The organism is Metamycoplasma canadense (assembly GCF_000828855.1).
Classification (GTDB): Bacteria; Bacillota_I; Bacilli_A; order Mycoplasmatales; family Metamycoplasmataceae; genus Metamycoplasma; species Metamycoplasma canadense.
The window spans coordinates 288,358-346,028 of record NZ_AP014631.1 but is presented as its reverse complement, the minus strand read 5'-3'; the positions used below and the strand labels follow the sequence as shown (position 1 = coordinate 346,028).

The following is a 57,671-nucleotide window of genomic DNA, read 5'->3' as shown; positions in this document are numbered from 1 at the left end:
TGTTAATAAAATCATTAATACCATTAAAAAAAGAATTGTAAAAAAATAAACAACGCTATAAATATTCCAACTTCTTCTTCAATATGAATTTCTTGATTTAAATTTTAATTTTGATTTATTTTTGAATCTCATAATATATCTTTTTAACCTTTAAATTATACTTAATATACTTAAATAAATAAAAGTATAATAAAAAACATCAAGCATTTTTAAAAAAGCAAGATGTTTATAAAATATTTAATCAATGTTATTATTTTATTTATTTTTTAAAACTCATTTTTCAATTTGCTGTTTGGTTCCATAAATTCAGTGATTTTTATCAATTTGATAATTTTCTGGAATATTAGGGAATTGTTGTTCATAAACATAATCTAAATTAAATGAAACATTTTGGAATTTTTCATTAACATTAGAAATTTTAGGAATAGCTTTGAATAAATTAATTGTATATGGATGAAGAGGATTATTATAAATATCTTCTGTATTACCACTTTCAACAATTTTACCCAAATGCATAATTTGAACATTATCAGCAACATATTCAATCATACTTAAATCATGAGCAATAAAAATTAAACCAATATTTTTCTTAATACATAAATCTTTTAATAAATTAACAACTTGAGCTTGAATTGAAATATCTAATGAAGCAATTGGTTCATCAGCAACAATAACTTTAGGTTCAGTTATTAATGCTCTAGCAATAACTATACGTTGCAACTGTCCACCACTAAATTCATGTGGATATCTATATGCGAATTGCTTTAATAAACCAACATCTTCTAATGATCTGTAAATTATCATTTTATATAATAATTCTGAAATTAAATATTTAGCAACTGGATATGAAATTTTATAATCAAATAAATTAAATCTTGAAATTCATTTTTTATCTTCTGCACTTTCTTGATCTTTATTATTCTTATTTAGATTCATTTCTACTCATTTATAATCAATACCTAATAATAAATAAATACGTTTAATATCTTTTAATAAATAACTTCTTTCAATATTAAATGATTTTAAAGTGTCTTCTTTTAAGGTGATGTCTGAATTATACATTTTTAAAACTATATCTAAATCTTTTTTAACTTCTTTGATTTTTGTATTAATACGTAATAAATCATCATTATGTTTTACTGGTTTATTATTACTTTTTAATGAATTAATTATATTTTCTTTTTTTTCTAAAAGAGTAGATATTTTTTGTAAATATCTGTTTTTAACATATATAAAAAATTCTTTTTTGTATTTTTCATACATTGCATTGCATGCCTCTTGATCAGAAACTAAACTTAAATATTCAGTTTTTTCTTTTTCAATATTTAAATATAAATCATTAATAATTTTCTTATATTGAATTAAGAATTTTTGTTTGCCGTCTGAATAAACTCTAAATGCTTCATTAAGTTTATTTTTAGCTTGATCTAATTGATCTTTTGAAAATTCAGGATTTTCTCTTTTAATTAATTTAGCTTTTAACTCTTTAATTTCATTATCTAGAGTATTTAATTGATTTTTATAATTTTCTTCATTTTTATTTGAAATTTGCTTATATTTTAAAAAATCAAAATTAAATTCTTTATCTAATATTTTAGTAATTTCCTTTTTCTGTTTTAATGAATATTCAATCTTAGATAAATATTTTTCGTAGAAATCTTTAACATATTTTTCTAAATCTATAACTAAAGATTTAACGTCCTCGAAATCAAGTAATTTAAGTTCTTTTCTTAATTGTTTCAATGTTTTTATTCGATATTTAAATAAATATTCATTTTTTAAATTATATGAATAAAATTCAAGGTTTGTTGACATTAATTTAGCTATATTTACTAAATCTTTTTCGTGTTTATTTTCAACACAATAATTTAAAAATGTATTTTTTGATTCTTTTGTTTTTTGACTAATTAATTTAACTAATTTATGTCTTTTTTCTAATATTGTTTTTAAATTAGTTTTAATTTCGAACTGATTTTTTGAAATTTTACTTAATTTTTTAACATGATTAAATTCTTCAATTGCCAATTCATATGCTAATTCTTCTTTACTTAAGTCTTTATTTCGATACTTGTTTTGTACTTCGTAATAAAAATTAATTAATGAAGTTGCATTTGAATACATATTATTAATAATTAAGCTTTCCATTTTTTGTTTTTCTTCTAAATAGGCGTAAAATGAAGAAAAGTTATCTTCACGGCTTAATTCATCATCAAATTTAAAATTACTAAATATATTTTTTCATTTAGTGAAAAATGGATTTGCTAAACGATTAATTTCTTGATAATTTTGAAGTTCAAGCTTCATTGCTTGAATTTGAAATGTGTATTTAAATTTTTTCTTAACTAATAATCAATCTTTAAAAATATCATTAATTTTATGCTTCATTATGCCATTAACTAATAGAGGTTCTTTTAAAATAGTATAAATATTTTGTTGACTATTTAATGAAGCATGTGGATCTTGAAAAATCATTTGAACATTTTTACGTAAATATTTTTTCAAAGAAATACTAATATTTTTACCCGAAATTATTTTATCTTCAAGTCTTACAAAACCATTGTACTCATCATACAATCTTAATATTGTACGCCCAACAGTTGTTTTACCAGAACCTGATTCACCAATTAAACCTACAATTTCGCCTTCGTGAACATCGAAAGACACACCATCAACAGCCTTGTTGATAATTCCTTGATTAACAAAATATTTTTTTAAATTATCAATTGATAATATAACTTTTTTATTTTTCTTCTCTGTCATTTTTAAAGGCCTTTATAAATAAATCTAAACGTTTTTGTAAATCTTTTGGTAATTCAATTTTAGGAGCTTCAGGACTCAAAAGTCATGTTGCAGCATAATGAGTCTTAGTAATTGGAATTAATGGAGGTTCTTTGATAAAATCAATTTCTAATGCGTAATCATTACGTGGAGCAAAAGGATCACCAACAGGAAGATTTGCCATATCAGGAGGTGTCCCTTTAATGTTATATAATTTTTCTTCTTTTGATTCAGGAATGGCCGAAATTAAAGCTCATGTATATGGATGAGATGGCTTAGTAAATATTTCTTCTTTTAAACCTTTTTCAACGATTTTTCCTGCATACATAACATAAATAAAATCACAGAATTTTGCAATAACGGAAATATTATGACTAATTAAAATAATTGAAATTCCCATTTTTTGTCTAATTTCTTCAAATAAAGCTAAAACTGAAGCTTGAACGGTTGGATCTAATGCTGTTGTTGGCTCATCAGCAATAATTAAATCTGGTTTTAGCGCCACAACCATTGTAATAACAATTCTTTGTTTCATTCCACCTGATAAAGTATGAGGATAAGCGCTAAAAATCTTTTCAACATTTCTTAAACCAAATGTTTTTAATAAATTAAGTAAATATTCTTTTTTTTCTGTATAAGTTTTATCAATTCAATCAACATTATTATTCAATGCATCTAATAATTGTTTACCAATCGTACGAGTTGGATTAAGAGAAGTTAATGGATCTTGCGGAATATAACCAATTTTTTGACCTCTTACTAATTGCCAATATTTTTCTTTTTTAAAAATACTACTTAACTCAAGATTAGTAATTTGAAGTTTATCAGCACTTACTAATCCATTTTCATTAACATTAATTAATGTTTTTGAAGTAACTGATTTTCCAGAACCTGATTCTCCCACTAAACCAACTATTTGACCTTTATAAACATCTAAATCAACACCACGAACAATATGAATTGTTTTTTTTCTCCCCGCCGGGAAACTTACATGTAAATTTCTAACTTCTAATAATTTATTATCTTCTAATTCGTTTTGAGCTTTAATTATTGAAAATAAGCGATTTCTTCTTTCTTGTTTTTTAGCTTTCTTTTGATTTTTCTTACCATTATTTTTTAAAATAACTTTATCCCTTATAGTAATTTTTTTTGAATTATTATCATTATTATTTTTATTTAATTTTTCTTTAATCATAACTATTTTCTTTTTCCTTTACTCATAACTCTTGGGTCTAGAGCATCGTGAATTCCTAATGCCATGAAGTTTAATGATAATGATAGGAATAATAATATTAAAGTTGGAAGTAATATAATTCAAATATTTTGTCCAGCTTCAGAAGCTGATTCTATTAAGATTTGACCTAAATTGGTATCATTTCCATTTTTAAAAAATCCTAAGAATGCTAATGAAGCTACTCATAAAATGATAGCTGGTACATTTTTAACAAATGAGTTTGCAATTTTACCTATAATAGCGGGTAAAGCATGAACAAATATTTGTCTTGAAGTTGATGCACCAATTGCTTTTGCAGCGCTAATGTATTCTTCATTTTTAACTGTAATAACATAAAGTCTTGTTAAACCAATAAACGAAGGCCATCCAGCGATTGACATTGCTAAAATTAATGAAGTTTGATTTGTTCCAAAAATACCAACAAATATTAAAATTCAAATAATTGTAGGAGGAGAATTAAAAATATCAATTAGTCTCATTACAATTGTATCTACTAATTTTCCAGCATAAAAACCTAAAACTGCACCTATTGTTATGCCAAAGATAGCTTGAATAACTGTTACAATAATAGCAATTTGAATTCCTCTTCAAGTAGCATATCAAGTTGTTACTCAAATATCATATCCTGTCGATGAAGTTCCTAAATAAGTTTTTAAAACTGGTATTTGAGGAAATATAGTATTTTGAACATATTCATCTGTTAAAACAGCATTATTTTTTAGTGATGTATGAAGAAGTTCATTTAAAAGAGATGCTCTAAATAAATGATATGCATTATAAGTTATAAATTCTTGACCTGAATCATTTGTTTGGAACTTTACGGATTCTAAATAAAATTTAAATCAACTATTTCATAAATTTTTTTGTTCTTCCGGTAATTTTTCAATCGAGGTTGTTAAATTCTTATAAAACTTATAAAATTCTTCAGATTTTGTTGTTCATTTTGTAACAATTGGATTATAAATTGGTGGTAACGATTCAATAAACGAATATTTATTAATAGGTTTATTAGCTTGATAATCAGTAATTGATCTAGCAGGTATTATTAATGAAGATAAAAGAATAAATGTAAATACTAATAAAGAAATCACAACAATAGGATTTGAAAAAAATCTTTTTGTTATTTCGGCTAACATTTTTTTAGGTCTACCAGCAATAGAAGAAGATTGAACCTTATCATTTTTTGGAATAAATGAAAATTTCTTTGATAGTTCAGAACTAATTTTATATTGCTTATTAAAATTTTTAATTTCGTTTTGCAGATTATCTTCCATAAATTTTTCAATCTCCTTTCTATTTATTTTTATTAGTGTTTAATAAATTTTGTGATTCAATAACTTTTTTAGCAAATAAATCTTTTGCTAGTTTTTTTCTTTCTAAATATGCTTTGAAAAAGAATCAATAATTTCTTTTACTTTTTGCTGCGTATGTAATTTTAGGATCTAGAATTGTAAACATCACATCAACAAATATTCCTGCTCCCAGTGATAAACCGGTAAAGAATATTGTTGAAAACATAATAATATTAATTTCACCTGTTGGGAATGAATTTGCAATAACTTGGCTTGTACCTGGTACATCTCAGTATTTTTCAATAATAATAGAACCAGATAAAAGACCTAAAAATGAACCAAATAATAAACTAAATAAAGGAATTGAAATATTTCTTAAAACATATTTAAAGAATATTTGAGTTGATTTTAAACCTTTAGTTTTTGCTATTAAAACATAATTCGAGGTTAGTACAGTAATAACCTGATTTCTTGTGTATCCTACGTATCCCGCCATTGAAGTTAATGTAATAATTAAAATAGGAGGTAAATAAGAAATAAATAATTCACCAAATGAAGGTTCAAGAGCCTCTCTCGGAACTGTAACAGGAATTCCAATTTTTAAAGAAATAGCAATTAATATCGGAGCAAGTACAAATGAAGGAATGGCAACAAATAATAAAACAAATAAATTAGCTGCTGAATCAAATAATTTACCTCTTTTATAACCTGCAAACACACCAATAGTTATACCAGATATAGAACTTACAATAAAGGCTGGTAACGTTATTCTAATTGAATATTTTAAAGGTATAAAAAATAATTTTTGAATATTGTCATATTCGTTTGGACTCGGGTTGTTTTCTTTATTAATAATAAAACCGAAATCACCTTTAAAAACATTTCCAATGTATTTAAAATATCTAACTATAATTGGAATTGTTTTGCCGGAAGCATCCCGCAAACCGAAATCGGTTTCATATTTTATAACTAATTGATCATAAGGTAGTTTATTTTTAGGGTCATTTATTGCTTTTTCAACCAATGATTCAATCGGGCTTTTACCAAAAGCACTAACTAAAACATAAACTACAAAGGTTATAATAAACAACGTAAGAATAGCAAACGCTATTCTTTGACGTATATATTTAAACATTTAAAAACCTAAATTATTTTTTTTCTTCTTTAATTCTTCAATCCGAGTAAATTGATACATTCAATGTTGATTCATCTGGCACTATAAAGTGTTTTTGAACTAAGAATTTTCCAAATTCATTTCTATTCTTAAAAATATTGTAAGTAAAATCAACGTGAAAGAATGATGTGAATTCCGTCATTAATTTAACAGCTTCTTCATTTGTCATTTTATGAATGTATTCAAATCAAAATTTTGCACTAAGTGTATAAATATCTGTTAAATGTTTACCATCAGCGGGTTTTCAAGGAATAGGAACCATTTTTGTTATCGGTTTTTTAGTTTTTTCATCAATTTTTGGTTGATTTTTTTCGTCTAAAAGTTGTACTTCTTTTCTTTCTAAGGTGTAATATGTTTTATTATCGTCTTTTACTTCTTTTAATTTGTAATTTAATATTTGATCTAATAATTTTGACTTGTATTTATTTTCAATTAAATGAAGTTTTTCGAAAGGAATAGGAGCAACTCAATTTGTTTTACCATATTCAACTATTTTTTGAGCTAAATCATAAATTAATGGAAAATTTTCTTTTATTAATTTTGTTTTATCTGTATCTTTATTTTCTGCTATTCAAATTAATGTAGGTATTAAATTAGCATTTCAAGAAAGACCATCATATCCTGAACCAATAGCATCATAATCATATCCTCAAGCTAGTAATTCACTTCCATTTGCTCCTTCTTTTCTGATTCTTTGGAATTTTGCATCTTCACTATCCTGCGTATGATATACCGAAATTTTTAATCTTGGGTTTAGTTCATTAAATACTTTTTCAATATTTTCAAATGCTCTTTTATATGCAGCTGGAATATTTATATATGGGAATAAGTGTTCAAATTCAAAGTTTTGACCTTTTAAATCAGGATTTTCTTTATCAAATTGTTCAAATAATTTTTGTAATTCTTCTTTAACCTTATCAAAACCCGCTGATTTTAATTTAGCAGTTTTATCAGAAGTATTTTTAATATGTTCTTCATTTTCAGATGGTTCTAGCGAATCACCTAATTTATTACCAAAATTAATTTTTCCAGTTTTATCAGCCTTAATAGCAAATAATGAATTAATTTTATCTTTAACGTCTGCGGGAGTTTTAACTGAAGCAGTGTCTTGATCCGAGCCACCAATTGCTGATCCATCAGCTACTTTTGCTAATCATGCATATCCTTGACCACCAGTAGCTTGTGAAGCAAATTCATCCCAGTTAATTGCAGCATTAATTAACGTTCTAAAAACTAAACCTCTACCTGATATAAATTCATAAGGATCATTTAAACCTTTAGCTAATTCATCTTTCTTAACACCATACACTAATTTTGAATAAGCATCGTTAAATGCATAAAAATCACTACTTTGATCTTTTGGAATTGGTCTAATAAATCCTTGTGATACCATTCTATAAAATGGATTTGTCTTATTTAAAGTCTTAGCATGTCTTAATCCATATTTTGATGCTTGCTTTAAAATTTCTTGTTGCTGATTTTCTTTTAATGAGCTAAAAGAAATTTGTGATAATCTATTTTGTTTATATTTATCAAAACTTCTTTTATTAAAAGTGTCAGCATCAATATTTTGATTGTATATATAAACTATTTCTTTAATTGTATTGCTATTTTTAGCAAATTCTTGGTCATAGTAATGAGTATTTTTTCTTAAAATTACTTCTTGACCTTTTTGTGGCGCTCCGTAGTATGGTCCTACGAATAAAACATTATTTAAACTTAAACCATATCAGTAAGCACCAACTTTTGAAACTAATTTATCCTTTGGAATAGCTCTTAGTTTTTTCTCAATTTCTTCAGTTTTTTCATCTTTTTTACCATTGTAATTTCAAACTGGTAATTTTTCTTTTTGATTTTCAGCGTCAATATATTGAGAAGGAGCTGGCATAAATGTATAATCAGCAAACATTATCTTATTAATAAATTGATTAAATGAAACTTCTTTTTCAGTGTCTAAAGCTTCAAATGTTACAGCATCCTTACCTTCAGAAGTTTTTTGAATAAATGATTCTTCCTTACTAAATTTTGAGCTATCAACATTAAATAGAGCAAACAAATAGTTGTTTGCATAATTTTGTTGATCAGTAAAAACAGTTGAAGTTTTTTCAGAAAGAGAATCAATTACTTCTTTTTCTAATTCTTCTGATCCACCATTTTCTAATCTAAATGATTTATTAATTGATAGCGTTCTTAATCATGAATATCAAAAATCTCTAGCATTAACGGTATACTCAGTTTTATTACCTTCTTTATCTACTCAATGAACATTTTCACGAACAACAAATTGAAGTTTAACAGCACTTTTTAATTTATCATCGAATTCTTTACTATTAATTGATTGTTTATTATTTGATTTTAAAGCAACAGCGGGTTGATTGTAATATGAAATTCCATTTTCATTATGAGTAGCTGGTTCTTTAATTTCAGCTTCATCAGAATCAAATGTTGAAATTTTTCCTTCCTTATCAGTCAAAATAATTTTAGAAGCTAAAGAAAGTTTTCTTTTTGTTCAAGTTGGTTCTGTTATATAAGTTTTAGAATCTTTATTTTTAACTTCAGGTTCATTTAATGATTGTAATCTTATTAAACCTACTGAAGTTTGTGTTGAATATGAAACATTACTAAAACCACCGAATGATCTAGAAGCATCGTATTCAAATGGTGTGTTTGAAAACGGTGAACTAAATTCATAAACGTATTTATCTTTTGGTAATTCTTTTCCACACGAAGCAGCTAATAAAGGTAAAATTGTCGCTGCAGATAGGGAGGCAAAAGAAGTTAATCATATTTTATTTGATTTTTTCATATATATCTCCATTTTATTCATAATACTATAAACTATAAAAGCAACTATTTTTAATTTTAATATTTAGTTTATATTAAAAATTTATAATCTATAGGATTACAAAAATAATTATAAATTATTTTTATTTAATTCTCTTGTTTTAGTTTAAAAAAACATTTGAATTTTAGTGTTTTTTTAATATTTTTTATTTTTTAATTTTCTTTAATTTTTATTGAAATTAGTTAATTTTATGACTTTTATTATGTACAAATTTATATATTTTAAACCTTATTTTTTATAAAAAATATAAAGACAACAAATTTATGAACCTCTAAAAGTCATAATTCTTATCTGACGGATATTATTAAAATGTATTAAAAAAGTATGAAATTTAAAAATATTTTTAGTTAAAAAAATGATTTTCATTATAAATCCCTCCAAGAATCATATTATTATTTGCTGTATAAAATCCACAATTGCTAATAATATCCTTCTTGTAGTTATTAATAATTTCAATAGCAAAAAATGCAGCTTTGATAGCTGAGAACATAATAAATTTAGAAGATTTTTCAAATATTTTTTTGTTCATCATTTTTTCCTTTTACAAAAATTATTTTACCAACTTTTTTTATATTTTTACAAAAAAACAACTTTTTTACATTTTTTAAGTTTTTCAAATACTTTTATAAAATTTTATTTTTTTATGATAACATTTTATTAGTTCAATTTTAAGTGTAGTTTACAGACATCAAAATTGGATTAACATAGTTAATGTCTTAACCGAGCAATTTATTGCTTATTTCTCTGAATAATATAGGTTAGGGTCTGCGGAGTCTAATTTTTTTTATATATTTTAATTTTGTTAATGCTAAAATTTATTTATGAATTTAACAACAGAAAAAAATTTTTTTAACAAAGATAAAGATAATATAAAATGAGAAATCTATTTTATGTCCCTAGCTAAATTAAGTGCTTTAAGATCAAAAGATCCAACAACAAAAGTAGGAGCTTGTATTGTATCTCCTAACAATTATGTTATTTCATTAGGATATAATGGAATGCCGACAAGTTTTAATAACAAGGAAGTTGATAATGATGAAGTTTTTCCTTGAAATCGCCCAAATCAATCAAATGACGTTTTAGGATCTAAGTATACATATGTCGTGCACGCTGAAGCGAATGCAATAATAAATGCTAATTTAACTAATTCTAAAATTGAGCCAGGATCATCTATTTTTGTAACTCATTCTCCATGTTATAATTGTGCTAAAATTATTGTTCAATCTAAAATTTCAAAAGTTTATTACGCTAATGCATACAAACCTGAATCTGATGATTTTAAAGCCTCACTAAAAATTTTTAATGCCTTTGGTATAGAATGTATTAAAATAGATAACGATTTTGACATTGAATTTAAGATTAAAAATAAAGAATAAAAAAATAAATATAAAAACCCATTTTTAATTCTTGTTATTAAGGTTAAAAATGGTTTTTATTTTTTTAGTTATATTAAAATAAAAAGAGCCAATTGGCTCTTTGTTTTATTCTCTGAAAACTGAATATCGATTAACTTTTAGATTACTTCTATAGAATCACTATTAAACCAATCAATTTATTAGTACTGGTCAGCTGAATATATTACTATACTTACACCTCCAGCCTATCAACCTCATAGTCTATAAGGAATTTAATAGGGAATACTCATCTTTGAGGGGGCTTCCCGCTTAGATGCTTTCAGCGGTTATCCCTGCCGTACTTGGCTACCCAGCTATGCTCCTGGCGGAACAACTGGCACACCATCGGTACGTCCACTCCGGTCCTCTCGTACTAAGAGTAGCTCTCATCAATATTCCAACGCCCACATCAGATAGGAACCAAACTGTCTCACGACGTTTTGAACCCAGCTCGCGTACCGCTTTAATGGGCGAACAGCCCAACCCTTGGAACCGACTCCAGCTCCAGGATGCGATGAGCCGACATCGAGGTGCCAAACCTTCCCGTCGATGTGATCTCTTGGGAAAGATAAGCCTGTTATCCCCGGGGTAGCTTTTATCCGTTGAGCGACGGCCTTTCCACGAAGAACCGCCGGATCACTAAGTCCTGCTTTCGCACCTGCTCGACTTGTAGGTCTCACAGTCAATCACACTTCTACCTTTATGCTCTATGATACGGTTTCTGACCGTATTGAGTGTAACTTTGAACGCCTCCGTTACCCTTTAGGAGGCGACCGCCCCAGTCAAACTACCCACCACACACTGTCCTCTTACCAGATCATGGTAACAAGTTAGAAGTTCAACGTAACAAGGGTGGTATTTCAACGTCGACTCCACTTAAACTAGCGTTTAAGCATCATAGTCTCCCACCTATCCTACACAAGTTAAATCAAACTCCAATATGAAGTTATAGTAAAGCTCCACGGGGTCTTTTCGTCTAGATGCGGGTCTCCGGCGTCTTCGCCGGAACCATAATTTCACCGAGTCCAATGTCGAGACAGTTAAGAGATAATTACTCCTTTCGTGCAGGTCAGTATTTAGCCGACAAGGAATTTCGCTACCTTAGGACCGTTATAGTTACGGCCGCCGTTCACCCGGGCTTCACATCAATGCTTCGCATAAAGCTAACACCTTTGCTTAACCTTCGGGCACTGGGCAGGAGTCACCCCATATACATCGTCTTACGACTTAGCATAGAGCTGTGTTTTTGATAAACAGTTCCCCCTTACTATTCACTGCGGCCCACTTTTTAGGGTGGGCATCCCTTCTTGCGAACTTACGGGATGAATTTGCAGAGTTCCTTGACATTGGTTTTCTCGCTCGCCTTAGAATACTCATCTTGGGGACGTGTGTCCGTTCTCGGTACGGGTTTCATATAAACTTAATGTTAGAAGCTTTTTTAAGAAGTATGAAATCATTTAATTCGCTACTCAGTTGCCTTTTCGCTATGCGTCATAGCTCCCGGTTAAATCATGCGGATTTGCCTACATAACCCAGTTGCTATTTACCCCACAATCCAGTAAGTGGTAAAACTATCCTCCCCCGTCACTCCATCACATTTATAGAAAGTACAGGAATATTAACCTGTTGTCCATCGGCTACGCCTTTCGGCCTCGTCTTAGGACCCGACTAACCCTGGGTGGACGAACCTTGCCCAGGAAACCTTCCCCAATAGGCGTCAGAGATTCTCACTCTGAATCGTTACTCATACCGGCATTCTCACTTGTAAGCGCTCCACCAGTCTTCACAGTCTGACTTCAATGCCCTTACAACGCTCTCCTAACGCATTTTCATGCCCGTAGCTTCGGTATTGTGTTTTAGTCCCGTTGAATTATCGGCACAGAGTCTCTCGACTAGTGAGCTATTACGCACTCTTTAAACGATGGCTGCTTCTAAGCCAACATCCTAGCTGTTTAAGAAACTCCACAACCTTTCTCACTTAACACAATTTTGGGACCTTAGCTGACGATCTGGGTTGTTCCCCTCGCGTGCATCGACGTTATCACCGATGTACCAACTGCATAGTAATTCATGATAGTATTCGGAGTTTGATTATAGTCAGTACAGCTAGGCGCCGCCATTCCATATTCAGTGCTCTACCCCCATCACTTAACACTACACGCTAGCCCTAAAGCTATTTCGGAGAGAACCAGCTATCTCCAAGTTCGATTGGAATTTCACCCCTACCCACAAGTCATCCGGGCACTTTTTAGCGTACTACGGTTCGGTCCTCCACTTAGTGTTACCTAAGTTTCAACCTGCTCATGGGTAGATCACCTGGTTTCGGGTCTATATCAACATACTAAGCGCCCTATTAAGACTCGATTTCTCTACGGCTTCGCTTTATTCCACTTAACCTCGCATGTTGACATAACTCGCCGGTCCATTCTGCAAGATGTACGCCATCACCCATTAACGGGCTCTGACTAACTGTAAGTAATTGGTTTCAGAATCTATTTCACTCCCCTCCCGGGGTTCTTTTCACCTTTCCCTCACGGTACTAGTTCACTATCGGTGTCTGGTTAGTATTTAGCCTTACCGGGTGGTCCCGGCAGATTCAGACAGGGTTTCACGTGCCCCGCCCTACTCAGGATACTACAAAGAGATTTGCATATTTCGCTTACGGGAATTTCACCCTCTTTGTTTAAGCATTCCAACTTATTCTGCTATATGCAAATTTTGTAACTCTGAAATGTAGTCCTACAACCCCAACAACAAATGTTGGTTTGGGCTTTTCCCCTTTCGCTCGCCACTACTTAGGGAATCATTCTTTATTTTCTCTTCCTGCTGCTACTGAGATGTTTCAATTCACAGCGTGTCTCTTCATTCGACTATTTATTCATCGATATGATAATTGAGGATTAGCTCAATTAGGTTTCCCCATTCGGAAATCCCCGGATCACAGTTCATTTCCAACTAACCGAGGCTTATCGCAGGTAATCACGTCCTTCATCGACTTCCAGACCCAAGGCATCCACCAAAAACTCTTATCTTGTTTAATAGTAGTATAAGACCTATTGTTTGTCTATTGTATGATATATTCTATAGGTTGATCTAAACTTTGAAATATTAATAATTTAATTTTTCAATGTCGATATTCAGTTTTCAAAGAACAAAAAGAGAGATAAATCTCTCAAAACTGGATACAAATAATTTTTCCATAACATTGTGTACTCCGTTGAAAGGAGGTGATCCATCCCCACGTTCTCGTAGGGATACCTTGTTACGACTTCACCCCAGTCACCAGTCCTACCTTAGGCGGTCGCCTCCGAGGTTAGCTAACCGACTTTGGGTATTACCAGCTCCCATGGTGTGACGGGCGGTGTGTACAAGACCCGAGAACGTATTCACCGCAGCGTAGCTGATCTGCGATTACTAGCGATTCCGACTTCATGGAGTCGAATTGCAGACTCCAATCCGAACTGAGATCGGCTTTTTGAGATTTGCTCCATGTCGCCATATTGCTTCTCTTTGTACCGACCATTGTAGCACGTGTGTTGCCCCACTCGTAAGAGGCATGATGATTTGACGTCATCCCCACCTTCCTCCCAGTTACCCAGGCAGTATCTCTAGAGTCCTCGACATGACTCGTTAGTAACTAAAGATAGGGGTTGCGCTCGTTGCAGGACTTGACCAAACATCTCACGACACGAGCTGACGACAACCATGCACCATCTGTCACTCCGTTAACCTCCGCTATATCTCTATAGCATTGCGAAGGATGTCAAGAGTGGGTAAGGTTCTCCGCGTATCTTCAAATTAAACCACATGCTCCACCGCTTGTGCGGGTCCCCGTCAATTCCTTTAAGTTTCACTCTTGCGAGCATACTACTCAGGCGGATCATTTAATGCGTTAGCTGCGTCAGTGAATTCTCCACCGACTAATGATCATCGTTTACGGCGTGGACTACCAGGGTATCTAATCCTGTTTGCTCCCCACGCTTTCGTCCCTCAGCGTCAGTATAGACCCAGTAAGCTGCCTTCGCCTTTGGTGTTCTTCCATATATCTACGCATTTCACCGCTTCACATGGAATTCCGCTTACCTCTATCTAACTCTAGTTTACCAGTATCCAAAGCGAGCCAGGGTTGAGCCCTGGTATTTGACTCCAGACTTAATAAACAGCCTACGAACGCTTTACGCCCAATAATTCCGGATAACGCTTGCGACCTATGTATTACCGCGGCTGCTGGCACATAGTTAGCCATCGCTTTCTGACAGGGTACCGTCAGCTTGGAAGCATTTCCTCAACCAAGTGTTCTTTCCCTATAACAGCACTTTACAATCCGAAGACCTTCATCGTGCACGCTGTGTCGCTCCATCAAGCTTTCGCTCATTGTGGAATATTCCCTACTGCTGCCTCCCGTAGGAGTTTGGGCCGTATCTCAGTCCCAATGTGGCCGTTCAGTCTCTCGACCCGGCTAAACATCATAGTCTTGGTAGGCCATTACCCTACCAACTAACTAATGTTCCGCACCCTCATCCTTTAGTGGAGCTTTAAGGGCTCCTTTCACATTGAAATCATGCGATTTCATGCGTATCCGGCATTAGCCAATGTTTCCATTGGGTATTCCAATCTAAAGGGTAGATTAAGTACGTGTTACTCACCCATTCGCCGCTAGGTTCAAAAGAACCTCGCTCGACATGCATGTATTAGGCACACAGCCAGCGTTCATCCTGGGCCAGGATCAAACTCTTAAAATTTGATTTGGTTATTATGATTTATAAAAATTAAATTGACGTTATGGTATTCGTATCCAGTTTTCAAAGAACTATCATTGTGCATTTTTTTAAATATCCAAAAATGTGCACTTTTATAAGTATACACTGTTTTAAAAATTTTGTTGTAAAAATAATTTCTTTTTTTATATTTTAATGTCAAACAAAAAAGTGTACTGATTTATTATACATAATTTTTATAAAAATTTTTAATTTTTTTTAATAGTTTTTAGATAAAAAATAAAATGTATTTTTCATTTGATTATACTGTTATAAATATGCTTATATTTCTTAATATATTTTTATAAATAATAAGATTTTAAAATAAAAAAATAAGGCATTTTTTTAAGCCTTATTAATTAAAAATACAAAATTTATTACATTATAGATTCAATTCTAACTTTATATTTTTTAGGGGCATCAACCTCAACAGTATCATCAACTTTATGATTTAAAATAGCTTTTGCTAAAGGAGAAGAGTTTGAAATTTTTCCATTAAAAGGATCTGCATCTAATGCTCCAACAATTATTACAGTTAAAATTTCTTTTGTTTTTAAATCTAATAATTTGACAGTAGAACCAATTCTAACTATATTTGAGTCCGAAAAATCTTCATCAATTAAAATTGCATTTTCTAAAATATGTTGAATTTCTAAAATTTCATTTTCAATTGCAGCTTGTTTGTCACGAGCAGCATCATATTCGGCATTTTCAGACAAGTCACCTTGATTTCTAGCTTCCTTAATTTCCTCTATTACTAATGGTCTGGCTTCTTGTTGTAAATAAACTAGTCTTTTATTATATTGTTCAAGACTTTCTTTTGTTAAATATATTTTTTTATCTTCCATAAATTTAATCTTCTCCTTTTTCAACAATATCTTTTATATTATTTTTAGCTAAAAGTATAACACTTTTATTCTTGAATTTTAAGGTTTCATATCTTAAATTAAAAAATAAAGCTATATCTTTTATATTTTTAAATTTTAATTGTTTGTCATTTTCAATAATTATCATTCCGTTTTCTGATAAAAAACTAAGTTTAGATTCAATTGCCTTTTTAAATTCCAAATTATTATTTAAAAGGATAATCAAATCGCTTTTCTTATTTATTTCAGAGGTATAAGATATTAAATCAAATTTAATATTTTCAAATTCATTTTTTATTTCATTATTTAGTTTTACATTTTTTTTATTATTTAAAAAAACCTGTTTGTTTGCGAGGTTAGAAATAGAAAGTGCTAAATAATTATTCTTATCTTCACAATAAATATTTTCATAGTTATTTAAATAAATAGTATTAATTACAAAACAAATAAAAAAATCATTTAATTCAGAATCATAGAATTTTTTTATTCCATCAAGAACAACACCATAATTTGGATTAATTTTTTTAAGCTTATTTTTTTCATCTTCTTCACGGGGTGAAACATATTTTTTAACTATTTTTTTCTTATATAAAAATGTAATTATAAAAGCAGTAAGTCCAATTATAAAAACAATAACTAAGGAAATAATTAAACCCAATCTTACATCAGCAGAAATTTTACTTTCTTTATTATTAAGTAATGAGGCATATTCATTTATTATTTTCATTTAATTATTCCTCATTAAGATTCTTCTTGATCAACCAAAAGTAATTTTGAAAGATCATTTCCTTTTTCATCAACAATATCAACATTTTCTAAAAATTCATCTAATAAATCTAAAAGAATCTCAATAACTGCTTCATCTTCAACTTCGACTAATTCCTCATTTTTAGAATCGATTTTTGCAAATAAAATTGATTTTTTATCAGTTAAAGCTATAAAATGCTCACCGTTTTCATCGATTTCAAATAAAACATAAAAAATATCACCATTTTCCAAAATTATTTGACGTTCAGAAGAGCAAATGTTTATTTTTTGTTTTTTTATATTATCTTTTTTTATTTCCATAAATAAATTAACCTCTTTTTAAATAATCTTCTAATATTATTTGTGCTGCTAGAGAATCTTTTTTTATTTTTCTTTTTTTACCATTAAAACCAGCTTCAAATAAAATATTTTCAGCAAAAATGGTACTTTCTCTTTCATCTTGCAATATAACATTAATTTTAAAATTTTCTTCTAATCTTACTTTAAATTTTTCTACCATTTTTGTTCTAGGACTTTTTGATAGATCCATACGTAATGGATAACCTAAAACAATAGTATCAATTTCATTTTTGTATTCACTTTCATTAATTCAAAAACCAATACGTTTTATTAAATCAATAAAATGTCACTCTTCAAAATAAAAGGTTTCAAGTGCTGAAACAATAATGTTATTTAAATCAGTTATTGCAATTCCACAAGTTTTTGAACCTAAATCAAGTCCAAGCTTACGCATTAATTAAATCCTTAATTTCATTAATTAGTCCATCACTTGAAATTGTTGTTTCGATCGAACCTTGACTAACAATTTTATTTCCGCCACCCTTACCATTAAATTTATTCGCAATATTTTTAAATATCAGCGTTGAATCATATGTCTTTGAAGCGATAATTAAAAAATATGTATTTTCTTTATTTTGATTAATTCCAATAACTAAGGAATCAGGGTTACTTTCACGAATTTGAATTGTTATTTTTCTTAATAAATTAATGTCTTTTTCATAAAATAAAAATGTTTTAATTTCATTGATAAAAAGATAATGATACAAACTAATATCAACTGTTTCGTTATTTTTTTCTTTTAAGAATTTTTTATAATCTTCTCTTATTTGATTTTCAATTATTTCATAATCTTCTAAAAGTTTTTCTTTTTCAAAAACATCTTTTGGAATTAAAGTTTCAAATTCTTTTTGATAATCTAATTTAAGTTCTTTATTATTTTTAATTAATGAAATAAGCAATTTTTGCTTTTCGATAATTTCATTTAATAAATAATCATTAACAAGTTTATTTGAAGTTACAACTCTTAAACGATAAATTCCAGTCCCTTTTGAATCAACTGAAACAATCTTAAAGTTTTCAATAATTGATGAATTATCAACGTGGGTTCCGCCGCATAAATCTTTTGTTATATTTTCAAATTCAACAACTCTAACATTATTTGCATCATGATATTCTGATTCTTCAATAGTCATATAAGCTCCAAGTTCTTGGGCTTTTTTAATTGAAGTAATAATGTAATTTCTTTTTGCTGACATTTTAATATAATCATGCATTATTGATTCAATTTGTTTAATTTCATTTTTTGTTGGTCGATGATCAAGACCAAAGTCAAATGTAAAATGTTCAGGGTGAATATTTGATCCTAATTGTTCAATAACTTCATTACTATATGTCTTACGCAATGCATGAAACATAATATGAGTTGAACTGTGATTACGAGCATAATTTAATCTTTTTTCTTTATCAACAAAACATAAAATCTCGTCTTTATTATTAATAATTCCTTTAACAACATGAATATGGTTTCAAAATTTATCTTTAAAAACATCTAAAATTTCAATTTTATTTCCATTTTGAATCATATAACCGAAGTCATGATTCTGACCACCTGAAGTAGCATAGAAGGGGGTTTTATCTAAAATAACATACGAAATCTGTTCAGCATTTTCAACATTATTTATTGAATTTTCAGAATCTAATAAATATAAAATTTTTGATTTTGATTCTAAAAAGTCGTAACCGATAAATTCTGATATTTTGTTTGGAATTAATGCTAGCGAGTTAATTACTTTTTGCATACCTACTTCAATATTTCCACGTGAACGTTTTTGATGTTCTTTTAAATATTCATAAAAATCATCTAAATTAATTTTAATATTTTTTTCTTTTAAAATTTCATCGGTTAATTCAATTGGAAAACCGTATGTATCGAACATTTTAAAAGCAGTTTTAGCATCAATAAAACCTTTTTTTTCTAATTCAAGCTCTAAAAGTTTTTCACCTTCCTTAATTGTTTTAGCAAAAATCTCTTCCTCTTCTTTAATGATTTTAGCAACAGCGTCAATATCAATATCAAAAATTAATGATTCTTTAACAATTTTTACTAATTTATATAAGAATGATTTTTCCTGAATCCCTAATGACAATCCAGAACGATATGATCTTCTTATTAAACGTCGAATTATATAACCACGTCCAACATTTGATGGAGAAACTCCATCGCTTATAGCATTAACACTAGCCCTTATATGATCAGCTATAACTCTAAATCAGGTATTAATTTTTGTTTGATTTGGATCGTTAATGAAGTAATTATTTATATCATAATGATAATTTGTTAACCTTTCAACTTCTTTTATTATTGGTAAAAATAAATCAGTATCAAAATTAGTTGGAGCATCTTGCATAATTGAAGTTATTCTTTCAAGGCCTGCTCCGGTATCAATATTTTTTGTTGCTAGTTCAGTATAATTGTTTTCACCATCATTATTAAACTGTGAAAAAACAATATTTCAAATTTCAACATATCTATCATTTTCAATATCATTAATAAGAAGTTCAAGACCTCTTTTATCATATTTTTCACCACGATCGTAAAAAATTTCCGTATCTGGTCCACAAGGGCCTTGACCGACATCTCAGAAATTAGTGTCTCTTGTTCCTTTAATCAAATGATCTTTTTGAATTCCTAATTCAATTCATCTGTTATATGTATCCAAATCATCTTCGAAATAAGTAATATAAATACGATTCTTTTCTAGTTTTAAAACATCAAAAATAAACTCATAGCCAAAAGCTATTGCTTCTTTTTTAAAATAATCACCAATTGAAAAATTACCCAACATTTCGAAAAAAGTATGATGCCTTGCAGTAACACCAACATTTTCTATATCATTTGTACGAATTGATTTTTGTGAGTTAGTAATTCTTTTTGCAGGGGGTACTTTTTTACCACTAAAATAATCTTTTAGTGTCGCTACTCCTGAATTAATTCATAATAAAGAGGGATCATTTTGAGGAATTAAAGATTTTGATTCAACAACTAAATGATTTTTTGATTTAAAAAAATCTAATCACATTTTTCTTATTTCTTTTGATGAAAGCATAGTTTTTTCTCCTTAAATTTTAAAATTATTATAAATATGTTTTTTCTTTATTCTTATAAAATACTTGATTTATAATTGCGGCTCCAACTACTTTATTTTCTTCATAAATAACTACTTCTTGACCAGGTGTAACTGCTTCAGTAGCGTCATAAATAACCTCAACTTGATTATTTGAAAGAACCTTAATTTCACATTTAATATCTCTTTGACGATATCTAAATTTAGCACTTAAATTAAGAGGATTATAATTTTTAGCAATTAAATTTCAATTAATTGCAATTATTTTATCAGATAAGAGATATTCAGGATTATCTTCATTAGCAACATAAATTATTTTATTTTTAATATTATGTCCGACAACAAAATATGGTTTTTCAAATCCACCTAAATTCAATCCCTTTCTTTGCCCAATTGTGTAATACATAGCGCCAGAATGTTTACCAACTATTTTATTAGTGTGAATATCAATAATATCTCCAGGTTGTGCAGGAATGTAATTTTCTAAAAATTGTGCAAATCTTCTTTCTCCTATAAAACAAATTCCTGTTGAATCTTTTTTAGACGCTGTTGCTAAATTAAGTTTTTTTGCTATTTCTCTTACTTCGTTTTTTGTAAAATTAGCAAGAGGGAAAATTACTTTTTTTAATTGTTCATTACTTAATTGAGCTAAAAAATACGATTGATCTTTTAAAACATCTTTAGCTCTATATAATTCGCCATCAATAGCATTAGCATAATGACCCATGGCAATAAAGTCAGCATTTAAATTATTAAATGCATAATCTGAAAAAGCCTTGAATTTAATATATTTGTTACAAAAAATATCTGGATTAGGTGTTCTGCCAATTTTGTATTCATTAATTAAATACTGAAAAACATTTTCTCAATATTCTTTAACAAAATCAACACGATGAAGTTTTATATTAAGTTGATTAGCAACTTTTTGAGCATCTAAATAATCTTGTTCTTGCGGGCAAATATTTTGATTAATATCATAATTTCCTAAAAAATCATTATTTAAAAAAGAATCTCAATTACGCATAAACAAACCTTCAACATCATAACCTTGTTCTTTTAATAAATATGCACAAACACTAGAATCAACACCACCACTCATGCCTAAAATCACTTTTTTCCTCATTCTTTTCCTTTCTTAGTTTCTCTTGCATTAAAAACTTAATAGCATTTCAAACAAATATTTCTTGTACTTTATTATAAAAATATAATTAATTATAAAGTTTTTAAAATAAAATGGCATCCATTTGATAAAAAAATAAAAAGAGCTTATTTTAAAAAGCTCTTAATAGAAAAATTAATCTACAAATGATGTATCAAATTGACCCAAAACACCATGAATATTTGACGTAGTTACCCAAGCATTTTTATCAACCTTTTTAATTTCTTCAATTATAGTTTCTCTTTCTAAAAATAACGCTACAGTTTCTATTTTGCCAAAATCATTATGACTAAATCCACCGACACCGTAAAAAATATTAAATGGATGAACATAACCTATTTTTTTAAACTGTTCAGCAATAATTTCAGGACGTTTTGTATAAATTTCAATCTTAACTTTTTTATATTTAGGATAAAACTTATTAACCAACATTGAAAATACTAATAAATAAGCAATAGTTCCTAAAATTCTTACTAAAAATAAATCTCGATTTCAAACGTGACCAACAATATTTCTAGTGTATTCTAACGAGCCAATAACGATAGTTGAAAATGATGAAAAGCAAATTGCAACCGTTAAAAATACATTTCCAACAGGTTTTTTATTTTTATAAGCAATATAGTTTGAAATTACCGATGTTCCGCCGATTGATCCTCTTTGTCTTCACGCAATAATTGAAGCAAATCCTTCAGCAGCACCACCAATTATTGCATAAACCAATACTGGTCAATTTTGGCCATCATAAACACCATAAATTTTAGTATTTTCTAGTATTTTTACAATTGAGGAAGAATTATATTTTTTAATATTGTTAACAATTTTAAATAAATCTTTATCAAAAAATTGATTTTTAAAATATGAAATAATTTCATTTGATTGTTCTAAATGTGTAAATTTAGCATGTGTTTGATTTGTTAAAGCGTTTAATATTTCGTTTTTATCATTAGAATCCATTAATTTGTTAACCATTCTAATATCAATGCCAAACGGGTCTCAATAATAATTTTTTTCTCCAATTGGGTTATAAAATGAAATTTTTTGATTTATAAAATTAACAATCGGATTAGAACCACGTCCATTATATTCAATAAATAAAAGTTGAACAATAACTTGAAATAACATTCAATAATAGGTTAATACCATAAACATTCTTGGGTTCATTTTTCAAAAAATAAACATAAGTGGTAAATTTACTAAAACGTAAAAAAGACCATAAAATTGAGCTGTTGAAGGAGCAGTAAAAGTGATAATTTGTGCTAATGATGAAGTCCCAGAAGCAATGGTTGCTGCTTTTTTAAGAAAGACAGTTAAAGCAATATTATATAAAAAAGCACTAACAAGCATTCAAATTACTTTTCTAGGATATTTTTTTCAAATATTAATAATATTAACTTTTTGAGGATTTAAAATTGCCATTTTTTCTTCATGTTTTAGTTTTTTTTCCTCAATGCTTAATTTTTTCTTCTCAATTTTTTTATCTAAATTAACAACTTTTTTATTCAAAGTAACCTTCTTTCAATTATTCCATAATTTATTGTATATTTAATTTTCTAATTGAGATTTACTTTTATCTTTAGTAATTTTACCATAAATAAACTTATTATAATCAGGAGCAAAAATTAATTGAATAGTTTTTGTTGCACCATGACGATTTTTTGCAACAATAACATTTGTTAAAGATGCTCTACTCTTATCATCATTTTGTTTTAATTCAAATGATGAAGTAGAAGCATTATCAGTTGATATTTTTTTATTTTTATAATAATCATCACGGTGTAAGAAAATAACCCTGTCAGCATCTTGTTCAATTGCTCCAGATTCTCTTAAATCGGAAATTAATGGGGTTTTGTCCTCACGTTTTTCAACACCACGACTTAATTGGCTCAAAGCGATTATAGGACATTCAAGCTCACGACCTAATTGTTTTAATGAACGAGATATTTTAGCAACTTCTAATTGTCTATTTTCTTGTGATCTTTTTGATGAATCTCCAATTAATTGTAAATAATCAATAATAACTAAATCAACTTTAGAATTTCTTGCAAATCTTTTTGATAAAGTTATTATATCTGAAATTGTTAATGTTGCACGGTCGTTCAAAAATACATTTCATGTTGACATATCTTCAACAGTATGAATTAAATTTCTTTGATCATTAATTTCTAATTCTTTTGTTTTTAGTTTTGAAATAGGAACTGTTGAATCGATTGCAATCATTCTTTGTACCAATTGAGGATTTGACATTTCAAGACTAAAAAATAAGACTGTTTTGCCTTTTTTTGCAACATTATTAGCAATATTTAAAGCAAAGGCTGTTTTTCCCATTGCCGGTCTAGCTGCTAAAATGGTTAAATCACCAGGATTTAGTCCTAGTAAAACTTCATCTAATTCCGGAAAACCTAATTGTAACCCTACACCAATTTCATTATTTTCTTTTCTTAAAATTTGTTGAAGAATATTATTAGCAGTATCACTAATTTTTTCATATGAGGAATTTATTTCTGAAATATCAATATTAATTAAATCCAACTGAATTTTTGAAAGTAAATCAGATATATTAAAAGGTTTTTTTTCAATTATTTGTTGAATATCTTTTAAAAGATTATTTAAGCTTGTAGTCTTATATTGATCAATTAAATTTTTAGTATAAATTTCTATATCGCTAATAAAACCAGCATTTTCAGTTAAGTAAGCTAAATACTCTGGAGCAGACATCATAAAAGAACTAACTTGATCAAATTGTTTATTTTCTTCTAAATAAAAAAGAAGATTTGAATAATCAAAATTTTTAGAACTATTATGAACCTCTGAAATTGCACTGTATAAAATTTGATTAGATTTAAAATAAAACATCTCTGGTCGTATTAAAACAGCGATTTTTAAATAAGAATCTGGCTCAACTAACAAAAGTCCTAATAATGACACTTCATTATTAGCAATCGCAATTTCTCTTGATGTTAAATCTTTTTTTATATTCACAGAAATTATCCTTTCATTTTTACAAAAAAAGACGATATTCTATTTTTCTTCAAAAATTTGAATTAATAAAATAGCCGTTACTTCTTTATGAAGCTTTATATTAATATAATGCTTGCCAAATGTGTTGTAAGAATCTTTACTTAAAGAATGTGGCTTAATTTTAATATTATTTTTAGCTAATTCTTTTTCAATGGCTTTATTAGTTATCGAACCATGAACAACATTTCCATTTGATTTTAAATAAAAATTTAAGGTTAATTTTTCAATTTGTTGCTTTATTTCTTCTGCTTTTTGTATTTCTTTAGCATAATTTTCAGCTATGTTACTTTTTACTCTTTCTAAATTAGCTAAAGTTTGTTTATTTACAGGTTGAGCATAACCATTTTTAATTAAAAAGTTTTTAGCAAAACCATCATTTATATCAACGATCTCGTTAACTTTATATTTATCATATTGTTTAATTATTATTATTTTCATTTTTCACACTCACTATTGCTTGTATTAAATTATCTACAAAAAGTTCAATGTTTTCTTCACTTTCTGCTGCGGCAGAACCAAAATGGCCGCCACCATTAACTGCTTCAGCAATTAATTGAACATTTGTATTTATACCTCTTGCAGACATTTTACATTTTTTTGTTCCAGCTAGCTTACCAATAACAAATGCTGCTTTTCTACCGTTAACTCTAAGAATTTCATCTGCTGCAATAGATATAATATCAGGAGATACAGGAATATTTTTATAAGCTAAAAAATATCCTGGTTTTACTTCTTTTAAATTTTCTAGAAGTGAATAAACTTGTTCTAAAATCTCTTCATCTAATTTTAACGTATCAACCGAAATTGATATTTTAGCTCCTCACATTTCAAGTAATGCTGCGGCTGAAAATGTTTTAGATGAAGTTTGTTTTTGAAAATTATTTGTATCCAAATAAATTCCATTTAATAAATTTTGAGCTGTATTAGAATCAATTTTGTCTGCATTATTTGTTATTGCTATTATTTCAGTAACGATTTCTGAAGCAGATGACGCAGAGGAATCAATATATAAATTTTCCCTAAAAGCAAAGCTTGGATTTAAACCAATTCTATGATGATCAATAATTATTATATTATCTTTTTCAATATTCTTAAATGCTGTTATATTTTCTATTCTTGTTTCATCAGAAGTATCACAAATAACAACTAATGTTTTTTTGTCATTAATATTTGTAGCTTCTTTTGGAGAAATAAATATTTGTTTTTCTAATGGCGTCAAGCGTTCATAAACTCTCTGAGTTGTTGCATCAAATGTTTTATTTTGAATATAAACCTCTTTGTCATAAGATTTAGCTAGCTTATATATTCCTAATGATGACCCCAATGCATCAAGATCTGCGTTTTTATGACCATAAATAATTACCTTATCAATGTTTTTTGATTTTAGCTTATTTATTAAAATCTTTGCAATAAAACTAACATTTGTTCTTGACATATCAATATTAATTTCAGATGAAGATCCGTAATACCTTGGTTTTTCATTTTTAGTTAAAACTGTAATTTGGTCTCCACCTCTTGTTTTTGATTGCAGTAAAGCTTCTTTTGCTAATTTATCTAATGTTTCAAGTTTGAAAATTCCATATGAAAATCCGCCAGAAAGTGTTAATGCAATACCTTTATGAATACTTTTATTTTTTAACTGTTCAAAAGCCTCAAAATTATTTTTCTCAAATAATTCTAATGTTTCTTGATTAGTTATAATAAAAAATCTTCCGTTTTCGTATTGACGATAAATAATATTATATTTTTTAGATATTTCATCTAGCAAAGCTCCAAAGTTTGAATAAATATTGTACAAATCTTCTTGAGATAAAGAAACTTGGTATAAATTCATATTGTCAATATGCAATTCTCCAAAAACAATTCTTTGCTTCTTATAATCATTTAATAAATTAGATTGAATTGTAACATCTTTAACAACAATAACATTTTTTTCAAAACTTACATGAACCTCATATTCATAACCATTTTTTTTATAAAAAAAGTCATTATTATTTTTTGTTCACTCCTCAATTTCAAAAACATCTTTAATATACTTACCAATTATCGATTTTCCAAATTTATTTAAAATAAAATTAGTTGCTCATATTATACGGCCATTATTTAAAAATATTATTGTTCCAATTCCTTGATCGCTAATCTCATTTTGAATATACTGATTTAAAGTTTGATTAGCCATTTGTGATTCTTTTAAATATTTTCTAACAATAAAGAAAACATAAATAACTAAGCCTACAACAAGAAATGAATACAATATTGAAGGAATTAACTTTAATTTTTCAGGTATCTCAAAAACTCCTACAAAAAAAACAATTGTAGGGATAATAAATAAAAATAATATTTCAATAATTAAAATTAATAATCTTTTCTTATTTTCTTTATTTTTCATAAATTAAATTATACAAAAATTGCTTTAAAATCTTAATGATATTGCAATATTAAGATTAATATTCTAATATTAATCCATCAGTGTAAAAAAAATAATTAAAATAAAAAATAATTTTAGGTCTTTAAACCTAAAATTTATAATATTCAATTACGTCATCTAATCCTATTTTTTTCTCTGAAGAAACTAAAAAAATGTTAATTTCTTTTTTAAAAGTTAAGGCTTGCATTTTCACTCGATGTTTTTGTGATTGATTAGCTTTATCAATTTTTGTTATAATGATATCAAAATTTATATTTAATGAATCAATATACTCAATCATTTCTAAATCAATTGCGCTAAAACCTACCTTAGCATCAATCAAAAAACAAACTGTTTTATTAGTTTTGCAAAAACGAAAATAATGATCAATAATTCCATTGATTTTTTGTTGATTTTTTTTGGACATTGCTGCATATCCATAACCTGGCAAATCAACAATAATTCTTTTATTATCAGTTTCGAAATAATTTATTAATCTAGTACGACCAGGCGTGGATGATGTTTTTGCTAATTTTGTTTTAGATAATGCATTTATTAAGGAAGATTTACCAACATTTGATCTTCCTCAAAAAATAATTTCATTTTCAAATGAATCGAATCAATTTTCTTGCGATGTTGAACTCTTTATAAATTTTCACATATTATTTTCTTACCTTTTCATAAGCTAATCTAGCTATCATCATTGCATTATCAGTAGTATATTCCATTTTAGGCAAGTATACATTATTATGAAGAGATAAAATCATATTTCTAATTGCTTTATTAGCACTTACTCCGCCCGCTAAACTTATACATTTAGGATTATATATTTTTATTGCTTTTTCAAAATTTTTCTTTAAATATAAAACAATAGTATTTTGAAATTCAGTTACTATTTTATTTATATTAATTTCTTCTTTTTTATTAATTAGATTATTATAATGATTAATTACTGCGGTTTTAATACCACTAAATGAAAAATTTAATTCTTTTTCGGTGTGTGGTATTGTAAAATGAGAAGTATATAAATTTTTGTTTTCTTCCCAAATTTTATCAATAACCGGCCCACCTGGAAACCCTAGATTCAATTTTCTAGCAATCTTATCATACACTTCACCAACTGCGTCATCTTGAGTTTCGCCTATAATTTCAAAATCAAATTTATTTTTATATAAAAGAATTTGCGAATGGCCACCAGAAACAAGTAAACACATTGCGGGAAATTCAAGTTCTTTTTCTATAAATGCTGAATAAAAATGACCTTCTAAATGATTTAACCCCAAAACTGGTTTTTTATAAATTAAGCTCATTGTATTAGCAACTATATAACCTATTTGAAGCGAACCTATTAAACCTGGTTCTTTTGTAAAAGCAATATAATCAATATCTTTAGATATTGGTAAATTTTTAAATTCATCAATTAATAGGTTGATGTTTTTAACATGTGATCTTGAAGCAATTTCAGGAATAGTACCACCGTACAATTTGTGTATTTCTGTTTGTGTAATAGTTTTCATTCAAACTGGTTTATTATCTTCTAACACTGCAAACGAAGTATCGTCGTGTGAACTTTCAATAGCAAAAATTTTCATTAATTACCTCCAATTTGAGGTTCAGAACCATAAATTAATTCTTCATCTAATAAATTGTTTTTTTCTTTAAACAAAATTAAATATTCTTTTGAATTTAAAATCATTTTTTGATAATCAAAATGATTGATTTTTTCGACTTCATCAACTAAATTAATAATTAATTTATCGTTATTTTTTTCAATTTTATATGCTTTGTATTTATTGGCCTTAATATAAACTAAATTTGAATTAAATTGTTTAAAAAATAATTCATACGTTGGCAATAATTTAATTTTAATATCATTATTTAAAATACTATTTTGCAAAAATTTATTTGTTGATGCAAAAACAAAACCTAAACGAGATCCAGTAAAACTCCCGGGTCCAAGAGTAGTGTAAATTTCATCTAAATATTCAAAGTTTATATTATTTCTTTCTAATATTAGATTAATAACATCAAAAAACGAATCAGTTTTTTTAACTAATTTTTCAATCAAAATATAATCTATTATCTTGTTATTTTCAACTAATGCAACAAAAAAATCTTCCAATGAACTTTCAATAAAAATCCCTTTTGAAACAGTTTGATTTGTAATTTCAAAAACATGATAAACTTCATTATTTATTTGTTGCAAACTAACGTTAATATTGAAAAAATATTTAAAATTATGTTTAATATTTTTTGATCACTCAATTATAACAATCTTATTTTCAAAATATTCTTCATAAGCAAATAGATCTCCTCTTAATTTATATGCATCAATATGAATGAATTTTTCATACGAAATCATTGTATTAAAAGTTGGTGAAATAACTATCTTTTTTTCATTTAATTTCTTAGCTATTTGAGAAGTTAAAGTCGTTTTACCAGCTCCTAATTCACCGTCTAATAAAATTGCTTCTAAATTTTTAAATGATAACAAATAATCAACTAACAAATTTAATGGTTCATTTTCTTTAAAATAAAAAATTTTTTTCATAAGTTTCTTAGTAATAAAATAAATAAAAATAGTGGCTTTATATAGTTCAACAATTTTTATTTTGATTTGTAATTATTAAATTAATTATTTAAGTTTACTAATTTTTATTCATAGTTTCTTTTTTAATATCATTTAAAACTTTATCAATTTTTTTCTTAAACTCTTCTGTTTTTTCAAGAGTTCAATTCACACTCTTTAAATTATTAAATTCCTCTTGGATTTCTTCATATTGTTTTACTAATTTTGCTTTTAGTTCTCTGTTATTTGAAAGTTTTTCATGAGCATATTCTTTTAATTCATTTATTTTTCTTGAAATTAACTCTTGGTTGTTAAAGTATTCTTCAATAACTTGTTTATTTTTATCAAGTATTTTTTTAAGATTATTAACTAGATTAATTTCTGCATTTTTTAATTCTTCATTGGTTACTTGTTCTTTACTTAAAATTTTTTTAGCATTAATAATTTCGTTTTTAAATTCTTCTTGAAAATCATTAGCAAATTCAATATTTGAGAGTTGAATCTCTGATTCTTTTATTTTAGCTTCCAATTTTGTTTTTTGATTAGAACACGATATTGCCACTAATGGCAAAAATAATGATGAAATCGAGCTTATACTTAATAATAATTTTATATTTTTTTTCATTGTCTATACCTCATATAAATCATATAATTTTGAATATCTAAATTATATAATATTTTAATTTGTTATTTCTTTATAAAAAAATATGCTTAAGCGCATATTTCTAAATCATTGTATGAAAATTCTGTAGGAACTTTTCTGCCAAATTGTTCAATGTTAACAAATGCTTTTTGGTCAATGTCATTATTTTTAATTATTTCACCAACTTCATCTTTATAAATTCCTGTTTTGACTCTTACAATCGTACCCTCTTTGAATGCTGTTTCAATATCGCCAGATTCAAATTTTTCAATTAATTTTTTTTCTTTCTCAACCATTTTTACAAATGTTCTTTCACTAATTGGAGTGGGTTTTGCCCCTTTTCCAGAAGAACCAATTAAACCTGTAACATATTGAGTATTACGAACTAAATATCATGATTCATCAGTCATAATCATTTTTAAAAAAATATACCCTTTATAAATATTTACATATCTCACGGTGTATTCTTCACCTTTTGTTTTCTTTTCTAATTCTTTTGAAGATAAATGTGGCATTTTAAAAATTCTAATATCTTTAAAAAAGTCTGTCATTCCTTGTGAAGAAATCTTATTTTTTAACGCTTCTATAACATTGTCTTCTTTTCCGGATACTGTTGAAATCATATATCATTTATAATCTGTATTCATTTTATCCCCCTATGATTTAATACCTACAATATTTCATAAACTTGTAAAACCAAGTGTAATTAAAAAACAAAATAAAGCCATTAAAACTAAAAAACCAATTGTAATGCCGAATCATTTTCATGTTTTTGCACTTTTTGGCCAAGCTATTCTCTTAACTTCTTTAGCTAAATTTCTAAAAGTATAAAGTTTTGTTTCTTTTTGTTCTTCTTTCTTTCTTTTTTTATCAATTTCTTTTTGTTTTTTTAATCTATTTTTTTCTTCTTTTTTTTCTTCAACAGTTAAATTATTTCTTTTATCCATAATCTATTTTTCCTCTTTGTGTAATGTCTGAGAATTGCAATATTTACAAAACTTATTAATTTCTAATCTTTTTTCATTACTTTTGTTAACGGAATAATTTTTATGCAAACATGTTTGACAAGCTAATGAAACCTTTTTTTGTTTTTTCATAAGTGTAATTATATATTTTTTTATCTTTATATTTAAAAAATATAATTTTTATGTAATATACATTTAGCAAATAAAATATAATTTTATATTATGTTTATTACTTGAATTTTTAAAAATAAAATTAAATTTTTCGAAAAAAAAATTAATTTTATTGAAAATAAAATAAATGAGTTAAAAACAATCAATACTCAATTTTATGAAATTTCAAAACATTTAAATGAATATAAAATTTTAGAAAACGAAACGGCAAAAAAAATTGTTAATTTTGAACAAAAATTCAATGATTTATTAATAAATTTCAATGATTTTAAAAATAATAAAAAATTAGATAAAAGCAATTATCTATGTAAAAAAATAAATAGACAAATAAAAGAGTTTTTTATTATTTTTAAAAATAATTATTATGAAATTTTAAGTAAAAAAATAACTAATTTAGTTAATTTTATAAATTTAATTTTAAATAAAATTAGTGAAATTAAAAATAAATTAAATAAAAATAATTACCTCATCGATAGTGATGATTTACAAAAAAAAATTATTTTTGTAGAAGAAGAAATTTGAAATCAATTAGAAATTTTTAAGACTTATGAAATTTTAAGGAAAAATAATTTTGACTATAATCAAAATAAAAAACAATTAATTACAAAATTAGATTATTTCAAAAATTACATTATTGAAATTTTAGGATTTTTAAAATCTATTAAAAATAACATTGAAATACCGGCAGATTTTTTAAAAAATATTTATCAAGAAAAATCAGATGAATTTAAAGAAATATTTAATTTAAAAATAAATGATCAATATTTTAAAAATATAAAAGAAGCAATTAAAAAAACAAAAAACATAATAACTGAAAATGATTTTTTTTGAAGGAAAAAAAAATTAAAAAGCCAAATTAAAAATTTAAGCAAATTAGTTAATAAGGATTATGAATTAATTAAAAAGAAAATTGAATTAACAATAATTTATAAAAAAAATTTTCTTTGGATTAAAAATGCTATAAATTGAATTAAACAAAATAAGAAATGTTTTATTTCTAAAAAAAACGATCGTCTATTTCAAAGAGTAGTAACTAATATTTCTTATTTTTTTGATAATCAAAACATGGGATCATTGTCTTTTTTAGAATGTAAAAAAAATCTAAATATTTTTAAAAAAAATACAAAAATAATTATTAAAACAATAAATTTAATCGAAAAAAAATCAAAACAAAAAAGGTTTTTTTTCGATATAGACAAAATCAACGATGAGTATCTAAAAATATTTGAATTACATAATTTTGATTATCCATTAAATAATCAAATTATTGAATTACAAAATATTTATCAAATTCAAATAAAAAACAAGAATCCTGATTTAAATCTTATTAATAAATTAATTTTATTAATTAAATTAAAAATAGTAAGATACAATTTAAAAATTAAAATATCAAAACATATTATTGAAAATTTTTATTCAATATTAAATGATGATTTTAATATGTCTCTTCTTGAGAAAAAATATGATGAAATTTTTACTCTATATGCCAGCAATAATTTTGACGAGTGCATAAAAAAAATTATGAACTTAATCAAAGAAAAATAAAAAGAAAGAAAATAGAAAATATGCAATTTGATGAAAAAGAAATTTTAATAAGATATGGTGAATTAACCTTAAAAGGTGAAAATAAAAAAGACTTTATTACACAATTAAAAAGAAATTTAGAACTCTATATTCCTAAAAACGAATTAAAAATAGAATATGATCGAGCATTTTGTAAATTTACTAAATCAAATTTAGATTCTCTTAAATATATTTTTGGAATTTCGTCTTATTCAATAGTTTATAAAACTGAAACAAAAATAGAAGAAATTGAAAAAATAGTAAATAAAATTTGTTTAGAAAATTCATTTGAGTCTTTTGCAATTAAAGCAAGAAGACATAATAAAAATTTTTATTTAACTTCTCACGAAATAAACATGCATTTTGGAAATTTTATATTAACTAATTTTAAAGATAAAAAGGTTAATTTAACAAATGCAGATTTATTTATTTATATTGAAATAAGAGATAAATATAGTTATATTTTTAGTGAATATATTGAAGGATTAGGTGGTATGCCAGTTTGTTCTTCAGGTAGAATCCTTCATTTAATAAGTGGCGGAATCGATTCTCCTGTTGCGGCAAATTTATTACAAAAAAGAGGATTAAAAGTATCCTTTTTAAATTTCATAACCCCACCTCATACAGATAAAAAAACAACAGATAAAATTAATGAAATAATTAAACTTTTATCTAAATATCAAGGAACTGCAACGTTATTTCAAATAAATTACACAAAATTAATGAACTATATTGGTCTTGTATCAAACCAAAAATATAAAATTACGCTAATGAGAAGAAGCTTCTATCGAATCGCTGAAAAAATTGCAATAAGATACAACATAAAAGCAATATCAAATGGCGAAAATTTAGCCCAAGTAGCCTCACAAACACTTGAATCTATTTATACAATATCTGAAGTTTGCAATCTTCCAATTTTTAGACCATTATTAAGCTTTGACAAAAATGAAACTATAAAAATCGCTGAAAAAATAAAAACTATGGAAATTTCTATTCAAAAGGCATGCGAAACATGTGAATTATTCGCACCAAAATTTCCAATTACTAAACCAACTAGAGAAGAAGCAATTAAATTAGAAAAAGAATTAAGTGAATTGAACAAACTTGAAGATGAAGCAATTGAACAAATGGAAATAATAAAATTCTAAACATATCTTATTTAATTAATAAATGATAAACAATAAAGCATGAAAAATAAAACATGCTTTATTTTTTAAATATTAATTTATAAATAATATAATTAGACAATATGACAACAACTAATTATGAGGCAAAAGATTTAAAAGTTTTAAAAGGCTTAGAAGCGGTTATAAAAAGACCGGGAATGTATATTGGTTCAACAGATTCAAATGGATTGCATCATTTAATTTGAGAAATAGTTGATAATTCAATTGATGAAGTTTTAGCTGGGTTTGCTAGTAACATTAAAGTTATTTTAAAAAAAGATGGATCGGTGATAGTTGAAGATAACGGTAGAGGAATTCCGATAGGAAAACATGAATCAGGAAAAACTGGGGTTGAATTAGTTTTTACTGAATTACACGCTGGTGGCAAATTTGGTGAGGGAGCTTATAAAACAAGTGGCGGATTACACGGTGTTGGATCTTCTGTGGTTAACGCCTTAAGTGCAAAACTTGAAGCAACAGTTTATCGTGATAAAAAAGAATATTTTACATCCTTCGAACAAGACAAAATAATTCAAAGAACAAATATAGTTGGATCAACTAATAAACAAGGAACAAAAGTTCAATTTTGACCTAATTACAATATTTTTAAAAAGGCTAAATTTTCTTCTGAAATTGTTAAAGAAAAATTAAGAGAAGCAAGTTTTTTAATTTCAAATTTAAAAATTAATTACATAAATGAAAATACAGATGAAAATATTATTTTTCAAACAAATCAAGGGATAAAAGAATATATCTATTTTGTTGGTGAAGGAAGAAATTTTATTTCTGATGCTTTTTTTGCATCTGGTGTTGGAAAAAATGGTATTGAAATTCAAATTTCATTAGCATACACAGAAAACTATGATGAAACAATTTACTCCTTTGTTAATAATGTTAAAACGCGCGATGGTGGAACACATGAAACAGCTTTTAAAACTGCCTTAACAAAAACTATTAATGAATGATATGCAAAAAATAGCAATTCAAAAACTAAAATTAATTTTGAAGGCTATGATGTTCGAGAAGGAATTATCGCTGTTGTTTCATTGAAGGTTCCGGAAAGTATTTTAGAATTTGTTGGTCAAACAAAAGATAAATTAGGTACTCCTGAAGCTCGTGAATCAGTTGAAGATTTCTTTACAGAAAAATTTAATTTTTTCCTAAACGAAAACAAGAATGAAGCTAATAAAATTATTGAAAAAATTAAAAGAACTTACGAAGGACGAATTGCCGCAAGAAATGCACGTAATGAAGCAAGAAAGGTAAAAAATAAATTAGATTCTAAAAAAATATTATCTGGAAAATTAACTCCTGCTCAATCAAAAAATTCAGCAATTAAAGAATTATTTTTAGTTGAGGGAGATTCTGCTGGTGGGTCAGCTAAAATGGGTCGTGATAGAGTAACTCAAGCAATCCTGCCACTTAGAGGCGTTGTTATGAATACTAATAAATCAAAATTAGTAGATATTTTAGCAAACGAAGAACTTGCAACAATAATTAATACAATAGGCGCTGGCATTGGGGAGGATTTTGAAATTAAAAACTCTCAATATGGAAAAATAATTATTATGACTGATGCTGATGTTGATGGAGCACATATTCAAATGCTTCTTCTAACATTTTTTTGAAGATATATGAAAAAATTGATTGAAGCTGGAATGGTTTATATTGCCATGCCACCACTTTATAAAATCACAATTAAAAATGCAAATAATAAACATTTTTATGCATGGAACGAAGAACAATTAAGAGAAATAACCTCGCAATATGCTAATTACGAAATCCAAAGATATAAAGGTTTAGGTGAAATGAACGCCGACCAACTTTGAGAAACAACAATGAATCCAAACACAAGATCAATTATAAAAGTAAATATTGATCATGATAGTTTAACCGAAAGAACTGTAACAACTTTTATGAGTGATGATTCAGAATCTAGAAAGAATTGAATTAATAACAATATTGATTTTTCAAGTATTGATGAATTTGATATTAATAAAAAATAAGTTGGTAATTTATGGATAAAAAAAATAAAAATAATTTTGAAGAAATCGTTGAAAATATTATTAAAAAAAATATGGTTGAAATAATGAGTGATAGTTTTTCTCGTTTTTCAAAATATGTTATTCAACAAAGAGCCATACCAGATGCAAGAGATGGTCTTAAGCCTGTACAGAGAAGAATTTTATTTTCAATGTGAAATTTAAAACTAAGAAATAATGATCCATTTAAAAAATCAGCTCGTATTGTTGGAGATGTTTTAGGTAAATACCACCCGCACGGGGATAGTTCTGTATATGAAGCTATGGTGAGAATGGCACAAGAATGAAAAAGCAATTATCCACTAGTTGAAATGCATGGAAATAAAGGATCAATTGACAACGATCCAGCAGCAGCAATGCGTTATACAGAATCAAGACTTCAAAAAATCACTGAATTAATGCTAAAAGATTTAGAAAAAAAAGTTGTCCCTATGGTTCCAAACTTTGACGATTCTGAATATGAACCTCTTATTTTACCAACACTGTTTCCTAATTTACTAGTAAATGGAGCAATCGGAATTTCTTCGGGTTTCGCGACACAAATTCCTCCTCATAATCTTTCTGAATTACTTGAAGCAACAATTGCTATGATAAAAAAACCTAATATTACTGTTGAAGAACTAATGCAATATGTAAAAGGACCAGATTTTCCAACAGGAGGCATTATATTTGGCAATCAAGGAATTGTTGATTCTTTTAAAACTGGTAAGGGTAAAGTTACTTTATCATCGAAATATCAATTTGTTAAAGATAAAAAAGATAATATTATCGGTATTGAAATAACCGAAATTCCTTTTGGGGTTATAAAATCAAAAATGGTTTTCGAAATTGACTCAATTATTTCTTCAAAAACTATTAGTGGAATTAAAGAAATAAGGGATCAATCTGATAGAAATGGATTATCAATTTATATCGAATTAAATGAAGGCAGCAATGCTGAAGCAATATTAAATTATTTGATGAATAAAACTAATATGAGAATAAACTATGATTATAATATGCTTGCAATTTATAAAAATGCTCCAACATTATTAACCCTTGATTTAGCATTATTTGCCTTTTTAGAACATTTAACAGAAATTAATACTCATTCTATTAAATATGATTGACAAAAATATACTTTAAGACTTGAAATTGTTAAAGGTTTTATAAAAGTAGCTGAAATTTCTGATGATGTAATTAAATTAATTAAAGAAAGTGATAATTCTAGAAAAGGTGTTATATTAGCTTTAAAAGAAACATTTAACTTTACCGAAATTCAAGCAACCGCTATTGCTGAATTAAGATTATATAAATTATCAAAAATGGATCAAATGGAGTTTCAAAAAGAAAAAAATAATCTTGAAATTTTAATTAAAAGATGTGATGCTTTATTAAACGATAAATATGAATTTGATAATTTTTTAATAAATCAATTAAATGAAATTAAAAAAGAATATGGAACTGCTAGAAAAACTGAAATAAGAAATGAGATTGTTAATAAGGGAGTTGATTTAAAATTATTAGCTAAAAACGAAGATTTCTATTTCTTTATTTCAGAACAAGGCTATATTAAAAAAATAAGCAATAAAATATATAATTCAAATGATTTAAATACGTATAAATTAAAAGAAAACGACACTATTAAGTATTATGACAAAATAAATTCTTTATCGAAGCTTTTGTTTTTTACTAATAAAGGTAATTTTTTTGTTTTAGAAGCACATATTTTAAAAGATAATTCATGAAAAGAATTAGGTCAGCATATTTCTTCTTTTGTTAATATTGAAGCAAATGAAAAAATCATCCGTGTTATGGAAATTACTTCTTATAATTCATATATTAATTTAATTCTAATAACTAAATATGGTTATGGAAAAAAAGTTAAAATAATAAATTTTGATTCAAAAACATTAAATAAATCAAAAACATGTATTAGTTTTAAAAATCAAGATGATGAGTTAATAGATGCAAAAATTAGCAACGATGAAAAAGATATATTTATTATTTTAAACAATGGCTCATATTTTTTAATTAATGAAAATATTTTTTCAACCGATTTAGCTTTAAGAGCTCAAGGAATTAAACTTTTACCAAAACTACAAACAAATGAAAAAACATTTATTTCAGCATTTACAACTTGTTCAAAAATCAATAAAGTAACAATGCTAACAGAAGGCGGAATGTTTAAACAATGAAACATGTCTGAAATTGAATATACTAATAGAACAAATCGCGGATCAAAACTTTATAACTTTTTAAAAAATGTAAATTGTATTCCAAAATGTTTAGAAGTTAATACAAAAGAACTTGAATTACTTTATACTAATAAAAATAATGAATCAAGTATCTTTAAATTTGAAAAAATGACTAAAGATAAGACAAAAAATGATAAATTAATAAATTTAGATTGAGAATTTAATAATTGTGGATTTTTAATTCAGCACATTAAAATAAATGAATTGTTTGATGTTGATGCTGAACAAAAAAATAAATTAAAAGATCTTTATTTAAAGAAAAAAGAAAATAAGGATAATATAGAATTAACGACTGAAACAACATTATTCAAAAGATCATATTATAATAATGATAATGAAGTAAATTTATTTGAACAAAAAGAAGAAAACAAAAATGAAGCAATTAATTTATTTGAAATTAGCGAAGACTTTAAAGTTGTAAATAATTTTGAAAATAAAAATAAGAAAAATTTAAGCATCGAAGAAAAAATAAATGCAATGAATAATATTGATTTAGATCTAATTGAACAAAAAGTAAAACAAATTAAGAAAAAATAGTTATAATTATAAAATACTTTTTTAAAGCTAAATTAAATTTAAAATATAAACTTGAAAGGAAGCTATTATGAGAAAAGATGTTAGATTGGCAAATAAAGTAAAAGCTGAAAAAAGAGCACACAAACTAGCTAAAGAAAGAGCTCGTGATTTAAGAAGAGCACAAAGAAAAGCAGAATCTGAAGCTCAATTATAATTATTCAATAATCAAATATTAAAAATATAAAGACCAAGAAATCTTTATATTTTTTTAATACTTTAAAATATTAAATCTTAATTTATTCATTATAATAATAAGTTAATCAAATAAAAAAATTGGAGATTTTAAATTAATGAAAAAAAACCTAAAAAAACAATTAATTATTGGTATATCACCTATAATGATACCTACTTTTTTAATATCAGCATCTTGTTCAACAAATAATGAAGAAAAAAATAATTATCTTAATAAAAAAGCATCATTTATTGACTTAATTAGTAAATCTAGCATATCAAATAAATCATTTTATATAAAACAATTTGAAGATATGTCGAATAATGAAAATAAAGAAAGTTGATCTAATTTAAATTCTAAAATAGATAATTTAATAATTAATATTAATAAAGAAATAAACAAAAAAACTTTACTTGATAAAACACCCCCCCCCTCATGTCAATCAAACTATAAATAATGACTATATAATCGAATATGATTCATCAAATAATTTTTATTCTTCATTAGAAGGATTAAGTGGCGAAACATTAAGAAATAAACTTTTTGAACTACAGCTTCAAAATAGGACAAAAACACCAGGATATAGTAATTTATTTGAAACATATAAAGATGCATTTGTTGATAAATATTATGAAAATGATGGCTCTGTTTTAGATTTATATACAGAAATACCAAATGGTAAAGATAAATATAATTTTTATCATGGAAAGTTTAGAGATATAGGAAATGAAGAAGGAAAAGGAATGAATCGAGAACATATAATTGCTCAGTCTTGATTTGGAAAAAAAGCTGGTAAGGAAATGAGAAATGATGCTCACCATGTTTGACCATCTGATAAACAAATAAACAGTATTCATGGTAATATTCCATTTGGTCAAACTAAAAATGGAAGGATTGTTTCTTCTAACGGAACAAAAATAGGAATTGGAATTGAAGATAATGAAAAAGTATTTGAGGTGATTGATGAATTTAAAGGCGATGTTGGGAGAGCAATTTTATATTTCGTATTAACATACAGAGATAGAGCTATAGCTAAAAATCATCCAGGGCAAAGAGTATTTGTTTTAAAAAATGGTAAATATAATATTAGAACGAACTTTTTAAAAACTTATTTAAATTGACATAAATTAGATGGAATTTCTCAGTTTGATATAGATAGAAACAATGGAATTTATAAGCATCAACAAAATAGAAATCCATTTACCGATTATCCTGAACTAATTAAGGTTTATTTTGAAAATGATAACAATTTTGTATTTAAAAATAAAGGTATCGCAGTAAAAATCATTAAAAACAATAAGTAGGTTTCTTAAATGAAAAAATTTATTAAATATAGACAAAGTAAAAATGAATTCGATCAAATGATTCAACACATAGCAAATTTATGTGCAATACCTTCAATTAGCATTGAAGAAGATAGTGAATACCCATTTGGAAAAAGTGTTGATGACGCATTAGAATATACTTTAAAATTAGCTAAAGAATTTGGTTTTAAAATTTATAAAGATAATAAAAATAGATATGGTTTTGTTGAAATTGGTAATGGCGAAAAAATTCTTGGGATCTTAGCTCATTTAGATGTTGTTCCTGCTGGAGATGAAAAACAATGAAAAACATCAGCTTTTGAACCAGTAATAACAAATGAAAAAATTATTGCAAGAGGTAGTCTTGATGATAAAGGTCCAGCAATAATCAATTTATATGCAATGAAATATATTTTAGATAATAATTTAATTGACAAAAATTGAACAATTCGGTTAGTTTTTGGCATTTCTGAAGAAACAACAATGAAATCAATGAAATATTATTTAAATGATTTTGGACACCCATATGTTTCTTATACTCCTGATGGAGAATGACCTTTAATTTTTGCTGAAAAATTAATATATCAAGCTAATATTACTTTTCCAAAAATTAATTTTTTAGAAATAAATGGTGGAGAAGTTGTAAATCAAATCCCTGATAAAGTTAACTGTAAATATAAAAACAATAATTTTGAAATTATTGGAATCAGCGGTCATGGATCAACACCAGAAAAAGGCGAAAATGCGATTATAAAAAGTATTCTAAAATTAAGAAATGAAAATGAAGAACTTAGAAATGAAGATTTAATAAAATTTGTTTATTTCAATTTAAATGATAATAAATATTCGATGGAAAATATTTTTCCTAATTTTAGTGATTTTTCAAGATCACTAACAGCAAATTTAGGAATAATAAAAACATATAATGATAATTATGTTGCAACATTTGACTTCAGAATTCCTGCTACCAAAGAAATTAATGATGTAACAAATGCAATTAATAGATATTTAAATAAATATTTTCCAAATTCAAAACTTGAAATTATTGGTACTAAAAATTCAATGTTTATGTCTCCTGATTCTGAATTAGTCAATTTATTAATGCAAACATATAATGAAGGTATGGGTGTAATTGAAAAACCTTTAGCAATCGGTGGTGGAACATATGCGAGAATTGTAAAAAATTGTGTTGCATTTGGTTCAACTAAATATATGCACTTAATGCATGGGCCTAATGAATTTTTTAGTTTTAAAGAAATAAAAGAATCGTTAGAAATCTATATTAATGCTTTAATTAGAATGCAAGATAAGTTATAGTGAAAATAAGAATTGAAAAAATAATTGCAAATTTTTTAAATATTTCTCGCAATGATTGCAAAAAGGTTTTAAAAGAAGGTAGAGTTTCAGTTAATTCTCAAATTATTACTAAACCCATTTTAGTTGATTATAATGCTGATTTAATTGAAATTGATTTTCAAAAAGTTGATTATAAAGAAAAACAGTATTTTATTTTTAATAAGCCTTCTGGTTTTATAACTGCAAATTTTGATAATAATTATCAAACTATTTTTGACATAATTAATTTAAATCCTAAAAACTTTTTTGCTTATGGTAGATTAGATAAAGACACTGAAGGACTTTTAATAATTAGCAACGATGGAAAATTAGGGCACCAAATAATGAATTCAAAAAAAGATATAGCAAAAAAATATTATTTTGAAATTAACAAAAACTTTGATGATAAAATAAAAAACCATTATCCAAAACCAATTTTGATTTCTAATAATTATTTAGTAAAAAAATATAAATTTGAATTCATTACTCCAAACTCTGGTTTTTTAACAATTTATGAAGGAAAATTTCATCAAATAAAGGAAATGTTGAATTTTTTTAATTTTGAAGTTACTTATTTAAAAAGAGTTTCTATTGGTAATTTAAAATTAGATAAAAATTTAAAAATCGGAGAAATTAAAGAAGTTTCTTATCAAGAAATTTTACAAATAATTAATAAATAGGTTTTAAAAAAACCAAAACACAAAAAGTTAACATCTCAAAATATTAATTTTTTATGTTTCGGTTTTTTTTTTTTTTGAAATTCTTGTTAACTTAATAAATTTTATATTTTTCAAAAATAATCTAAATTAATAAAAATTAATTGTTATAAAGTTTGTTTACGAATAAGCAAAATATTTTTTATTTTTTTGTCTTTTTTAACCAAATTCAAAAAAAAAAAAAAGAAGATAATTTTATAACTATTAAATATAGTTTTTATTTATTAAAAATTTTTGAAAGGAAAATAAATAAATGAAAAAATTAAATAAATTTTTATTAACTGTTGGTTCGATTACATCTGTAGTATCATCTCCATTAATTTTATTAGCTTGTGGCAATACACAAGAAGATAAAAAACCTGAAGAAAATCCAGAAAAAAAAGAAGTTGAGAAATCAAAAGAAACTAAAGAACAAACTCCTGCTGCTCCTTCTGCACCTGCTGCTCCAGGACAAAAAAATGATAAAACAGAACTTGATAAATTAATCGAAGATTCTATTTCAAAAGAACATGAGGATCAAATAAATGTATATGGTGAGTATGATAAAAAAGTAGAAGAATATTGAAAAAACAAATCTCAAAATCCATTAACACCAAATGCGCCAAAGAAAGAAGAAAATAATTCAAATGAAGAACTTAATAAAAAAACTCAACCTTTAACAAAGATTGATGAAACCAAAATTATTAAGAATAAAATTACTCCAGAACAAGAAGCTAAAAATAAATATGATCAAAAATTAAATGAAGTTAAAAATACTTTAAAAGAACAATTAAACGAAGATAAATATAAAAGTTTAAAAGCGAAATTTGAAAAAGATATAAATAAAAATTTTGATGAATCTAAAAATAAAAAAACAAAAGAAGAAATTGAAAATTTAACAAAAGAATTAGAAAAAATTAATGAAAGAATTAAAACTGAAAAACTTGAATTAATTGAATATTTATTCGGTGGAATTAATGAACATGGGGCAATTTCTTTATGATTAAAAACATCTGAAGAATACTATAATAAAATTAAGGATAAACCATATAATTTAAAAATTACCTTAACAAAAGAAAATAATGAGGAAGAACAAATTGATGATTGATTAAATTTAAAAACTAGTGTTACAAATGAAAATTCTAATACAAAATTTTGAATTTGAGGTAGTCATAAAAATTATAAACATTTTAATGGAAAATTATTGTTGAAAGAAATTTATCTTTCAGACAAAAAAGACATTAATATAATTGAAGGAAATCCTAAAAAATTAGGATAATCATAAAAACTTTATAATTAAAAAACAAAGGACCTTAGTAATTTATTTTTAAATTAGGCCTTTGTTTTTTATATTACTTAAATTTTAATCTTCAACAAATGAAGAGTGATACATTTTTTCATAAATACCTTTTTTATTTAAAAGTTCCTTATGTGTGCCACATTCAACAATTTCACCGTCTTTCATCACTAAAATTTGGTCAGCATTTACAATTGTTGAAAGTCTATGTGCAATAATAAAAGATGTTTTATTTTTCATTAATTTAATCATTGCGCTTTGGACAATTTTTTCAGTTCTTGTATCAATATTTGAGGTAGCTTCATCTAAAATTAAGATATTTTTATTAGCAATAATAGCACGCGTGATAGCTAAAAGTTGTCTTTCGCCTTGTGATAAATTGCTTCCACCTTCTTCAATAATTTCATCATAACCTTTTTCAAGTTTTTTAATAAATTCATCGGCATGCGAAATTTTTGATGCTTCAATTATTTCATCATCAGTAGCATTTAAATTAGCATATCTTAAATTTTCTTTAATTGATGCTTTAAATAAAAAAGTATCCTGTAAAACAATTGAAATTTGATTTCTTCACGATTTTTCATTAATTTCCGAGGATAAATAATTATCAATTTTTATTTTTCCTCTTTTTGGCAAATAAAATTTACTTAATAAATTTATTATTGTGGTTTTACCAGCTCCGGTTTGCCCTACTATAGCAAAAACCTGACCTTTTTTAGCCTTAAAACTAGCATTTTTAAGTTGCAAATTATCGTCGTTATTTGTATAAGAAAAATCAACATTTTCAAATAGAACTTCACCTTTTACATTATCATTAATTTCTTTTAAATTGTCTTCATTAATTAATGGTTTTAATGCAATTAAATTAAATAATCTAACCGAAGAAACTGCAACCATTTGAATTTGAGCAATATTTTCAAATACTCTAACTACATTATTAGACATTATTCTTATATAAAGAACAAACGAAGTAATTATACCAGGAGTAAAATAAGTATTTGAACCCGTTCCAATGTTTGACTTAGCAAATAAAGCACCAATAATAACAACTATTAATTGTAAAAATTTAATAACAACATTACCATATGGTCACATTAAACCTGTATAAATTCCTGCTTTTAAAGATGATTTATATAGTTTGTTATTTTGTTCATCGAATTGCTTATTATTTTGTTCATCAAAATCAAGAGATCTTATTAAATGATGGGCTGCTAAATTTTCTTCAATAAATCCATTTAAAATCGCAATATTTTTTTGTTGTTTTTGAAATTGTGGCATTGCTTTTTTCATAATAACAAAAATTAAAGATAAAAATAATGGTAACAAAACAATTGTAATCAATGTTAAATATGTTGAATAATAAAACATAAATCCAAACGAAAATATTGTAACTGAGATCGTTGTAATTATCGTGTTAAAATTTCCAGCTAAACCACTTGAAACATTATCGGCATCATTACTTAAAATTGACATTAATTCTCCGGTACTAACTGATTCAAAAAATGAAACAGGCATTTTCATTATTGATTTATATGCATCATGTCGCATAATTGTTGATGCTAAAATTCCAGCTTTCACAGATAAATAATTTGAAAAGTAGGATAAAATCTGCTGCAATATATAAAAAACTAAAAGCAAAACAAAATAACCAATAAATTTAACTTGATCAAAATTTGGTTTTTTTGTGACCGAGTTTACATTAAATAAAAAATCATAATTTAAAAAGTTATCCATTATATAACCAAGAAAAAACGTTCCTGCTGATAAACATGCTGCTGATAAAATAGCAGATGATATTATTCAAAACACAATTCCTTTTTTATAATTTAAATAACTAACAAGTTTTTTAAAACTATCAAATTTAAGTTTTGATTGTTTTTTTGCAAGTGCTCTTAACTCTTTTTTACACAATTTCGGATCATAACTATTTTTAAAAGGGTCAAGATTATACATCATCACCTCCCATTTGAGAATTTACAATTTCTTTATATAATTTGCAATTTTTAAATAAATAATTATGATTTCCCGAATCAACTATTTTACCGTTATCTAAAACTAATATATTATCAGCATGCATAATAGAAGAAATTTTTTGCGCAATGATAATGGTTACTAACTTAGATAAAATAGGACTAGTTTTTAGATTGTTTTTTATTTGTGCTTCAGTGTTTGCATCTAGAGCTGAGGTTGAATCATCTAAAATAAGAATTTTAGGCTTTTTGATAAGACCTTGTGCAATGGAAAGTCTTTGTTTTTGACCTCCTGAAAAATTACTTCCTTTTGCCAATACTGTTGATTCAAGCTTATTTTCTAATTTAAAAACAAAATCATAAGCGCATGCTTGCTTAAGGCTATCAATCATTTCTTCTTCAGTTGCATTATGATTTGCCATTAATAAATTAGATTTAATACTTCCGCTTAATAAAATCGGTTTTTGATAAACATGAGAAACTGATTTTCTTAACGATCTTGTATCAATTTCTTTAATATTATAATTATCGATTTTAATTGTTCCATAAGTGGGTTTGAAATCTAAACTTAATAATTTTGCAATTGTACTTTTACCAGATCCGGTTGGACCTATTATTCCTATTGTTTCACCTGGTTTGGCTTCAAAACTGATATCTTCTAAAACATTTTTTTCTGAATCTAAATAATATTTAAACGAAACATGATCGAATTTAATGATTCCTTCAGTAATTTTTTTATCTGAATTCACATAATCAATTTCTGATTTTCTTTTAAAAATTTTATTTATTTCTCTAGCTGAAATATAAGCTTTTGCTAAACTAAATGTCAAAAATGCTGACATTACCACCCCAATAGTAATAAATGTAACGTAATTAGTAAATGTTGCAGCATTTGAAATTAAATTTTTATGTGCTTCAAAATCACTATTACTATTACGAGAAATATATCCAGTTACAAGTAAAATTAATGCCGTTATAATATTTGAAAATAAATTTACAAAAGCAAATGTTAAATTAAATGAATTTCAAGATTTTTTAGATATTTTGGCAGCCTCAATGTTCTTATTTTCAAATTTTTGATTTTGTAATTTTTCTAAATTATATGATTTAATAACTTTTATTCCTAAAACACTCTCTTGCGATTCATTGTTTAATTCTTCATACATTTTCTGTTCTTTGGCAAAATATGGGGTAATAACAATACCTGACACAAACATTGTAATTGCTAAAATTGGGACTAAAATTCCCAGCGTAACCGAAAGTTTTAAATCAGTTAAAAGAGCAAATACTAACCCAAAAATTAAATTAAAGGGACCAATAATGCTTAATCTTAGAAACATATTAATTCCAGTTTGAATTCTATTTATATCAATAGTAAATCTAGTTAAAATCTTTGAATGAGTAAAATATTCAATATCTTTTTCTGATAAATTATTTAAATGTTCTCAAAGTCTTTGTCTTATTTGCTTAGCTCCAGCATTAGAAACATAACTTCCTAATAATGAACCGGAAATAACAGCAATACTTCCTATAAAAAGTGCAATTGCAAAGTAAATTGAAAAATATTTTAAGGCTTCCGATAATGTTCCTGAAACTGTGAACATTTTTAATATTTTTACATTAATATAATCGACAGTTTTTAAATCAGGATTTGCATTTATAAATGACTTTTGTGCAATTAGTGATGTTATTTGTCCAATAAAAATAGGAATAAACAAAAAAGAAATAACTTGAATAGTTGTTAAAAATATTGTTAAAATTGATAAAAATCTAAATTTTTTATCCATATATTTATATAGTTTAATCATTCAAAATACCCCTTTTCTATAAATAATATAATTAATTAATTATAATACATAAATAATTTATATTGAGTATAAGACTCAAAAAATAAAAATAAGTTCGAGTTCTTAAAGTTGTAACTTGAACTTATTTTTTTATTATAAATTAATAGCTTCTTTTGCTATAAAAAGCTCTTCTTCAGCTCTAATTACATAAATAGGAATAATACTTGAAGAATCAGAAATTAACGTATAATCCTTGAAGCTTCGATCCTTATTTTTTTCATTATCAATTTTTAAATTAATTAAATTAATTTTATTAATTACTTGTTGACGAACTAAGTCATCATTTTCTCCAACTCCAGCCGTAAAAACTATTGCATCAATATTACCTTCAATTTTATTTAAATATGTTATTAAATAATCTGCAATTCTTTGACAATATAAATCCATTGCAAATTTAGCCTGGTCATTTGAAGAAATAACATCTCTAACATCACGAAGATCAGAAGATATTTGTGACACCCCAAGCATACCTGATTTTTCATTTAAAATTTTGAAAACTTCATCAACATTTAAATTAGTATGTTTTATAATGTAAGGAATAATTGATGGATCAAAATCACCAGATCTAGTTCCCATCATAATACCAGCTAAAGGAGTGAAACCCATACTTGTATCAATAGATTGATTATTTTGAATTGCACATAGACTAGCTCCATTACCAATATGTAAACTTACAATGTTAACAAACTCTTTATTTAAAATTTCTTGACATTTTAAAGTAATATAATTATGATTTAATCCGTGAAAACCATATTTTCTTATTTGTAATTTATCACCTAATTCTTTATTAATTGGGTATGTAAAAGATGTTTTAGGCAGTGTTTTGTGAAATGATGTATCAAAATGCATTGACATTTTAGCGTGTGGTAATAATACTTTAAATGCTTCAATAGCTTCAATTGCACCAGGGTTGTGAACTGGAGCTAAATCAATTGATTCTTTTAATCATGATAAAGTTTGATCAGTAACTAAAGAAGTACTTTGTAAATTCGGTCCTCCATTTACAACTCTGAAAGCTACTTTTTCAATATCATCAAAATTATTAATAATATTATGTTGTTCCCATTGTTTAACCAATTGCTTAACTGTTTCTAAAAAAGTAGGAAGCGGCATATGAAAATCTTGCTTTTGATTGTTATAATCTAAAGTCAAAATACCTTCATCCATCTTAATTCTTTGAGCTATGCCTTTAGCTTCAACATGTAATTCTTTATTAAATAATGTTCATTTAATAGAACTTGAACCGGCATTAATAATTAATATTTTTTTCATTGTAATTACTCCTTAATTTAATATTGCAAAATATTATAATATATAAATTAAATTACAAAAAATAAAAATTAAAAAGTAATATTTATTTATAACTAGATATGAAGCATTTAGAACAAAAAAGTATCTTAATTTTTATAGTGAACTCAAAAAGTTGGACTAAATAATAATTTTAAATTATTTTTTTACGGAATGATATCTATACTTTTTAGATGTCATTTCTTTTAATTTTGTAATAATTCTTTTTTCATTATAAATTATGCTTTGATTTATGTACAACAATTAACTTTTTATTATTTTCTTTGTGAAATAATACTTTTAATTTTTTTAATAGATTATTCATAATTTCTAATTCATATTTTTTTATAGTTCTTTAATTTTTATATACATTTTATTTAAATTATCTTGCTGTTTTTGTTCCTCAACACCGTTTTGTTGTCATTTTTTGCCAAATTGAAAAAAAAAAAAAAAGAAGAAAATTATTTTATAAACATTGAATAAAAATAGTTTTTTATTTATTAAAAATTTTGAAAGGCAAAAATGAAAAAACTAAACAAATTTCTATTATCTTTTGGTTCAGTAGCTTCTTTAGTTGCTTTACCAACAATTTTAGCTTCTTGTGCTGATGAGAAAGAAAAATCTAAAGTAGATGAAGAATTACAAAAAATTAAACAAGAATATGAACAAAAACTAAGCGAATTACAAAATTTAAAAACAACATTAGAAGAAAAAATAAAAAAAAGTGATGAAACTAATATTGAATTGTCAGAACAAATAAAAAAAACAAATGAAAAAATTGAAGATTTACAAATAATGTTTGCACTTAATAAACTTAATAAATCTGAAAAAGTAATGTATAAACTATTTTCAGATTTATTAAATACAGCACACGGTAGAAAAGCTGGAAATTTAGATAATTTTAAAGAAGAATTACTTGACGCTGCAACAAAAGAAATTAAATTAGAAAACGGAAAAAGATTAACAACAGAGATAGTTGAAAAAAACTTGTTATATAAATTTGGAGATGATACAAATAAACCAAAAGAAAACATTTCAAACTATGGTAGCTATTATGCATATGAATATTTAAGGAAACAAATTAAGGATATGGGTTATGCGAGCTTAGATCCAAAATCAATAACATATCCTGAATATGATACTAATAAAGATATAAAAAACAATAGTAAAAATAAGACAATTTTATATGATAAACAAAAAGATGAAGAAACTATAAAATTAATGAACCAAAACATTAAAAAAGATGGTTTCTTTACTCAAGGATTTTTATATAATCTTAAAGATAAAAGTCAAAATAACGTTGGTAACAATATTGTGGTCACAATTAATCCTACCGGTGAAGCTAAGGATAAAAATCCAAAAGATTTCTACATTGTTTCACATTATGATTCAACAAATAATGTTGGCCCAAAAGGTGTTTCGTGAGGCGCTACTGATAATGCAACAGGAGTTAGTGTTAACTTAAGATTATTAAAACATTTTGCTGATGTTAAAAATAGAGAAAATCTAGCTGTTAGATTACATTTAATTTTTGTTGATGCTGAAGAATTAGGAAAATTAGGTTCTTATGCTTTTGTAAATCAATTTTTAACTGGCGAAAACAATGAATTATTAAAAAATTCTTTAGGTATGATTAATATGGATACTGTTGCTGGTGGTGATTATATGTATATTCACTCTCCGAATACAAATCCCGATATTGAAGAAGTACCAGAAGGTTCTAATCTTTCTAAAAAATTACGTGACCTTGTGAATAATATTTCTAAAGAAAGATCAACAAAATTAAATGATTCTGAACAAGAATTACAAATTCACCCTAAATATTCAGAAACATACAAAAACGGTGAAACAGGAGATTGGTCAGATCATGCTCCATTTTACCAAATTGCAAAATTACCAGTTGCTTATGTAGAATCAACAAATTTTTCTATTCTTTCTAAATTCAAAGTATATGATGGATATGCTCAAACAATTAATCCTAAAGCGTGAGTTTTAAAAGATGGTACAACAATTCCTTCATTAAAGAAAAGAGTTCTAGATGATAAAAAAACTGTTGTTTATGACTGACCTGATGGACTTAAAAAAGAAGACTTTGCAATTTTAGGTGATATTTGACATTCAGATTTAGATACATTAGAATGAGTTAACAAAAATATTGGTTCAAAAATTTACAAACAACTTGATACAGTGTTTGAAACTCTTAAAGAATTATTAACTAATAATTTAGGTAAAGTAGAAAATGGAAAAATATCTTATCCAGAATTAAATGAACAACCTACTACCGAGGAAAGTGAAGAAGAAATTTCAAGCAGTAGTGAAGAAGATGCAGTTCAATAATTAAATAAACTATTTTATAAAAAGTAATAACAAAACTATAATATAGCAAATCTTAAATAATATTTTAAATTAGTTTTATGAAATGATATCTATACTTTTTAGATGTCATTTTTTTAAATTTTGTAATAATTCTTTTTTCATTATAAATTATGTTTTGGTTCATGAACAGCAAGTAATTTTTTTATTATTTTCTTTGTGAAATAATACTTTTAATTTTTTAATAGATTATTCATAATTTGTAATTCAGATTTTTTTATAGTTCTTTAATTTTTAAATGTATTTTATTTAAATTATCTTGCTGCTTTTTTGTTCCTCAACACCTTTTTGTTGTCATTTTTTTGCCAAATTGAAAAAAAAAAAAAAGGAAGAAAATTATTTTGTAAATAATTTTTTATTTGTAAAAAGAATTTTGGAAGGTAAAAAATGAAAAGAACAAGCACAAAATGAATTCATACTTTTAATATTTTATTGTTATTTTTAACAAATATTATGGTTTTATTATATTTATCTTTTTTAATTAAAGCAATTGCTTTTGGTGCTAGAACAGGTATTATTGAAAAAGTAAAATTTGAAGATTTTTTAGAGATATGAAGCAAGGGTCAAAGCAAATTTGCTGTAGTAATATTAACAAATAAAGCTTTTAAATATTCTTTATCAACTTTAGCGGTTGTTGCGTTTATTTTTAAAATAATAGGTGCAGTTTATGCCTCAAAAGATAATTTAAAAATTTCAAAGACTTTCTATATTCTAGGAATATTCTTCCCTATTTTCGATTTTGTCGGAGCTATTTTAGGAAGAACCTCAAGTCCAAGTCAAAAAATAAACAACAGAATTAATTATTGTAGTTTTTGCAACCACTGCAACAATCAACCTAACAACCAACCTCAAAATTAAAAATTAAATAAAATAAAAAAGCTGATTTCTTTACAAAAAAGAAAATAGCTTTTCCTAAAAAGTAAATCCAAGCGCAACACTAGTTGCTTGGCTTTTTTTATTTTATTATTTTTTTCTAAAATTATTTATATTTTATTTTGAAAGCCCCTTTTGAAAGGGGTTTGGGGTTAGAAGCCCTCTTGATAAGAGGGTTCGGGAGTAGAAATTTAACATATAACAAAACTAAAATACCTCTTTGCAAAAGAGGTTAGAATTTTGTTCACTTTAATTATCAAACAATACCATAATAGTTAGCATTTATAAATAATTCGTTTGCTGATTTTCAATTTAAAATTTCACGAGGCATATTATTTATTTTTTTAGTAATTTCATCTAACATTTCTTGTGTTATTTGATTAAAATCAAATCCTTTTTTATATTCTCTTCTAATAAGACCATTTCAATGCTCATTAGACCCTCGTTGAAATGATGCATATGGCTCGGCTTTATATATTTTTGTATTAAGTCATTTTCCCAATATTCCTATTTTTTCAAACTCAATACCATTATCAACAGTTATTGATTTTACAATCAATTCATTATCTTCAATAAGTTTTTTTATTGTAGCATTTACTTTCATTGAATTTTTGCTTTGTATTAAAATAGCAAAACCAACTCTTGTTTTTCTTTCAGTAAAAGTTAAAATATTGTTATAACCCGTAGCTCTTTTACCAATAATTAGATCAGCTTCTCAATGTCCGAATTCTTCACGGCGGTCAATTGACTTGGGTCTTGTTCAAATAGGGAAAATAAAATCTGCTGATTTAACAAGTCTTTTTATAACATTTCCTGTTCTTTTACCACCTTTTTTATAGTATGAACGTAATAAATTAGATCTTTTAATATTTCATTTATTGCTTTTTATTCAATTGAATATAGTTTTTAAACAAGGAATTTTAATTTTAAAATTATCTTTTATATATTTATGAGTTAGTTTTACTCCATAAAATTTTTTATCAAATTTTTTTTGAAATATTTCACAAAATTTACTGTATTTACTATTCAAAAATTTAAAATAGTATTTATGATAATGACGCCGTTGAGCTTTAATATTTGCATAATATGGCGAATAATTACCATATTTATCTAAATTTCGTTTAATTTCTCTACTTATTGTTGAAGGGCTCTTTTGTAATATTTCTGCAATCTTTCTTAAAGACAAATTTATCTCTAAATAATTTGAAATTGCTTCTCTATCACTTTTTGTTATGTGCGTATATTTTTTAGTATAATTCATATGAAGTTCCTGACCGTTATGGAGCTTTTTTCTTTTTTAAAAATAAAAAATAATAATTAAAAAAGTTCAAGCTGCACACAACTAAATTTTACTTTATTTGTGTTGCACTTGAACTTACAATGTAGCAAAAGCTGATTTCTTTACAAAAAAGAAAATAGCTTTTTTATATTTTTTTAAAATTTTATAAATAAAAAAAGCAACGACCTATTTTCCCGTTTGGTATCGTCGGCACAGAAGGTCTTAACTGCTGAGTTCGGAATGGAATCAGGTGTGCCCCTTCGTTATGGTTGCTATGTAAAATATTATATAGAAAAAAATATTTATTTTAAAAAAAATTAATTTTTTTTAATTTTGTACTTATTAACTATATTTTTTAGTTTTATTAAAGAATGATTTAAAGATGAACGAGATTTTTTAATATTTAATTTAGCAATTAATTTGACTAAATCCATTAGACTACTATCTAAATTATTTTTTTTAATTTTAAAAAACTTCATTTCATCTTTTGTAAAAAAAATATTTAATTTATTTTTAACTATAAATTCGTAATTTTCTAAAAATTGAATATTAGCATTTGCGATTCTTTGTTGATTATAAATATCAAAATTAGTAATCCTGTTTATATTATTATAATAATCCCGTTCAATTTTATACTCCTCTAATTGATAATAAGAATTTATAGCTTCAATTGCCTTTAAAAAATCACAAATATGTTCAATTTTTTTTACATAAATTAAAAAATGATTTTGTCTTTTTAAAAGTTTAAATTCTAAATTGTATTTATTTAATGTATTTAAACATTCAATTGCTTTTTCAAAATCATAAAATTTCAACTCTAAATGATTAGATAGACTTTTAAAATTCGAAATCGAACCGGAAGATAAAAAAATTCCAGAGAAATAATCACGTTCAAATTTAAGTTTTGTATTTTCGAATTTTTCAATATTTATTAAAATATTATTTTTTCTTTCTTGTTTAAATTGAATGTTAAATTCAACCAAAATATTTTTTAAAAACTCCAATAATAGTTTATTATTAAAAATTAATTTTGCATATTTGTTTTCATATTTAGCGGTAGCTAAAAAACCGCTTAATAAATTAAGCTTATCTTGCTTTTTAAAATTTCGAGAAATTAATTCTTCTTTAATTTGAGAGGTAAATGTTTTATTTTCCATAGTTCTATGTTTTATTATATTAGCATATTTTTTAATATTTAAAAATAAAAATCGCAGTTATTTAAAACGCGATTTTTAAATTAATTATTTTAAATCTTTTAATTGTGGGAATAAAAGAATATCTCTAATTGAATCGTTTTGAGTTAAAAGCATAATCAAACGATCAATTCCAATACCACATCCACCTGTAGGGGGTAAACCATATTCTAAAGCATTAACAAAATCTCAATCAATTTCATTAGCTTCTTCATTTCCGTTTTCTCTTTCTTCTAATTGTGCTTCAAATCTTTCTAATTGATCAATTGGATCTGAAAGTTCAGTAAACATATTAGCAAATTCTTTTGTACCTATAAATAATTCAGCTCTTTGGGTAAATCTTTCATCTTCTAATTCTTTAAAAGCTAAGGGACTAATTTCAATTGGGTGTCCATAAACAAATGTTGGTTGAATAAGGGTTTCTTCAATATATTTTTCGAATAATTCGTTAATAACATGACCTAATTTATAGTATTTTTCAGTTTTGATATCATGTTTTTTAGCTAATTCAATTGCTTGCTCATCGTTTAATAAACGAACATTAACACCAATTTTTTCAGATACAGCATCAACCATGTTAATTCTAGCAAATGGGTACTTAAATTCAATATCATAACCATTAAATTTAACTTTTTCAATGCCTAATTTTTGAGTCAAATGTTTAAAAACGCCTTCTGTTCTTTCCATCATTCCTCACATGTCTGAATAAGCTTCGTAAAATTCGATTGAAGTAAATTCAGGATTATGAGTACTATCAACTCCCTCGTTTCTAAAAATACGTCCTATTTCATAAACTCTTTCAAGTCCACCAACAATACATTTTTTTAATGGTAATTCAGTTGCGATTCTTAAATAAAAATTACGGTTTAAAGCATTATAGAATGTAATAAAAGGTTTTGCAGCTGCGCCACCCAAAATTGGTTGTAAAACAGGTGTATCAACCTCTAGATAATCAAGATTATCAAAAAATTCTCTAACGCCTTTAATAATTTTTGTTCTTAAAATAAATGTTTTTTTAGAATCTTCATTAACAATTGTATCAACATAACGATGTCTTCTTCTTTCTTCTGGATCAACTAAACCATGATATTTATCTGGTAAAGGTTTTAAAGCTTTTGTTAATAAAACTAATTTAGAAGCTTTTATCATTAAAGCATCAGTATGAGTTTTTGAAACAAAACCTTCAACACTTATAATATCACCTAAATCAAGCTGTCTTAAGACTTCTAAAGAAACTTCACCGATTGTCTTTTTATCTACGTAAATTTGCATATTGTCAAATCTATCTTGTAAAACTAAAAAAGGACCTCTTTGAGCAATAACTCTACCATTATAAATAACGTGTTTTTTTTCAGAATCTATTTGCTCACGAGTTTTTTCTAAAAATAATTCATTAATTTCTTTTGAAGAAATAGTTGGCCGGATAGTTGAGTTAAAAGCTCTAATATTTTTTTCAGCTAATGAAGAAATTTTTGATCTTCTAACTAACTCTTGTTCAGAATATTTTCTTTCCATAATTCTAAATTCCTTTTCTTAAATATTTAATATTTTTTATATTATAGTTTTTTTATTTTTTAATCATAATAAGGAATAATGTGAACGTGAGTTCTAAAAATTGCTTGTCCAGCAGATTCATTATTATTAATTACTAGCTTAAATCCAGAGGCGTTTAATTTTTCGGTTTGTTCAATAGCTAACTCTCTAGCTTTTGAAATCAATTTGATTAAATCTTCATCATCAATATCGTATAAGTTTTTTGAGAACTCTTTAGGTGTTACTAAAAAATGTCCTTTTTCAACTGGATCTATATCAAGAAATGCTATAATATTCGAATCTTCATAAATAATAGTTGCTGGAATTTCTCTATCAATTATTCTTTGAAACGTATCCTTTTCCATTATATTAGCCCTTCCACTTTAAATAATTCTAAAACTATCGGATTTAAATCTTTTAGTTTAAATCCTAAATTATCTAATATATATTTATTTGCTTCTCTAAAAAGCGAATTTCCTTTTGAAACGATAATATTATTAGTTAATATATTTTGTTGTTCTTTATCCAATCATGGTGTTTGTTCAAAAGTTAAAAGTTTTTTATCAATTTGTTCACCTTTTGAATTTTTTGTTGATTTTGAAAGATACATAGGTGCTATTTTTATTGAATAAGCCGCATCAATTTTATTGTTTTTAATCATATCAACAAATGTTGGGTACTTATCAAGATTATATGCATTTTCTTTAGTTTGATCTTCAAATTTATTGTTTTTATATTCTAAATCTGAGTTAAATTCATAATAGTGTCTTTTCCCAAGTTCCTTAACACTTAATTTAATTGGAACTCTTAAAAATTGACCACTAAATGTTAGTAAACCATTAATTTCGAATTGTAATGTATATACTTTTGAATCTGAATCTAGAGTTAATGATTTAGTAAATAATTTTTCGTTTGAATTATCTCTTTTTAAACCATCAAATTCAATATCTTTTGCTGAAAATACTTTTAGATTTTCTTCTTTTCCTTCCTTGGTTTTTAATTCGACCGTTGCTTTTATTTTTGGAATATTTTTTTCTTTAGCTAAAATCTTAGCAAACTTAAAATAATCTTGATCATAAACTTTTTTTGTTTTTGGATCAACAAATCCAAAAATTGGTGACTGTGCTTTTCTAATTGCATATAAAGAGTTATCTAAATCACCTGAATTTTCTGTATTTGATAGTAAACCACTATAAGCTCTTAATGTTTTAAGATCAACTGCCTCTGACGATCCTGTGTTTAATAAAAATTCAGGGTTTTTAGCAACTGGGTTATAATCGTATTGTACTTTCTTGCTTGGATTATATGAAGCTAAATTATTAAAATCTTCAAATGTTGAAACGTTAGCTTGTCCAATTCTTAAATTCATATCTCTATCATCAATAAAAGATCATTTTTGAACTAGTGGATTTTCAATTAAATATTTCATTAAATATAGATTATCACTTGTTAAATCTAATGAGTTATAAATATCTTTTTTTAGTT

45 protein-coding genes and 3 rRNA genes (2 of these 48 only partly in view) are annotated in these 57,671 nt (G+C 25.8%); 13 read left to right on the top strand and 35 right to left on the bottom strand.

Going from position 1 to position 57,671, the window contains the following annotated elements:
* From MCAN360_RS05355 to MCAN360_RS01340, 7 genes are all read right to left on the bottom strand, one after another.
* Positions 1-132, bottom strand: partial view of a hypothetical protein gene (locus MCAN360_RS05355; protein WP_045433717.1) — the 5' end (the start) only. It extends 378 nt beyond the left edge of the window; 132 of the gene's 510 nt are visible here — the first part of the coding sequence; the start codon lies at positions 130-132; the stop codon falls past the left edge of the window.
* Positions 133-255: 123 nt separating this feature from the next.
* Positions 256-2,760 carry an ATP-binding cassette domain-containing protein gene (locus tag MCAN360_RS05810; RefSeq protein WP_045433715.1) on the bottom strand — a complete coding sequence of 835 codons (2,505 nt, stop codon included), beginning with the start codon at positions 2,758-2,760 and terminating at the stop codon, positions 256-258.
* Positions 2,741-3,973 (bottom strand): ABC transporter ATP-binding protein, encoded by a 1,233-nt coding sequence (locus MCAN360_RS05350; RefSeq protein WP_084111373.1) that lies wholly within the window; start codon positions 3,971-3,973, stop codon positions 2,741-2,743. The genes MCAN360_RS05810 and MCAN360_RS05350 overlap by 20 nt, the downstream gene beginning before the upstream one ends.
* Before the next feature lie 2 nt (positions 3,974-3,975).
* Positions 3,976-5,286, bottom strand: a complete 1,311-nt coding sequence (locus tag MCAN360_RS01355; RefSeq protein WP_045433712.1) for an ABC transporter permease — start codon at positions 5,284-5,286, stop codon at positions 3,976-3,978.
* A gap of 19 nt (positions 5,287-5,305) precedes the next feature.
* Positions 5,306-6,439 (bottom strand): ABC transporter permease, encoded by a 1,134-nt coding sequence (locus tag MCAN360_RS01350; protein ID WP_045433709.1) that lies wholly within the window; start codon positions 6,437-6,439, stop codon positions 5,306-5,308.
* 13 nt (positions 6,440-6,452) lie between these two features.
* On the bottom strand, positions 6,453-9,284 hold the full coding sequence (locus MCAN360_RS05345; RefSeq protein ID WP_045433706.1) for an OppA family ABC transporter substrate-binding lipoprotein: 2,832 nt from the start codon (positions 9,282-9,284) through the stop codon (positions 6,453-6,455).
* Positions 9,285-9,666: 382 nt separating this feature from the next.
* Positions 9,667-9,852, bottom strand: coding sequence for a hypothetical protein (locus MCAN360_RS01340; protein WP_045433703.1), 186 nt, complete (start codon positions 9,850-9,852; stop codon positions 9,667-9,669).
* Between the two features lie 292 nt (positions 9,853-10,144).
* Here MCAN360_RS01340 and MCAN360_RS01335 point away from each other — a divergent pair, with 292 nt between their 5' ends.
* Positions 10,145-10,699: a deoxycytidylate deaminase gene (locus MCAN360_RS01335; RefSeq protein ID WP_045433701.1), complete on the top strand. Its 555-nt coding sequence runs from the start codon at positions 10,145-10,147 to the stop codon at positions 10,697-10,699.
* Between the two features lie 158 nt (positions 10,700-10,857).
* Here MCAN360_RS01335 and MCAN360_RS01330 read toward each other — a convergent pair.
* The 19 genes from MCAN360_RS01330 to rpmG all read right to left on the bottom strand — a co-directional run bounded on the left by MCAN360_RS01330 (position 10,858) and on the right by rpmG (position 31,405).
* Positions 10,858-13,758 (bottom strand): 23S ribosomal RNA (locus tag MCAN360_RS01330).
* Positions 13,759-13,937: 179 nt separating this feature from the next.
* Positions 13,938-15,459, bottom strand: a 16S ribosomal RNA gene (locus MCAN360_RS01325).
* The 16S and 23S rRNA genes sit together here, the layout of an rRNA operon.
* Positions 15,460-15,851: 392 nt before the next feature.
* Positions 15,852-16,322 (bottom strand): transcription elongation factor GreA, encoded by a 471-nt coding sequence (greA, locus tag MCAN360_RS01320; RefSeq protein WP_045433699.1) that lies wholly within the window; start codon positions 16,320-16,322, stop codon positions 15,852-15,854.
* A 4-nt stretch (positions 16,323-16,326) separates the two neighbouring features.
* On the bottom strand, positions 16,327-17,067 hold the full coding sequence (locus MCAN360_RS01315; RefSeq protein ID WP_045433696.1) for a BC85_0335 family putative methyltransferase: 741 nt from the start codon (positions 17,065-17,067) through the stop codon (positions 16,327-16,329).
* Between the two features lie 14 nt (positions 17,068-17,081).
* The gene (locus MCAN360_RS01310; protein ID WP_052461471.1) at positions 17,082-17,408 is read right to left on the bottom strand and encodes a hypothetical protein; all 327 of its coding nucleotides are present in this window, start codon (positions 17,406-17,408) and stop codon (positions 17,082-17,084) included.
* Positions 17,409-17,415: 7 nt separating this feature from the next.
* Positions 17,416-17,841 (bottom strand): Holliday junction resolvase RuvX, encoded by a 426-nt coding sequence (gene ruvX / locus MCAN360_RS05340; RefSeq protein WP_045433693.1) that lies wholly within the window; start codon positions 17,839-17,841, stop codon positions 17,416-17,418.
* The gene (gene alaS / locus MCAN360_RS05335; RefSeq protein ID WP_045433690.1) at positions 17,834-20,494 is read right to left on the bottom strand and encodes an alanine--tRNA ligase; all 2,661 of its coding nucleotides are present in this window, start codon (positions 20,492-20,494) and stop codon (positions 17,834-17,836) included. Before alaS ends, ruvX begins: the two co-directional genes overlap by 8 nt.
* Before the next feature lie 28 nt (positions 20,495-20,522).
* Positions 20,523-21,635, bottom strand: coding sequence for a tRNA 2-thiouridine(34) synthase MnmA (mnmA, locus tag MCAN360_RS01295; RefSeq protein ID WP_045433688.1), 1,113 nt, complete (start codon positions 21,633-21,635; stop codon positions 20,523-20,525).
* Between the two features lie 171 nt (positions 21,636-21,806).
* On the bottom strand, positions 21,807-23,174 hold the full coding sequence (locus MCAN360_RS05330) for a YitT family protein (RefSeq protein WP_173402249.1): 1,368 nt from the start codon (positions 23,172-23,174) through the stop codon (positions 21,807-21,809).
* 39 nt (positions 23,175-23,213) lie between these two features.
* Complete coding sequence (gene dnaB, locus MCAN360_RS01285) at positions 23,214-24,650, bottom strand: replicative DNA helicase (protein ID WP_045433683.1); 1,437 nt, start codon at positions 24,648-24,650, stop codon at positions 23,214-23,216.
* Between the two features lie 39 nt (positions 24,651-24,689).
* Positions 24,690-25,127, bottom strand: a complete 438-nt coding sequence (rplI, locus tag MCAN360_RS01280) for a 50S ribosomal protein L9 (RefSeq protein WP_045433681.1) — start codon at positions 25,125-25,127, stop codon at positions 24,690-24,692.
* Positions 25,108-27,078: a GGDEF domain-containing protein gene (locus tag MCAN360_RS05325; protein WP_045433678.1), complete on the bottom strand. Its 1,971-nt coding sequence runs from the start codon at positions 27,076-27,078 to the stop codon at positions 25,108-25,110. The genes rplI and MCAN360_RS05325 overlap by 20 nt, the downstream gene beginning before the upstream one ends.
* A 127-nt stretch (positions 27,079-27,205) precedes the next feature.
* Positions 27,206-27,757 carry a ribosome biogenesis GTP-binding protein YihA/YsxC gene (yihA, locus tag MCAN360_RS01270; RefSeq protein WP_045433675.1) on the bottom strand — a complete coding sequence of 184 codons (552 nt, stop codon included), beginning with the start codon at positions 27,755-27,757 and terminating at the stop codon, positions 27,206-27,208.
* Position 27,758: 1 nt separating this feature from the next.
* Entirely contained in the window at positions 27,759-28,688 is a 930-nt protein-coding gene (tsaD, locus tag MCAN360_RS01265; protein ID WP_045433672.1) for a tRNA (adenosine(37)-N6)-threonylcarbamoyltransferase complex transferase subunit TsaD, read from the bottom strand.
* On the bottom strand, positions 28,688-29,647 hold the full coding sequence (locus tag MCAN360_RS05320; protein ID WP_045433669.1) for a tRNA (adenosine(37)-N6)-threonylcarbamoyltransferase complex ATPase subunit type 1 TsaE: 960 nt from the start codon (positions 29,645-29,647) through the stop codon (positions 28,688-28,690). Before MCAN360_RS05320 ends, tsaD begins: the two co-directional genes overlap by 1 nt.
* A 97-nt stretch (positions 29,648-29,744) precedes the next feature.
* Positions 29,745-30,290, bottom strand: a complete 546-nt coding sequence (locus tag MCAN360_RS01255; protein WP_045433667.1) for a variable surface lipoprotein — start codon at positions 30,288-30,290, stop codon at positions 29,745-29,747.
* Positions 30,291-30,376: 86 nt separating this feature from the next.
* Positions 30,377-30,955, bottom strand: a complete 579-nt coding sequence (gene nusG / locus MCAN360_RS05315; RefSeq protein WP_045433664.1) for a transcription termination/antitermination protein NusG — start codon at positions 30,953-30,955, stop codon at positions 30,377-30,379.
* Between the two features lie 9 nt (positions 30,956-30,964).
* Entirely contained in the window at positions 30,965-31,255 is a 291-nt protein-coding gene (secE, locus tag MCAN360_RS05310) for a preprotein translocase subunit SecE (protein WP_045433662.1), read from the bottom strand.
* Positions 31,256-31,258: 3 nt separating this feature from the next.
* Positions 31,259-31,405: a 50S ribosomal protein L33 gene (gene rpmG, locus MCAN360_RS02915; protein ID WP_084111372.1), complete on the bottom strand. Its 147-nt coding sequence runs from the start codon at positions 31,403-31,405 to the stop codon at positions 31,259-31,261.
* Positions 31,406-31,495: 90 nt separating this feature from the next.
* On the opposite strand from rpmG, the gene MCAN360_RS05305 reads away from it, so the two are divergent.
* The 10 genes from MCAN360_RS05305 (at position 31,496) to MCAN360_RS05295 (ending at position 43,813) form a co-directional block, all read left to right on the top strand.
* Complete coding sequence (locus MCAN360_RS05305) at positions 31,496-32,989, top strand: hypothetical protein (protein WP_045433659.1); 1,494 nt, start codon at positions 31,496-31,498, stop codon at positions 32,987-32,989.
* 20 nt (positions 32,990-33,009) lie between these two features.
* Complete coding sequence (thiI, locus tag MCAN360_RS01235; protein ID WP_045434399.1) at positions 33,010-34,155, top strand: tRNA uracil 4-sulfurtransferase ThiI; 1,146 nt, start codon at positions 33,010-33,012, stop codon at positions 34,153-34,155.
* A gap of 101 nt (positions 34,156-34,256) precedes the next feature.
* Complete coding sequence (locus tag MCAN360_RS01230) at positions 34,257-36,179, top strand: DNA gyrase/topoisomerase IV subunit B (protein WP_045433656.1); 1,923 nt, start codon at positions 34,257-34,259, stop codon at positions 36,177-36,179.
* Between the two features lie 71 nt (positions 36,180-36,250).
* Positions 36,251-38,989, top strand: a complete 2,739-nt coding sequence (locus MCAN360_RS05300) for a DNA topoisomerase (ATP-hydrolyzing) (protein WP_425348791.1) — start codon at positions 36,251-36,253, stop codon at positions 38,987-38,989.
* Positions 38,990-39,056: 67 nt separating this feature from the next.
* Entirely contained in the window at positions 39,057-39,182 is a 126-nt protein-coding gene (locus tag MCAN360_RS05805; RefSeq protein ID WP_280938733.1) for a hypothetical protein, read from the top strand.
* Positions 39,183-39,318: 136 nt separating this feature from the next.
* Positions 39,319-39,657 (top strand): hypothetical protein, encoded by a 339-nt coding sequence (locus MCAN360_RS01220; RefSeq protein WP_045433650.1) that lies wholly within the window; start codon positions 39,319-39,321, stop codon positions 39,655-39,657.
* Positions 39,614-40,504 carry an endonuclease gene (locus MCAN360_RS01215; RefSeq protein WP_052461470.1) on the top strand — a complete coding sequence of 297 codons (891 nt, stop codon included), beginning with the start codon at positions 39,614-39,616 and terminating at the stop codon, positions 40,502-40,504. The genes MCAN360_RS01220 and MCAN360_RS01215 overlap by 44 nt, the downstream gene beginning before the upstream one ends.
* A 9-nt stretch (positions 40,505-40,513) precedes the next feature.
* Complete coding sequence (locus MCAN360_RS01210; protein ID WP_045433648.1) at positions 40,514-41,821, top strand: M20/M25/M40 family metallo-hydrolase; 1,308 nt, start codon at positions 40,514-40,516, stop codon at positions 41,819-41,821.
* Positions 41,821-42,519 carry a pseudouridine synthase gene (locus MCAN360_RS01205; protein WP_084111371.1) on the top strand — a complete coding sequence of 233 codons (699 nt, stop codon included), beginning with the start codon at positions 41,821-41,823 and terminating at the stop codon, positions 42,517-42,519. Before MCAN360_RS01210 ends, MCAN360_RS01205 begins: the two co-directional genes overlap by 1 nt.
* Positions 42,520-42,808: 289 nt before the next feature.
* Positions 42,809-43,813 (top strand): hypothetical protein, encoded by a 1,005-nt coding sequence (locus MCAN360_RS05295; RefSeq protein WP_045433643.1) that lies wholly within the window; start codon positions 42,809-42,811, stop codon positions 43,811-43,813.
* An 84-nt stretch (positions 43,814-43,897) separates the two neighbouring features.
* Here the strand turns inward: MCAN360_RS05295 and MCAN360_RS01195 are convergent, their stop codons facing one another.
* The 3 genes from MCAN360_RS01195 to MCAN360_RS01185 form a co-directional block, all read right to left on the bottom strand.
* Complete coding sequence (locus tag MCAN360_RS01195) at positions 43,898-45,784, bottom strand: ABC transporter ATP-binding protein (RefSeq protein WP_045433641.1); 1,887 nt, start codon at positions 45,782-45,784, stop codon at positions 43,898-43,900.
* Positions 45,777-47,609, bottom strand: a complete 1,833-nt coding sequence (locus tag MCAN360_RS05290; RefSeq protein ID WP_045433639.1) for an ABC transporter ATP-binding protein — start codon at positions 47,607-47,609, stop codon at positions 45,777-45,779. Before MCAN360_RS05290 ends, MCAN360_RS01195 begins: the two co-directional genes overlap by 8 nt.
* 132 nt (positions 47,610-47,741) lie before the next feature.
* Positions 47,742-48,920 (bottom strand): acetate/propionate family kinase, encoded by a 1,179-nt coding sequence (locus MCAN360_RS01185; RefSeq protein ID WP_045433638.1) that lies wholly within the window; start codon positions 48,918-48,920, stop codon positions 47,742-47,744.
* A 537-nt stretch (positions 48,921-49,457) separates the two neighbouring features.
* On the opposite strand from MCAN360_RS01185, the gene MCAN360_RS01180 reads away from it, so the two are divergent.
* Entirely contained in the window at positions 49,458-51,272 is a 1,815-nt protein-coding gene (locus MCAN360_RS01180; protein WP_052461469.1) for a M28 family peptidase, read from the top strand.
* Positions 51,273-51,695: 423 nt separating this feature from the next.
* The gene (locus tag MCAN360_RS05285; RefSeq protein WP_045433635.1) at positions 51,696-52,166 is read left to right on the top strand and encodes a hypothetical protein; all 471 of its coding nucleotides are present in this window, start codon (positions 51,696-51,698) and stop codon (positions 52,164-52,166) included.
* Positions 52,167-52,434: 268 nt separating this feature from the next.
* On the opposite strand, the gene MCAN360_RS01170 is transcribed toward MCAN360_RS05285, so the two are convergent.
* The 6 genes from MCAN360_RS01170 to MCAN360_RS05280 form a co-directional block, all read right to left on the bottom strand.
* Positions 52,435-53,442 (bottom strand): IS30 family transposase, encoded by a 1,008-nt coding sequence (locus tag MCAN360_RS01170; protein WP_045433632.1) that lies wholly within the window; start codon positions 53,440-53,442, stop codon positions 52,435-52,437.
* 191 nt (positions 53,443-53,633) lie between these two features.
* A 5S ribosomal RNA gene (rrf, locus tag MCAN360_RS01165) occupies positions 53,634-53,737 on the bottom strand.
* 40 nt (positions 53,738-53,777) lie between these two features.
* Positions 53,778-54,617: a DNA-binding protein WhiA gene (whiA, locus tag MCAN360_RS01160; protein WP_045433629.1), complete on the bottom strand. Its 840-nt coding sequence runs from the start codon at positions 54,615-54,617 to the stop codon at positions 53,778-53,780.
* Positions 54,618-54,701: 84 nt separating this feature from the next.
* The gene (gene lysS, locus MCAN360_RS01155) at positions 54,702-56,168 is read right to left on the bottom strand and encodes a lysine--tRNA ligase (RefSeq protein ID WP_045433626.1); all 1,467 of its coding nucleotides are present in this window, start codon (positions 56,166-56,168) and stop codon (positions 54,702-54,704) included.
* Between the two features lie 59 nt (positions 56,169-56,227).
* Positions 56,228-56,551 carry a histidine triad protein HinT gene (hinT, locus tag MCAN360_RS01150; protein ID WP_045433625.1) on the bottom strand — a complete coding sequence of 108 codons (324 nt, stop codon included), beginning with the start codon at positions 56,549-56,551 and terminating at the stop codon, positions 56,228-56,230.
* Positions 56,551-57,671, bottom strand: the 3' portion of a protein-coding gene (locus MCAN360_RS05280; protein WP_045433623.1) for a HinT-interacting membrane complex lipoprotein P60. It continues 604 nt past the right edge of the window; only the last 1,121 of its 1,725 coding nucleotides appear in the window; its start codon lies beyond the right edge, outside the window; its stop codon occupies positions 56,551-56,553. The genes hinT and MCAN360_RS05280 overlap by 1 nt, the downstream gene beginning before the upstream one ends.